Source organism: Streptomyces sp. NPDC001515, assembly GCF_053597115.1.
The window spans coordinates 109874-167544 of sequence record NZ_JBSFHN010000020.1; the positions used below are offsets into that span (position 1 = coordinate 109874).

Here is a 57671-nt window from a genome sequence, read left to right on the forward strand (position 1 = left end):
GCGCGTCCCCCGTCTCGTGGGGAAGCTCGGCTCCATGACGACCGGTAGAGGACCACTCATAGTCCTGCACCTTTTCCTGGTCTGGGCGGTGATGACGGCCGGCATGACGACGCTCGGCTTCGCGTCGGTGTACGCGGCCATGGCGGGCGGGACGGCCGCCACGGTGCCCGTTCTCGCTGTGGGTCTGCCCGTGGCCTCGGGCCTGCTGGCCCTGACCGGGCTGCCAGCGGCAGAGGTGGTCCCGCTGTGCGGCTCCGCCTCGCGGAGGCTGAGCTGGACGGTGCTGGTCTTCCTCCTCGGCACGCTCGGGGTCTTCGCCGGCCTGGTCGCGTACACCCAGCACGTCGACCTGGGCAGCGCCGGCACGCGCGTCACCCTGACCGGGATGCCGTACGCGGTCGCCGCCGCCTTCTTCGTGCCGAGCCGGTGGGTGCGTCTCGGGGCGCCGGCCCCGCTGATCGGGGCGGTGGCCTACGTGGTCCTCGCCGGCCCGGCGGCCGGGTCGTAGCCCCGGTCGTCATACGTGGGGGAGAGGCGGGCGAGGCGATCGAACCGGCTGCCACGGAGGAGGCGGGGCAGAGCATTCGATGACAGAGCACTGCGGGAGGATGACGGCATGACGCAGATCGACATCCCGCTTCCCCGTCAGGTGGCCGACGCATATGTCGACGCCCTCATCGAACTCGACCCGATCACCGGCACCTTCCTCGGTGTCCCGGAGAGCTCCAGCCGCCTCCCCGACACCTCACCGGCCGGAGCGGACGCCCTCGCGGCCCTCGCGCGCGACACCCTCGCGCGCCTCGGCGAGGCCGAGCGTCTGCCCGGCGCCGACACCGGGGCCGAACGGCGCTGCGCCCGCCTGTTGCGGGAGCGCCTCACTGCCGAACTCGCGGTCCATGAGGCCGACGAACACCTGCGCGCCGTCGGCAACATAGCCACGCCGCCCCACTTCGTCCGCGATGTGTTCACGGCGACGCCGACCCGGACCGAGGAGGACTGGGTGGCCGTCGCCGAGCGCCTGCGATCCGTACCCCGGGCGCTGGCCGGCTACCGCGAGTCCCTCGCCCTCGGTCTGGAGCGCAAGCTGTACGCGGCCCCCCGCCCCACGGCCACCTTCGCCGGCCAGCTCGACGAGTGGATCGACACCGACGGCCAAGGGCGAGGCTGGTTCGAGGAGTTCGCGGACCCAGGCCCGGACACGCTGCGCGGCGAGCTGGACGAGGCGGCCCGTGCCGCCACGGCGGCCGTCGCCCGACTGCGCGACTGGATACGCGAGGTGTACGAACCAGCCGTCCGGCACGCCCCGGACACCGTCGGTCGCGAACGCTACGCCCTCTGGGCCCGCTACTACAACGGCACCGACCTCGACCTCGACGAGGCGTACGCCTACGGCTGGTCGGAGTTCCACCGTCTGCTGGCCGAGATGCGCGCCGAGGCCGAACGCGTCCTGCCGGGCGCGGACACCCCCTGGACCGCCCTGGCCCGGCTGGGCGAGCACGGCCGGTACATCGAGGGTGAGGCGGAGGTCCGCGACTGGCTGCAGGGCCTGATGGACCGGGCGATCACCGCACTCGACGGCACCCACTTCGAACTCGCCGACCGCATACGGCACGTGGAGTCCCGCATCGCGCCTTCCGGAGGCGGCGGAGGCCCGTACTACACCCCTCCCTCCGAGGACTTCTCCCGACCCGGCCGCACCTGGCTGCCGACGATGGGGCAGACGCGCTTCCCGGTGTACGACCTCGTGTCGACCTGGTATCACGAGGGCGTCCCCGGTCACCATCTCCAGCTCGCCCAGTGGATTCACGTCGCGGGGGACCTCTCCCGCTACCAGGCGACCGTCGGCATGGTCAGCTCCAACATCGAGGGCTGGGCCCTCTACGCCGAGCGCCTGATGGACGAACTCGGCTTCCTCGCCGACGCCGAGGAACGGCTGGGCTATCTGGACGCGCAGATGATGCGGGCCATGCGGGTGATCGTCGACATCGGCATGCACCTGGAGCTGAGGATTCCGGGTGATTCCCCGTTTTGCCCGGGCCGGCGGTGGACGCCCGACCTCGCCCGGGAGTTCATCGGCGCGCACAGCAGCCGCCCGGCGGACTACGTGGAGAGCCAGCTCATCCGCTACCTGACGATGCCGGGGCAGGCGATCGGCTACAAGCTGGGGGAACGTGCCTGGCTGCTCGGCCGCGAGAACGCCCGGAAGCGCCGGGGCGAGAGCTTCGACCTGAAAGCCTGGCACATGGCCGCGCTCTCCCAGGGCTCCCTGGGGCTGGACGACCTGGTGGACGAACTCTCCCGCCTCTGACAGCCGGCCCCGCCCACCCGGACGAAGGCCCCCGGCGAAGGCCCCGACGAAGGCCCCGCTCCTGCGCCGCGGGGCTCGCGGTCCGAGCCGAGGGGACCGTCCTGGGCGCCAGTGAGAGGCACGGTCCTGCGCTCCGGCCGGACGCCCCTCTGGCTCGTAGCACCCCCCGAGGCACGCGGAGAGGCACGGGTTCCCGCCCCACGGCCGTCGTAACCGGTTATACTGGTTACATGGATTCCCCGCCCACCCCGGGCCTGACGCTGCACTCCCGCACCGGTGTCGCCTACCGGTTCGACCCCGGTGCGCTCTGCCTGGAACTTCTCACCACCGGCGGTCCCGGCCCCTACAGCCGGTACGAAGTCCTGCACGGCCCCGCCGACCTGGCCGCCTGGGCCGACCGGTGCCGGCTGACCCCGACCCCCACACTGGCGATCTCCGACGCCGAAGTGGCCGACATGAGGGTGCTGCGCAACGCGCTGTTCCGCGTGGTCACCGCCCACGTGGGCGGCGAGCGCCCTCAATCCGGTGACCTGGACGTCATCAACGAGGCGGCGGCCCGCCCCGCCCTGGCGCCGGCCCTCGCCCCGGACGGCACACGGCAGTGGGCCGGAACCGCCACCGGCACCCAACTGGCGGCCACCGTCGCACGAGACGCCGTCGACCTGCTGACCGGACCCTTCGCGCACCGAATCCGTACCTGCGCCGCGGACGACTGCCACCTCATCTACGCCGACACCTCACGCCCCGGACGCCGCCGCTGGTGCTCCATGGAGCACTGCGGCAACCGCCACAAGGTCAGGGCCCTGCGCGCCCGCCACACCGAGGAAGGATGACCTCATGCCCACAGGACTCACCCAGGGAAGCGGCTGGCAGATCGGCGTGTCCCGCACGCTGCCCCACCCCGCGGCGCTCGTCTGGGACTTCATCAGCAGCGCCGACGGCATCGCCCTGTGGCTCGGCCCCGGCGCGACCCTCTCCCGGGAACGCGGAGCGTCCTACCGCACCGACGACGGAGTGACGGGCGAGGTGCGCAGCTACCGCCCGGCGGACCGCATCCGCATCACCCACGGCACCACCACCGTGCAGGTCGCCCTCGCCCCCACCGCCGACGGCACCCGCACGATGCTCCGCTTCCACCAGGAACACCTGGCCGACGCCGAAGAGCGCGAACGGCAACGCGCGCACTGGCAGCACATCTTGGACCAGGTCGCCCTCACTCTCGACGAGGGGTGACCACAACCGACCGAACCGGTCGGACGCCGGCGCCCCGGACGAGACGATCTGACCCCCGTCCGCATCGGTGCCCCGCCTCGGGGCCCTTCGGCCCTTCGGACTTCCCGAAGGCCCGAAGGGCCCCGAGGCATGAGTCAGCCGATCTCGTATCCGGCCGACCGCAGCGCAGTCAGCGCCTGGTCCTGGTGGTGCTCGGGTACAAGTACCAGGTCGGCATGGTAGGTCGAGGCGGTGAACACCGGGATCGCGGCGCGGGCCAACGGTGTGAGGACGGCGGCCAGCAGGCCCGGTTCGTCGAGGCCGTGGTGCGGATCGGCGTCGTACAACGCGATCCAGCGATCGGCCGCGGGCACCGAGGGGCCCGCGGAACGGATCACCGTCACGCCTTCCGGCGCTCGGACCAGGGCCAGCCAGTCGTCGCCGGACGGCACGCGCCGACCGGGGTGGTGTTCGAGGGCCAGGACCGTATCCAGCACCCGGAGTCGGCGCGCCGTGCGGGCCGTCTTGCCGGCCAGGTCGGCGGTGAAGGCGACCCGGTCGAGTCCGGGGCCGTCGTAGTCCGGCCGAACGGGCGCGGCCACGAACCCGAGCCGGGCGTGGAACGCCTGGGAGGCGGTGTTCTCCGGGCTGGTGACGCAGTGTACGTACCGGCGGCCCCGGGCCCGCGCAGAGGCGAAGAACGACCGGTAGAGGGCGCGCCCGACTCCCTTCCCGTGCAGAGCCGGGTCGACGCCGACGAAGTGCACATAGGCGACGTCCGGCCGGCTCTGCGACAAGAAGCCGACGAGGAAAGCCGCGAGTTCCCCGTCGGGATGCTCGACAAGGAAGCTGGTGGTGGTGAAATGCTGGAAGTACAGGCGCGGAAGCAACAGCGCGCGCTCCACCGCCCCTGCCTCGCCCTTGAGTCCGCCCCACCACCTGTCCAACACGGCCAGCACCCGCGGGTGATCCTCGGCAGTGGGGTGTCGGGCTGCCAGTCCGGCAGGGAGATCGTTGATCACCCGGGCAGTGTAGAGGCGCCCGACGGGGCCGTGCCTGGATCCGAGCAAGCGGACGCTCGCCCCGCTCGCCCCCCGCTTGGTCACGCGGGCCGTTCGTACACGGAGACGTGGTGACCGCTGGAGTCGGTCAGTGGCCGTCCCGACCACCCGCCGGTACGCCGTACGAGCCGCAGGCCGGCCAGTTCGGCGAGCAGATCGAGTTCGCCGGGGGTGAAGTAGCGGAAGGAGACCCGGACATGACGCATCCGCCCGTCGTCGAGGACCGCGTAGTCCGAGGTGTACTGCTGGCGGGCGGGGTGCAGCGTGCGGGTGCGGAGCACGAAGCCGTCGCCGGGCGTGTCCACCGGCTGGGTGCCGGTGCCCCGCGTGGCGAGCGCCTCGGGCAGATGGGCGTCGAGAGCGAGCCGTCCACCCGGCTTCAGGCGCTGGGCGGCGGAGGCGAGACAGCGGCGCTGGGCGTCCTGGGTGTCGAGTTCGGCGAAGGTGCCGCCGGCCGCGTAGACGAGGGCGTACCGTCCGGTGTCCGCCGGCTCCGGGGGTGCGCAGAAGTCGCCGAGGGTGACCCGGACCGTGTCGCCGCCGGGCTTGGCGCGCAGTTGGGCGGTCATGTCGGGGGAGGCGTCGAGCCCTTCGACGGTGAGGCCGAGTGAGGCCAGTGGCAGGGCCACCCGGCCGGTGCCACTGCCCAGTTCGAGCAGGGGGCCGGGCGGGCCCTCCTTCGCGAGGGCCGCCAGGAAGCCCACGGTGGACTCTGTGTTCGACGCGGCGAACCAGTCGTCGTACCGGTCGGCGAACAGCGTGCTGTAGGTGGGGCGTACCGAAGGGTCGTGCGGGGACGTGGGAATGGGGTCCTCCCGGTGCGGGTGTGGAGGGCGCGGAGTCAGGGACGTGGCCGGGCCCGGGTTACGGAGCGCGCGGGGCGTGCCGGGGTCAGCCGAAGGGGTGGGGAGGCACGCCCGGCACCGGCCGGGCGGGCAGGGGTGACGCTCCTGGAGCGATCAACCGGACGACGAACAGGTCCGCGTCCGCCGGCGGGCCCGTGCCGCAGTCGACGGCGATCACGTCGCGTCCGGTGTGCGCGGCGAGCAGCGCGACGGGATCCGGTTCCCCGGTGGTCCGGCGGGCCGGGGGAGGGGCAGGGGGATCGCGGAGGGCGGTGGCGGGCCCTGCCCAGCGCGTCAGCGCGTCCTGGGCGTGGAACGCCCACAGCGCGTGGTCCAGCTCGGTGCGTGGGGCGCCGGTGCGCGACAGACGCTCCCAGGCACGTACGGCCACCGGCGCGGACATGCTCCAGCGGACCATCAGCGCTTCCCAGCAGGCCCGTGCCACGGCCTCGGGCAGCTCGTGGGCGGGACCGCAGCGCGCCCCGTACGTCTGATGGGTGCGGTCGGGCTCATGGACGCAGACCGCGACGGCCGTGGCGCCGGCCGGGGCCGGAAGCGCGAGCGCGGTGGCCCGCAGGTCCTCGTGGTCGAGCAACTGCCGCAGGTCCTCCGCACCGGCCGGGAGGGCGTCGAGGGCATCGAACGCGACGGGCGGGTGACGGAGGGGGTCGCACCAACTGCGTCGCACCAGATCGCGTTCGAGGATCTCCCAGGCGGCATGTGCCGAGGCGGCGTCCGGACCCAGGTGGGCGGCGACGCCGGTCGACCCGGCCCGGTGGGTGGCCGCGCAACCGGGCGGCGGGCGGTGATGGAGGAACGCCGCGCCCGCCGGTATCCAGACGTCCTCACCGGACCCCGTAGCCCGGCCCCGGTACCAGAGCTGCCGCACCTCACGCGCCGAGGTTCGGTCGGGTGGTGCCACGGTGGCGGGGCCGGTGGCGGGATCGGCGGGATCGGAGGCGGGGACGCCGGCGCGGCGCAGTTCGGACCAGGTGCCGATGCGGGCCCGGCCGCCGGCCGGCAGGCGTTGCGGGCCCGCGTCGGCCTCCGCCTCCGCGGCCCGTCCGGCGAGTACGTTGCCCATGCGTTCCATCAGTTCACCGCGGGCGCGCGGTCCGACGTCGGATGCCGCGTCCCCCGCGGCGCTACCGATCAGCACGGGAGCGCCTCCGGCCGCGCCGGTCGGGTTGAACGACTTCGACCGGGCGGCGACGCGGGCCAGCAGCGCGCCGGGCGTGTGCGGCCACGGAGCGAAGACCTCCGGAGTCCAGGCCGTCGGTGTCGAGACGTTCACGCACGGCCTCCCCGCGGCTGCCCCGCACGCGCCGTACTCCGCTCGGCTTCCTCCGCCAGCAGTCCGGCCGCCTGGGCGTGCACGGCCTCACCGGCGGCGGTGAGGGCGGCACGATGGCGGCCGAGCGTGTCGACGGCCCGGAACGCCTTCTCCTGCAGCCGGGTCCGGCGGTCGGCCACCGCCTCGCGAGGGGAACCCGTCAGTGGCGCGCGCCGCAGGACCAGCCGGTACAGGAGCGTCTGGCGGACCAGGACGACCATTTGCTGGAAGAGCCCGGTCAATGGCCGGGGATCCGGCCGCAGCGGGGTCATGACGGAGTGCCCGGGGCCGGCGGCGGATACGAGGAACGGGGTGCGGAACGCGGCGGCGTTGCAGCGGGTGTGGGTGCCCTCGTGGACCAGGGCGTCGGCCAGGCGGAGCCAGCCGGGCAGACCGTTGCGCCCCGTGGTCAGCCGGGCCGTGCTGACGAACACGGCGCCGTGCGCGGTGAAGTCGGTGAATCCGCTGATGGCCCGCCCGTCGAGCAGAGCGATCTGGCTCACGCCCTCCCGTAGTTCGGCCAGCATCTGAGGCCACACCTGCTTCAGCCGCTCGACGGCCTCGGCCAGTACGGCGGCCTGGCCGGGCTCCCAGTCCCGGACGACGGCGCCCGGCCCCTTAGCGCCCGCCGTTCCCAGCCCCTGCGGGAGCGAGGCGAGTGCACGCCCGACCGCTGCGGTGAGATGGGGTGCCGGGACGGCGAGATCGACCGCCCAGTCCCCTTCGGACCTCCGGGGCGCGGGAACGGCCGCCGGATCCTCGCCGGCCCGGGCCGTCCGGTCCCGTGGGGCGGCCATGGGCAGCGGTTCCGCGCCGGCCCGGTGGGCGGCGGCCATTCGGGCCGGATGACGCGGCGGCGGGAGGGGCCGGGCGCTTCCCGCTCTCCGCAACACCGCGTCGGTGGCGTACCAGAGGGCGTCCTCGGCCCGGCGGGCGGCCACGGCGTCAGGGGTCACAAGCACGTTCCGGCCTCCGGCGGATTCGATGGAGGAGGGTGCGTGGCGGACGGACCGCCACGCACCCGGGGTGCCACTACGCGGACGGACCGAGCCTCAGTCGTCGTCGCCGATGTCGACCATCAGGCCGAACTCGGGCAGTTCGTCCGTGACCTGCTCGATCTCCGGCTGCTCCATGGGGATCCACTCCTTCGATGGGTTCATCTGTGAGGGACGGCTCTCGCCGCCGGTCGGCCAAGGGGCTACCCAGCGGCCACCACCTTGAAGAACAGCGGGGGCGGGAAGGAGCCGCGAATCCGCCACCGCGGAAAGTTCCTGCTTCTCGCACCGGCATCCGGAAAGTGCCGAAGTCCGTCCGGATGTCATGACGGCAAGGGGCGGATGTGACACGGGGGCACGGATGGGAAACGCGCTGAGTGCCGTGACCGCCCGCAGCTCCCCCTTCCGCCGGGCGAAAGTGTCCTGATAGTCACCGTATGGGCATATGCCCCGGTCTCTTCAGCCCCCGTGCCGGGCGGGGTGTGCAGAGGCGGACGAAGTCCCCCGGCTCGACTGGCGGTCGAGGAACCCCTGCCGGGCGCTTCCCGAGTCCGGACGGCGCTTGTCCGCCGCCGGGGGACACGGTTGGATCGGGCAGGGCCGACGTTCCGAGAACGGGAGCCGCCCGGTCCGGAGCCTGTTCCGGGCGCGTGTCGAAGAGCGCCGAAAGGGACGTCGTGGACTGGTCGCCGGGGCTGCTCGGATTCGCCTCCGGGTTCCTGATATCCGTTGTCACCGCACCCGTGGGCGTCTCCGGAGCGGTTTTCCTGCTGCCCGTCCAGGTCAGCGTGCTCGGCGTGCCCAGCCCGGCCGTGACACCGACGAACCTGCTCTACAACGTCGTGGCCGGCCCCGGCGCCCTCTTGCGCTACGGGCGGGCCGGGCAGCTCGGCGGACCGCTGACCCGGCTCCTGATCGCGGGCACCGTCCCCGGCGTCGTCATCGGAGCGGTGCTCCGCGTCCACGCCGTGCCCGGCCCACGGGCCTTCCGCCTCCTCGTCGCGGTGCTGCTCCTGCCGCTCGGCCTGTGGCTGTGGGTGCGGAGCGCGCGTCCGGCCGAGCCCCGCACCCACCGTCCCCTTTCACCGCGCGCGACGACGTCGCTGGCGCTGGTCGTCGGCGTGGCCGGCGGTATCTACGGAATCGGGGGCGGCTCCCTGCTCGGCCCCGTCCTCGTCGGCCGCGGCGTCCCGGTCGCCACCGTCGCACCCGCCGCCCTGGCCTCCACCTTCGTCACCTCGGTCGTCGGCGCGGCGACCTACGCGCTGCTTTCCCTCACCGCCACCGGCGACGTCGCCCCGGACTGGCCGCTGGGCCTTGCCTGCGGCGCGGGCGGCCTTCTCGGCGGATACCTCGGCGCCCGCCTCCAACCACACCTGCCGGAGACGGCCCTCACCCACCTCCTCGCCGCCCTCGCCACCGCCGTCGGCGCGCTCTACGCAGTCCAGGTCCTTCTTCCCGCGGCGTGACGGGCGTGATGACGTGGTCTGCCGTATCGGTTCCGCCCTACGGGACCGGCCTGTTCCGTCAACCATGACTTATGGTCAAGCTGCATTGCGAGAATATCGCCCTGAACGCGACGGAACGGGCCGGCAAGGGATCTAGGATGTGACTACCAGAATAGTTCGGAGGTCCTTTCCGTGATCTACACCATGGAATGCGGATGTGCCGATCTGAACCGCGAGAAGGAATGGAACGACTTCTCTACCGATCGCAAGCTGCCCGCACTCATTTCCGGGGCCGAGGCCATCCCGTCTTCGTGGAGATCCTGTTGCGCGAAGAGCCGTTCCTGCCACCGGCGGTCGTGAACCGTTTTATGCGGCCAGATCAGCAGTGCGATCACGGAAACCACCGGACTCACCACTCGAATGCCCTGCTTCAGCTTCGCCGAGCAAAGCATTCACGCCCTCAAATAGCGAGAAAAGCGCAAGAATGGAATGCTATTCCTTTCCGGCCAGAAACGTCGGAGACCATACGATCACCGCCATCAGTGACGGGTACCTCACGGCGGGCCTCGACCTGCTCCTGAATATCGACCGTCACGAGGCGTCCGCGTTGCAGCGGCGCGGCGGGCTGAATGACCGGTCGCCCATGCACATCAACAGCTATCTGGTCCGGAGCGCCGGCCGCACCGTTCTGGTGGACGCCGGGGCCGGCGGCGTCAAGCAGTGGGGCGGTCGTATGGCGTCCCGCCTTCCCCTGGCAGGGGTGCGAGCACCGGAGATCGACACGATTCTCCTCACGCACGCGCACCCCGACCACGTCGGAGGCCTGCTCGACGACTCCGGACGGGCCGCCTTCCCGAACGCCGAACTCGTGGTGCACGAGCGTGAGCTCGCCTTCTGGGAGGACGACAGCAACCTCGCGCGGGCGAGCGACCGTGCTCGGGGCAACTTCCAGATCGCCCGCAGAGCCCTCGACGCCTATGGCGACAGACTCCGCACAGTGCGCGAGGGCGAGGTCCTGCCCGGCGTCACGGCGATTCCGCTTCCCGGCCACACGGACGGGCACACCGGCTATCTCATCGGCTCCGAGAACGAGAGCGTGTTCTTCTGGGGAGACACCGTGCACTTCCCGACCGTCCAGATGACGCGGCCGGACGCCTCGGTCGCTCTGGACAACAACCCGGTCCGCGCCGCCGAGACGCGCTCGCAGGTGCTCGACATGGTCAGTGGAGAGGAGATGACCGTCGCGGGCCCTCACCTCGACGACCGCGGATTCGCCCGCGTCGAGCGGCTGAACGGTGACTATTGGATCACGTACGAGGGGTGAGCGGCAGCGGGCTCCTGCGCGGCCGACCGATAGTCCGGTCCGGCCTCCTCCACCAGCCAGCCGGAGAAGTCGTCGAGAAGTTGTGTGCGGGAGGTCCGGGAGTTGGTGACGAGGATGAAGTCCTTGCCCGCCAGCTCTCCGGGCGGCCCGACCGGGACGAGTCGTCCGGTTCGCAGCTCCTCGGAGACGTAGAGCCGGGGAACGAGCGCGATGCCCAGACCGGCCAGAGCCGCTTCGATCAGCATGGAGAACTGTTCGAAACGGCTGCCCGTCGTCGCGTCCTGAAGATCGACCCCGAACTCCCGCGCGTAGTCCCGCCAACTCTCCGGCGTCGTCGTCTTGTGCAGCAACGGCAGACCGCGGAGCTTGCCGGCACTCACTTCGTCACCCTGGGGGGCGAGGTCGGCACGGCACACCGGGATCAAAGGGCTGCGGAGCAGGCGACGCGAATCCGCCCCCGCCCACGCGGGATGGGCGAAGGTGATCGCGGCGTCGAAGGAGCTGCCGTTCAGGACGAACGGATCGTTACGGGTGCTCAGATTCACCAGCACGTCCGGACGCCTCCGCGAGAACAGCGGAAGCCTCGGGACCAGCCACCGGGTCGCGAACGTCCCGATCACCGCCAGCTCCAGCACGCCCTGCTGGGGCGGGGACGTCATCACCTGCAGCGTCGACCGCTCCAACGACATGAGCAGCCGTCCCACCTCCTCGGCGTAGCGCGCCCCGTGCGCCGTCAGCTCGACCCGGTTGCCGCCCCGAAGGAACAGCGGCACCCCGAGGAACGCCTCCAACCGCGCGACCTGGCGGCTGATGGCCCCCTCCGTGACGACCAGCTCCTGGGCGGCACCCGCGAACTTGCCATGACGCGCCGCGGCCTCGAAGGCGAGCAGCGTCGAGGTGCTGGGAATGTGCCTGGCCGCCATGAGTGTCACCCTCCGTGAAGCTTGAACGATGGTAAACCTCTGCTCTCCGCAGCACCGGGGGAGGGGACGACAGAGCCTCCGCAGGTACCGGGCCGATCGAGCAGGAGGGGCCGAGGGAACCCGGTCCGCTCGGGCTTGCGATCCACGGGGCCGGCCAACGGTCACCGGACAGCGAAGGGCGGCTCGCGGAGACGTACCGGATGGCGACCGCGGACCGTGCGCAGCGCGAACGCGTGGAGACCGTCGAGGGCGGCGAGGCCATCGGCAAGATCGCCGCCGGTCCCTCGACGAGCGGGGTCGCCATCGACGTATCGCTCATCCTCCGGTACGGGCCGCCCGCCCAGCCGGAGAGCTCGTCCACGGCCTGCGACAGTCTTACCGGCCCGGTCCACCGGCCCCGGCCCCGGCGGCCGGATCGGCGTCCGTCACCGGGGCGGTGACCGAACCCCACCCGATGAGCGCCATGGTGAGCGCGGTCGCGGAGGGGAGGTGTCGGCGTCTGGATATGGGTCGCAGGGGAACGGTCTATCCGATGCGGACAATCCCGCGCACCGGCGGACACTGTCGAGGTCCCGCCATGGCGAAGACCGGACGTCACGCCATGGCTGCCCGGGTCGCGGCATTCTTCGCAGGGACGGGGTGCGCCGACGGTCGCGAGGGCGTCGCCGAGGGGCGTCCGGCGGTACAGGACGAGGCGGCCGTGGCGCGCGCGGGAGGTGAGTCCCGCGGAGGTCAGGACGGACAGGTGCTGGCTGACGGCGCCGGGGGAGACGCCGAGGCGCCGGGCGAGTTCGGTGGTGGAGGCGGGTGCGGCCAGAAGCCCGAGGAGGGTGGAGCGAGGGCCGCCGAGAAGCCTGGCCAGTGAGGGGGACGGGGGCGGAGGGTTCTGCGTGAGCGTCGCGGTGCCGCGTGCCGGATACACGATGTGCGGGGGCAGATCGGTGGCGATCATGGTGGCGATGCCGTCGACGAAACAGGTGGGGGTGAGGAGCAGCCCCCGTCCGGCAACGGGGATTTCGCCCGGGTGGCGCCGCGGCCCCTTCGAGATGAGGGACAGCAGGCCGTTGTCCCAGGACAGATTCGGGCTCACCTCTGTGAGCAGGGCGTTGGCGCCGCGTTCGGCCAGCACGCGGGCCCGGTGGACGACGTCGGCCTGCAGCACGGACCGCGCGAGCGGCCAGAATCCGGGTTCCAGACAGGTGGTCCAGTACGCCTCCAGCGCGTCGGCGATCTCGCCCAGCAGCCTGGCCGGGCGGGCCAGCCCGCGGGTGAGCCGCTCGGGCACGGGTTCGCCCAGCGGCGCGAAGGTCGCTTCCACATCCCGGCACAGCTGGTCGGGATCGGCTGCCCGGACCAGGGCGAGTTCGGAGCGGAAGCCGGGGGCGGACGTGGTGGGCCGGGGGGTGAGCAGGTCCGGGACCCAGTAGCGGCGGCGGGCGACCAGGGAGGTCAGCAACTCCGTGTCCAGGCGCTCGAAGGAGGGGCGCAGAGTGGAGAACAGGGGCACCAGGAGGGGGAAGCGCGTGGCGTGGCCGGTCCACATCCGCAGGCTCAGCACCGTCTCCTGGAGCGGGGAGCAGGCGAAGGTGGTGTCGGCCAGATCGGCGAGAGTCAGACGAAACCGGATCATTTAGCGCCAGTCTAAATCCATTCCCCGGTGTGTGCCGCGACGGTGCAGTGAGAGGCATGAACCGCGCTCTTCCGCCCTCTCTGATCCGGCTCGGCCTCGGTGAACCGGTCGTGTGTCGCCTGGCGGTCACCACCCTCTCCGCCTCTTTCGGCAAGGGCCTGTACCTGACCACCGCCCTGCTGTGGCTCACCCGGCAGCTGGGTTTCTCGGCGGCATCGGCCGGACTCGCGCTGACGATCGCCGGCGCGTGCGGCCTGGCCGCGACACTCCCCGCCGGACGGCTCGCCGACCACCTGGGCAGCCGTACCGTACTCATCGCGCTGTTGACGGCCCAGGCCGCCTGCACCGCGCTCTACACGCAGGTCTCCTCATACCCCTCCTTCCTCCTTCTCGCCTGCGTAGCCGCCGCCTCCGAACGCGGAGCATCCGCCGCCCGCGCAGCCCTCTACGCACACGTCCTGCCCACCGAAATCCGAGGGACGGTTCTGGGACTGCTGCGCGCCCTGCTCAACTGCGGCATCGGCGCGGGCGCCGGAGCGGGCGCCCTCGTCCTGGTCCGGAACACTCCCGCCGCCTACACGACCGCCCTTCTCACCACGGCCGGGTGCCTCGCCGCAGCGGCGTGGTCGCTGCGCCGCGTCCCCTCGCCCGACGGTGCCCGCGGCCGCCCGGTCGCCGTGCTTTCTAAGCCGCCGCTGCGGGACCTGCCCTATCTGGCGGTCACCGGCCTGAACGCGATCGTCAACTGGGTGTACGTGATCCTGGAGGTCCTCTTCCCGCTCTGGGTCGTCGACCACACCGACGCGCCGCACGCGCTCGTCGGGCCGCTCCTGATGACCAACACCGTGCTCGTGGTGATCCTCCAGGTCCGTGCCACCCGGTCCGCCGGCACCCTCGCCTCGGCCCGGCGCTCCTTCCGTGCCGGAGGGCTGATGGTCGCGGCATGCGCACCCGTCGCGGCGCTCGCCTCGTACGGTGGCCCGGCCGTCGCCTCCCTCGCGATGGTCGCGGCCGTGGTGCTGCTGACGCTGGGCGAGGTCAGGTCCCAGGCCGGCAGCTGGACCCTCGGGTACGACCTGGCACCCCCGACCGCACTCGGGACCTACCAGGGCATCTACCAGTTCGGGATATCCGGCTCCGCGGCCATCGGCCCCGCCCTCCTGACGGCCCTCGTGCTGGAGCAGGGCCTCATCGGCTGGGCCGCCCTCGCCGCCGTACTCGCGGCCGCCGCTTGCGCGATGCCGCCCGCCGCGCGCTGGGCCGAGCGGAACCGCCCCCCTGTCCCCGGACCGAGAGGCGCCGCGACGGACGCACCGGCCTGAACGACGAGAGGCCCCGGCCGGGCCGGGGCCTCTCGTTCCACGGGGCGGGGTCAATGGCTGCCGGTGAGTTCGCCCGTGAGCCTGCCGTGCAGGTCGGCACTCACGTCGTTCAGTCCCGTGATCTCCACGGTCTTGCCGCGCTGGGCGTACTTGGTCTCGATCGCGTCGAGGGCGGCGACGGAGGAGGCGTCCCAGACGTGGGCCTCGGACAGGTCGATGACGATCCTGTCGGGGTCGCCGGCGTAGTCGAACTGTCCGACGAGGTCGTTGGAGGATGCGAAGAACAGCTCGCCGGTGACCCGGTAGACGACCGTGGTGCCGTCAGGGTCCAGGACGCTGTGGAGGCGAGCGAGGTGGGCGACGCGCTTGGCGAAGATGACCATGGCGGTGACGGAGCCGACGACGACGCCGATGGCGAGGTTGTGGGTGGCGACCACCACGCCCACGGTGATGGCCATGACCGCGATCTCACCGGCCGGCATCCGCTTCAGCGTCTGGGGGGCGATGGAGTGCCAGTCGAAGGTCGCGAAGGACACCATGACCATGACGGCGACGAGGGCAGCCATGGGGATGTCGGAGACGACCGGCCCGAAGGCGATGCACAGCACCATCAGGAACGAGCCCGCCAGGAAGGTGGACAGGCGGGTGCGGGCGCCGGACACCTTCACGTTGATCATCGTCTGGCCGATCATGGCGCAGCCGCCCATGCCGCCGAAGAAGCCGGTGACGATGTTGGCGATGCCCTGGCCGATGGACTCACGCGTCTTGGAGGAACGCGTGTCGGTGATGTCGTCGACGAGCTTCGCCGTCATCAGCGACTCCATCAATCCCACCAGGGCCATCGCGAACGCGTACGGGGCGATTGTCGTCAGGGTGTCCAGGCTGAAGGGAACGTCCGGCAGGCCCGGCACCGGCAGGGAGGAGGGCAGTTCGCCCTTGTCGCCGACGGTCGGCACCGCGATGCCGGCCGCGACCGTGATGACGGTCAGGATGACGATCGAGACGAGCGGGGCCGGGACCACCCTGGTGACCTTCGGGAAGAGCACCATCAGCGCGAGCCCGCCGACGATCAGCGGGTACACCGCCCACGGCACGTCATGCATCTCGGGGACCTGAGCCATGAAGATCAGGACGGCGAGGGCGTTGACGAAACCGGTCATCACCGAGCGGGGTACGAACCGCATGAGCTTGGCCACGCCGAGAGCGCCGAGGACGATCTGGAAGGCGCCGGCCAGGATGACGGTCGCGATGAGGTAGCCCAGTCCGTGTTCCCGGTTCATGGGGGCGATGACGAGGGCGACGGCGCCGGTGGCCGCGGAGATCATCGCGCGCCGGCCGCCGACGACGGAGATCGTCACGGCCATGGTGAAGGAGGCGAAGAGGCCGATGACGGGGTCGACGCCGGCGATGATCGAGAAGGAGATCGCCTCGGGGATCAGGGCCAGGGCGACGACGAGGCCGGCCAGGATCTCGGTGCGCCAGACCTTGGGGTCGTTCAGCCAGACAGGCTTGAGATCGCGCAGTCGCGCGGCGGGAGTCACAGCGGCAGAAGACAACGAAGTGCGTACCTGTCGTGTTCGGGCATCCCCACCGAAAGGGCTGGGGCGTGCGGGAAGAGGCGCGGGAGACCGGCCGGCATCCCGCGGGCGGCCCGAGGCGGGCCGGGAAGTCGTGGAGGACGCGGGCCGGAGGCGTGGGCGGTGCCCGGCCGGGCAGGTCACGTCCGAGGGCGAAGTGTCACGGCGGGCAGGGGGCGGCGCTCGGCGTCATGGGCTCGCGCACGCTCTCTCCTGCGACAATCAGACCTTCACCGGGGGCGGCGTCGGCCCCGGAACGACAGCGGCGGGGCAGCCGGGCCGCCCTCACCTCTCAGAAACTCTACCCTAACGTTAGAGTAGAGAGCGGCGGGGTCGCACGGGCCTCTGCCCGCCAACGACGAAAGGGCCGGGTACGCGGGCGTGGACGACAGGCACATGCAGATCGGCGAGGTCGCCGCGCGGACGGAGCTGTCCCTGCGCACCATCCGGCACTACGAGGAGACCGGCCTCGTCATCCCCTCGGCCCGCTCCCAGGGCGGCTTCCGCCTCTACACCGAGACCGACGTCTCCCGGCTCATGGTCATCCGCCGGATGAAGCCGCTCGGCTTCACCCTGGAGCAGATGCGCGACCTGCTGGACGCCACCGACCGCCTGGACGGCGGCGGTGCTCTCGATGACAGCGAGCGCGAGGCGCTGCTGGAGCGGGTGCGGACCTACCAACAGGCCGCCGCCGAGCAGGTGGAGAAGCTGCGCACCCAGCTGGCCAGGGCCGAGGAATTCGCCGACGCGCTGGGCACCCGCCTGGAGCGGAACACCCCGGCGGCCCACGTCCGGAGCTGAGACGGACACGGCCTTCCTGGGGGGCGCGGCGCGCCACGGCCGTACGACTTCGTGCGCCACCTGCGGCGGCGAGCCGTACGACACGGCCGTCGCGCTTGCCCGCCTCCGCGCCGCCACCGCCCTCCGCTCCGTATCTCGACGGACGTCTTGTGAGCGACGGCGGGCGCGGTCCTTTCACGCGGTGGTGACGCTCCGGACTTCCGTGGTGCGGCCGTCGACGAGCGGCTCGCCACGATGGGGAGGCGGGTGACGCGGCTCGGCTCCGGGGCCGTCAGTGCTGACGCCCGGGGGCCGGCTTCGGGCGGGCGGCGGGGGACGCGGAGACCTTCCAGGTCAGTCTCTCGGTGGCCTCGGCGCGGACCTCGGGGTCGCGGATCGATGCGGTGGTGTCCACCGACTCGACGGTGACGGTGTGATGCCTGCCGTCGGCGGGCACGCCGAACGCGGCGGGCACGGCGGACGTGAGGCCCTGGGCACGCTTCACCGGGATCCCGTCGACGTACCAGCGAAGCTGCGGGGCGGCGAGGCCCGTGAGCTGGGCCTGCGTGACCGTGATCCGGTCCTTCCTGCCGATGGTGCTCCCCGGGGCGATGTCGCTGCTCAGCGCGTTGGCCTCGCGATAGAACCCGGCGATCATGGCCTCGCGTCCGGGCAGGTTGAACTCGGTGGTGTTCAGGGCCCGCATGATCGAGTTCTGCGTCGGGCGATAGGTCCCGAACGGGTAGTAGCTGCTGCCCTCGTACGTGCCGACGGTGCTGCCCGTGGGGTCGTTCTCGCCGAGCCAGCGGTACCACTTGCTCCGGGAGTTCGCCATCTGTGCGTGGGTGAGGATGCTGGAGTTGGGCTCGGTGAACTCACCGCCGGTCCAGGTGCCGTAGCCGTCGTACGTGTACTCGTCCGCGAGGAGGCCGACCGAGTGGGCGATCTCGTGCGCGGCGATCATGCTGGACTGCGCGTTGTCCGAGGAGAGGGTCGAGACGCCGTCGAAGGGGTATCCGTACTCCTCCAGGCCCGAGTATCCCGCGCCGCCGTACTTGGTGGAGTGGGAGACGACGACGACCAGGTCGGCGTCGGGCGCCTTCTCGGCGTACGCGGCGACCTTGTCGATGTCGGCGCAGATCAGCCGCTCGGTGTCGGAGCACCAGAAGTAGCTGCCGAGCGCGGTGTTCCTGGTGGTGTCGGCGGTGGGGTCACCCGTGATTCCGGACTCGGCGGAGACCGCGTCGACGGTCCAGACGTTCATCAGGCCCTGGTAGCTCGCGTAGGGCTCGATGGCGGTGATGTCCGCCCACTTGGCGGCGGCGGCCGCGTGGAAGGCGTCCTGCTCGTCGGCGGTGTAGCCGTCGCCGATGATCACGACGTCCAGCCGGTCGTCGGACGAACCGGTCACCGCCAGCTTGCCGACCGTGCCGTCCGTCGTCGCGGCCCGTGCCGCTCTCCCGAGCGGGGCGCTCGCGCTCGCCGTTCCGGTGGAGAGCGGCACTTCGGTCCGCTGGCCCTCGCCGCCCGGTTCGGGGAAGTACTCCACGCTGATGCCCGGCGTCCGCGCGGGCTCCTCCGGGTCCACGGCCGAGGCGGGCGCGGCGAGCGCCGCCCCGAGTACGGCCGCGAGCGCGACGCCGGTGGATATGGCAGCGGTTCTCTTTGCGTGCATGTCAATCCTTGCTCTGGTGTTCGGGACGGAGATGAAGTGCGTCGGCAGTGGGACGGGGGGGGGGGGGGTGACGGTCAGCGCGACGCACGGAAAATTAAGTAGTCTGTTCAATCTATTTGAGTTGGCGTTTAACTTAGGGGGCGGCCGGAACTCCGCGCAACGGGCGAGCGGGCGGTCAGCAGGTTGCTTTTCGGTAACTGGCGGCCGTGCAAGCGTCAACAGGGCCCGTCGTGTTGTGGCTGCGGCCGGAGCCCGGGGGTGTGGGACCATGCGACGTGCCGCGGGCGCGAGCCGCGTCGCCGGTCCGGACGAGGACAGCGGCCGGGTTCACATCGGACGGGAGCGGTTTGCCCTGCCCGTCCGGCGTGTGGTTGTCCTGCGGGGGACACCGCCGGACAGCGGGCGGTACCGCACACGAGGGCCGGGGACTCCGGTGGACGAGAGGGGACGCCATGGCCCAGGCCGACGGGACGGGGACGGGCGACGACGGGACGACCCGCCCCGGGTGTACGGGAGACCCCGCGGCGGTCGGCCGACGGGTGAAGAGCCTGCGCAAGGCGCGCGGCCTGACGCAGCGGCAGCTTGCCGAACCCGAGTACACCGCCGCGCACATCTCGACCCTGGAGGCGGGCAAGGTGCGGCCGTCCGACGCCGCGCTGCGGCATGTCGCCGAACGGCTCGGGGTCGCCGAGGAGGAACTGGCCACGGGCCGCCCCACCCACCTTGCCGCGGAGTTGCGCATGCGGCTGACCGAAGCGCAGCGGGTGCTGGCGGTCGCGGACGCCGCGGAAGCGCGGGCCGTCTATGAGCAGGTTCTCGGACGGGCCGATGAATACCAGCTCACCGAGGAACGAGGAGTCGCGCTCACCGGTCTGGGGGAATGCGCCCTGGAGACGGGCGACCTGGCCGAGGCCCTCGTCCGGTTCGAGGCGGCCGAACAGGCACTGGCCGGCGAACCACTGCCCGTACGCGCGCGTGCGGTCCGGGGCCGGTCCGTCGCCCACTACCTGGCCGGTGAACTCCGCTACTCCTGCTACCTGCTGGAGAACGCGATCGACGAGCTGAACACCTCAGGGCTGCACGATCCAGGGGCGCTCCTCCAGCTGTACACGGCGTCGATCGCCCCCTACATGGACATGGGCGCCCACGCCCGCGCCGCGCAGTCCGCCGAACTCGCGCTCGCTCTGGTGCCCCAGGTCTCCGACCCCGCTCTCGTCGCGGGCATGCACCGCACCGTGGCCCGCACCCTGATCGCCGAAGGCAGGGCCGATGCGGCCCAGGTCTCACTGGCACGCGCCGCCGAGCTGTACGAACAGCTCCAGATGCGTACCGAACTTGCCCACTGCCACTGGATGCGGGGCTATGTCTGCGCGCAGGACGGCGACCTCCCCCAGGCGGAGGCGGCGCTGCGGACCGCCCGCTCCATGCTGGTCTCCAAGCGTGCGGCGCTGTACGTCTCGCAGGTAGAGGTCGAACTCGCCGATGTGCTGCGCAGAAGCGGGAAGACTGCGGAGGCCGCAGAACTGCTCGGGAACCTTCTGGCAGGTCTCCAGCACGGCCGTGGCGCGTTGCACGCCGGCGGCGCCCACCGGCTGCTCGGGCTGATCGCGGAGGAGGCGGGCGACGTCGAGTCCGCCGAGCGGCACTACGCCGCCGCGCTCTCCCTGCTCGAACAGACCGGGGCCGCCGGAGACCTCGCCGACATCTGCCGGCTCCTCGGCGACCTGATGCGTCGTGAGGGCCGCACCGAGGAGGCACTGAACGCGTACCGGACCGGCCTCGGACACCGCTCCGAGCCCGGGACCACCACCCTCGGCCCCGCCCCCGCCCGCCCGCCCTCTATCCCTTGGACCTGACCCGCCGACCTCGGCTGCCCCAGTCCTGTGGCGTTCCGCGCGAGGAGCCGCTCGCTCCTTCGTGGTCCCGGGTGCGCCCGGAACCACGGCTGGGGGGGATGCCGCGCGAACGGGTTCCCGTCGGTGTGGGCTGTGAGCCGGCCGTGGCCGGATCCTGTGCAAAGCTGTTCCTGTCGACACTCAAGGTTCAACGTCCCTGTTCTGACGCTGGGTTCGCGACGTCCTCCAGGTGTCGACACTCGATCAACGGCACGCGAACTGCTCAGGAGAGTCATGGCACTGGAGATGCGCGAACGCTGCGAACGCTGCGAAGCAGCGCTGCTACCGGACTCGTCGGCCCGGATATGTTCGTACGAGTGCACGTTCTGTGTGCCCTGCAGTGACGTGCTGCGCCACACGTGTCCCAACTGCGCCGGCGAACTCGTCGTCCGGCCCCGTAGGGCGTAGGGGCTCCGCCGCCGAGCAGACGATCAGCTGCGAAGTCCGACTCACCAGGACATGTGCTTCGTGACCGCCGGCCACCCTTCCCGTCCCTCGGCCGCCCTCCCCGTTCGTGCGAGCCGTACTTCCGCGCCGCGGCGACGGCCACGGTCTCCATTACGGCGACGTGCGCTGTCGTGGATCCCTCCGTACTCAGCCCGCGCCGTCCCGGCGTGGTGAGAAGCGACCTGGAAGGATGCCGCACTGCCCACAGCGAAGGCTGAGCATGGTCATCGGAAGGTGAGCGATCGTGTGGGGCTGTTTGCGGTAGTCGACGGGATCGTGAAGAACGCCAGTGCCGCCAGGGCCGCCACTGGAAGGGACCGGACCGCGAGCGGTCCGGCAACCGCCGCCCCCAAAGCGAATCCGGTGATCTTCAGACTGGCGCCGGTGGTGAAGATCTGGCCGCGCATGCGTTGGGGGGCCTCCCGGTGACGGATGGCGAGGTCGCTGATCAACGAGGCTGTCCGAGGGGGGCGCCGAGCCCGACCGGGACGGGTGGGCAGCATCCACGCGGTGGGCAGCGCCAGCGTGATGAGCGTCGCGGAGACCACCCCCTGGCATCCTCACCTCGACCACGACGACAACGCGCCCTGGGACGAGTGGCTTCTCGCTTCGTCGTGCATGTCTCTGACCGTCCTCCTCTGGGACCGTCAGCGCCCGCCCGGCGGAACGTGCGCGTCACCCAGCTGCCAGAACGTTTTCATCACCCGGGGCAGCGGCCCGGAACGCCGCAACTGCTCCCGTCGTTGCGCGACCCGAGAACGAGTCGCGGCCCATCGGCCCTCCCACTCCGCCGACCAGCAGCCGCGTGGAGGCTGACGGAGACAGACTGCCGCGAAATGGCTCAGGGCTCACGGAGGACGAGTTCCGCCGGATCGAGGCAACCTGCGCCATCGGCTGGAGTGGCCGACACGAGAAGTCCTGGGCAAGGGCGCTCATGAGCTGCTGCTTTCCCACTGGTCCGCGCGCGACAGCGGCGCGAACACCTCTCTGCCGAGCCCCTTCAACCAGTCCCGACGCCGCTGCGAGACCGTTCACTCCCTAGCCGGCGGGAACCACCGGAAGGGCCCCGTTGAGCAAAGAGGTGGCAGAGCCCTGATGATCGTTCCGTGTGAGGCGCGGCCTCATCCGGTCGCGAGGAAGGAGCCCTTGACGAGCGGGGGTGGCGTCTCGGCGACTTGTGGTCCCTGCAGGACGGAGGGGGGAACGCACGCCCTCGCTCACGAGGGATGTCTCGTAGCGGGTGGCTGTCGGCACAGCCACCCGCAGACCTTGCCCGTCCTCAGATCGGCCCGGTTCGGCACAGGGTCGACTCCGCGCTTCCCACTGGCCTCGGCGCCCGTGCCGTGACGGCAACACCCGCAGGCTGTTCACTCTTCCGGAGGACGGACCAATCCCCCGGGTGGGTGCTGCCGAATGGCGGGTGTGAGCAGCTTCCGCAGCACCCTGGCCCGCGCCGCACGCGGCGCACTGACCGGCGTTCTGGCCGCGTTCACGGCGCTGGCCGTGGCCGAGCTGGTCGCCGGCCTGGTGCGGCCTGCGACCGGCCCGGTGACGGTCGTCGGAGGCGCGGTGATCGACCGGACGCCCGCCGCGGTGAAGGACTTCGCGATCCGTACCTTCGGGGAGGACGACAAGACCGTCCTGCAGCTCGGCATTCTCGCGATCCTCGCCGTGACCGCCGTCGTCCTGGGCATCCTCGCCCTGTCCCACCGGCGGGTCGGCGCCGTGGGCGTGCTGCTGTTCGGAATCGTCGGCTCCGCCGCGGCCCTCGGCCGCCCTGACTCCACGGGTGTCCTCGACGCACTGCCCTCGATCGCCGGAGCCCTCGCAGGGGCCTCCGTCCTCTGCGTCCTCGCGTCGAAAGCCGTGCCCGCCGCAGACCCTGCCGCTGCGGACGGGCAGGCCGGGGCAGAAGGCCGGAGCAGGCGCGGCTTTCTCGCCGCCGCTGGTGTTACGGCCGCGGCGGCGGCCTCCGCCGGGATCCTGGGCCGGGTCTTGACCGGCCGTCAGGGCCGGGGTGCGGTCGCGTCCCGCAACAGCCTGGTCCTGCCCGCTCCCGCCTCCCCGGCGCCCGCGGTCCCGGCCGGTGTCCAGCTGAAGGTTGCCGGAATCAGCCCGTTCACGACACCCAACGCCGACTTCTACCGCGTCGACACCGCGCTGACCGTGCCCAAGGTCGACGCCGACACCTGGCGGCTGCGAATCCACGGCAAAGGCGTCACCCGGCCCCGTAGCCACACCCTCGACCAACTCCTGGCCCGACCCCTCGTCGAACGCGACATCACCCTCACCTGCGTCTCCAACGAGGTCGGCGGCCCCTACGTCGGCACCGCCCGCTGGCTGGGCGTGCCGCTGGCCGACCTCCTCCAGGAAGCCGGCGTGCGGCCCCCGTCCCGGGGAGGGAAGGCCGACCAGTTGGTGGCGCGCTCTGTCGACGGGATGACGCTCGGCTCTCCGGTCCAGGACGTGATGGACGGCCGGGACGCGATGCTGGCCGTCGGCATGAACGGCGAACCCCTGCCCTTCGAGCACGGCTTCCCCGTCCGCATGCTCGTCCCCGGGTTGTACGGGTACGTGTCGGCCTGCAAGTGGATCACCGACATCGAGCTCACCACCTTCGACGCCTACGACCCCTACTGGGTCAAGCGGAAGTGGGCGCGGAAGGCACCGGTCAAGACCCAGGCCCGCATCGACACCCCCAAGCCCTTCGCCCGCCCCGCCGCCGGCACCCTCACCATCGCCGGTGTCGCCTGGGCCCAGCACCGCGGCATCACCCGCGTCGAAGTCCGCATCGACGACGGCCCGTGGCGGGACGCCGATCTCGCCCCGCAGCCAGGCATCGACACCTGGCGCCAGTGGTCTTGCCCCTGGAAAGCCGCCACCGGCGGCCACACCATCACCGTCCGTGCCACCGATGGCACTGGAGCCGTGCAGACCGAACGGCGCACGCGGACCATCCCGGACGGAGCGAGCGGCTGGCACAGCGTCTTCGTCACCGTCCCCTAGACCACCCGGACGGCCCCCACGGCCCGTACCGGGCAGCACAACCAACTCCCTGAAATCCCTAGAGAAAAGCCCCAAGGAGCAACCGATCATGAACAACAGCATGAAGATCCGCCGCACCGCCGTCGCCGTTGCCGCAGCCGCCCTGCTGCCCTTCTCCCTGGCCGCCTGCTCCGATTCCGGCAGCGAAACCGAGGCCGCCCCCACCGCGGCAGCCGGCGACCAGGCCAAGACCGACGCGAGCGCCCCCGCGAGCGACTCGATGGCCGGTGACCAGCCCTTCGGCCCGGCGTGCGCGGGCGTGCCCAAGGAGGGCGCGGGCTCGTTCGACGGCATGGCCAAGGACCCGGTCGCCACCGCAGCCTCGAACAACCCGGCCCTGTCCACCCTGGTCGCCGCGGTCAAGCAGGCGGGCCTGGTCGACACCCTGAACAATGCCAAGGACATCACCGTTTTCGCACCGACCAACGACGCCTTCGCCAAGATCCCGAAGGCCGACCTCGACAAGGTCCTCGCCGACAAGGCCACCCTGACGAAGATCCTCACCTACCACGTCGTGGGCCAGAAGCTCACCCCGAAGCAGTTGGAGAACGGCTCCTTCCAGACCCTGGAGAAGGGCACGGTCACCACGAAGGGTTCCGGCGAGACCTACAAGGTCAACGACACCTCCAACGTGGTCTGCGGCAACGTCAAGACCGCCAACGCCCACGTGTACATCGTCGACACCGTTCTGATGCCCAAGTAGCCGCGACGAGGAACCGCCATCGATCGGTGCCACCACGGGCACCGATGAACTGGTCCTGCTCCCGCTTGAGTGAGCAGGCCAGGGCCTCGTCGGCGGTCACCGCGGTCGGTTCCCCCTGGTGGCGCCACTTCTTGGAGGTCCACGGGCCGGCCGCGCTCCTCGTCGCCCCCGCGCTCGTCACCTCGTCGGAATGGCACCCGCCACGATGTCGAGAAGGTGGTCGGCGCGTGGGGTGAACGAGGGCTGGTCCCCGAGCCAGGCGAGCGCCGCCACCAGCGCGAACCAATCGGTGCCGTCGACGTCGGTCCGCGCCCCGCCGCCGGCTTGGGCGCGGGCGAGGAGATCGGCGCCGGCCGCGCGCATGGTGACGCACGAGGTGTGGAGCGCGGACTCGGGGTCCTCGATCCCGGCCGCCATCAGTTCCGTCATCCCCCCGGTACTCGTAGGCCACCGCGACGCAGTCGCGCAGCCATGTCACCAGGGCGTCCTCCGGTGCGGTCGAGGCCCCCAGTTCGCCCGCCCTCGCCGTCAGCCCGTCGAAGCTCGTGCGGAGCAAGGCGTCGAGCAGTGCCTCGCGTGTCGGGAAGTGACGCAACAGCGTCCGGAGGAACTCGTCACCGGAATCGACCTCGTGCTCGACGCCGTCGGCGGCCGGGACAGCAGCCGCTTCCTGCGCACGCTCAAGGGCGGCGGTGCCCTCTTCCCCGTGTTCTTCGGCGAGTACGACGAGGCGGAGACTGCGAGACTGGGCGTCAGCGTCTCAGGCCCCCAGGTCCGCTCCGACGGAGCGCAGCTCGCAACCGCCGGACGTCTGCTGGACACGGGCACGATCCGTCTCGCGGTCGACAGCGTGTTCCCGCTCGCGGACGCCCGGGCAGCGCACGAACGTGCCGCCTGCGGCCACATCCAGGGCAAGATCGTCCTCACGGTCGCTTAGGGCTGGGGCCGCACGGGTTCACCGGGTTGGTGGTGGCGGTTGACTGCGGGTTACCGGCCGACGCTTCCCGACAGAGGCTGCACGTCGCCGGTGACGGAACGACGTGGTGTAGTACGAGCTTTCCCCTTCTGTTCACATGCTTTGCGCACTGATCCAGCCGAGTTGGCGTGGCAAACCGGGCGAGTGGACCGGTGTTCCGCCCGGTGCCTGTGAGTACCGGATGCGCGCCCCCGAAGCGGGCGTGATCGATGTCGGTTCCGGCGAACCCGGCAGGGGAGACGGTCGGTCCGGATTTGTCGCGCCGTACCGGTCCCGGGCTCTGCCCGTGTGGCCCGGACCCCACCCCGGTCTGGTCTCGCCGGTACGTGCCCGGCGAGAGCCCCCCCCGGAGTCGGTTACTGAAAGTGCCGTTCCGGCGGGTATGAACCGGGTTCTCGTGGGGGTGTGCGGGGTGCTTGACGGTGCGTGTGGCGGCGAGGGTTCGACGCGGCTGGAATGCGGTCATTCCTTCGTGTGACCTGCACCTACATGCCTCTGAGGGGGAGCAGAGTGGGCGCAGACGGGCCGCTGCCACAGCCGGGGCGCCCCGCTTGGGGTACCTGGCAGCGGCCCCGCCCAATCATCACCCACCACTCCAGGAGGTTACGCATGGCTACCGAGTTGCAGGAGAGTTTCTACCGCCGGATCGACGCGGTTCTGCGGTCGAGGGACGAGGGGAACATCGCCTGGTTCCTCAAGGACACCCAGTACGTGCGCTACGACCTGAAGGCCGACAAGGGCGTGGGCGTGGCGAAGCCGATCGCGGGTCACTGGGACGGGCTCCCCGACTCCTTCACCCGGGGCATCGACGCCGCGCTCAACCGCCACGACCAGCCGACCGTGGGCTACCTGTTCAAGGACGACCAGTACGTTCGCTACGACCTGGAGGCCGACGCGGCCGCACCCGGGTACCCGAAGAGCATCGCGGAGGGATGGGCGAGCCTGCCGGTCGCGTTCCAGCAGGGCATCGACGCGGCGGTCAACCACCCCACCGACGACGAAATCGTCTGGTTCTTCAAGGACGGCGAGTACGTCCGCTACAACGTCCCCGAGGACAAGCTCGTCCTCGGCCCCAAGAGCATCGAGGGCAACTGGTCCGGCCTGCCGGACTCCTTCAACCGCGGCATCGACGCCGCCGCCCCTCACGCCACCAACCGCAACAAGGTCTACCTCTTCAAGGACGACCAGTACGTCCGCTACGACCTCGACGCCGACCGCGCAGACAGCGGCTACCCGCTGTCCATCAAGGGCAACTGGCACTTCTTCAGCTGACCTGCGGCCCGGTCTGGGCACCTCCGCCGCGCCGGGCCGAGCCAGCCCGGGGAGCTGACCGTTCCGATCGCCGGATCCTGTCCGAAGCCGGCCCGAGCGTCGATCCGGGCCAGGTGCGTTGGGAGGCCGAGCGATTCAGGCCCGCAGAGCGCAACGTACCCCCGTACGGCGTTGCTCTGCGGGCCTGCCGTCAGACGGATCCGCCCACCTCAGTACCCGGTTCCGCAGTGACCGAGACCGGTGAGGTCCTGCCCGCCTGCACCCCCGCCCCCGGCCCACGTCAGCGTGGTGCCCCGGTTCACCACGGCTGTGCTGAACGCGTTCTCGTGTCGGATCACCGAGTGATCGCTGACCGCGCGCCCCGCTCCACCAGGGCGGAACACTCCGGACAGTCGGAAATGACCGGGTGTACGCAGTGCACGAGGTGGGCCAGGAACCGGTCAGCCAGTTCGAGGTTCGAGATGTGTTCGGCGATCCGAGCGCGCTTCGTGTTGACCAGGACGATGCGGTCTGCCCTTTCCCCCGTGGCAAGTTCACGGATTTCAGCGAGCGACAGCCCGGCCCGCTGGCTCATTTGGATGAGGCGGGCCCGGCCGACGGTCTGGTCGTCGTAGACACGATGTCCGGAGGGCAGCCGACGCGGGTTGAGTAGTCCGATGTCCTCCCAGTGTCGCAGGACATGGGTCGCCACCCCGAGCACGGCAGCCGCACCGCCGATTTTCAACTCCACTGCGGCCATGACACCCCTTTACTTCAGGTCGGCCTGAAGTTATACCGTCCCGTCATCGAACCCACCACCCGATCGCGAGAGGGACAGGGCTGTCATGTCCGACGCTGTGAGATCACCGACGCTGGCCGCATGCTGTGGCGCGGTCGCAAGCCTAGCCACGGGTTTTGTCCGTCCCCGCCGCCCCGATCAGCGGTTTCTGCGCAGCTTGACCGACGCGGGGCTACCGAAAACAACCGTGTCGGTCACCGTGTCCGCACTGAGACAGGTGCCACGATCCGTGCCCACCGCACTCATCGTGGAGGGGCTGCGGCAACCCCGGCGCATCGCGAACTCGCTGCAGTCGTTCGTGATCACTCACCCGGAGTCGACGTTCATCGTGGATCCGAGTGTCTGCCTGGATGTCGACCGTCGCGCCGTCGCGGAGCTACCACGGTTCCTGCGGGTCGCGGTGCGTCCCCCGGCGGACACCGTCGCCACCGTTACCGCGCTCCACGAGCGGCCGGCTTCCGGCGTGGATTTCGCGCTGCCGACGCACGCGCATTGGGACCACGTATGCGGACTCCTCGATCTCCCCGAACTGCCGGTCCATCTGCACCGTCGCGAACACGACTGGGTCATGCAAGGCTCGATCGCGCCCGTGGGTGGTGTCCGCGAGGCCCTGCGCGGCCGGGGCATCGTCCCGTACGAACTGGACGGCCCGCCGATCCTCACTTTTTCCGCCAGCCACGACCTCTTCGGCGACGGTTCCGTCGTACTCGTCGACCTCGCGGGTCACACCCCTGGCAGCGTGGGAGTTCTGGCGCACACAGCAGGGGGCTGGGTGCTGCTCGCCGGCGACGCCGCCTGGCACACCGACCAGATCGACCTCATTCGGCAAAAGGCCGGCTACCCCGGCAAGCTCGCCGACGAAGACCGCCACGAGACCTTCCGCACGCTGCACCGCTTGCACGCCGTCAAGGACCGGGTCGCGATCATCCCGACGCACGACCACCGCGCGGCCCAACAACTACCGACCTGATCACTCAGAGGGACTCCTGCGGCCACACAGGCCCCCGTCCGGCACATAGACCGACCCGACTCCGCTACAACGACCCTCGTCGAGGCCGAACGCCGCTCCGGACGCCCGACACACCCCGACATTGGGGCCGACGGGTACCGCGCGCAGGGCCAAACCGTCATGCGCGACTCCGCCAGCCGCTCGTTACGGCGTCGGCATACCTCACGGTCTTCAGCGGTTCTCACTTCGCGAGGTGGCGGTCCGGGGGCGTGGGACCGGTGGTCGCCATAGTGCTGGCGGCCGTGGACACCATCGCCGTCGTCCACGTGATGCGCAACGCGCTTTCGTACACCACCACCGCCTTGTCGAAGCGCCGTCACCCCTGAGCCCTGCGCGACGACCACACCAGCCCGGCCTGGACGACCAGTTCGTGCAGACGGTCGTCGACGACTACACCCGCCCTCGTCGGGCGCGGCCGGGTGATGCCCGCCGACCGGCACGCTCTCTACCCGCGGCACCGAAGGCCGGCCCGTGCCGCGCCCACGAACCGCCACCGCACGGCGATACCTACGAGCGGGCCCGTCTCGCCGCCGGCGCTCTTGCCGCCCAGCACCGACAGCAGGCGCCGGAACGGAGTTCAAAAGGCGTTACATGAGTACCTCGGACGAACAGCCCAGCCTCGACAACGCTCTCGCCATCACCCGCGAGGCCCCGGGTGATGGCTGCCGCCCTCGACGAGGCCCAGAAGCCGGAGGCCGAAGCGGGGTGGCAGCCGGTCTGGAAACGGCTTTGGACACCGAAAAGACAGCTGCACAGGCAGCGCCTGCGCAGCGGGGAGGCTACGAAGCGCCGCCTCGTCGCAGAACAGTCGCGCTGGCCCCTTTCCCGGCAGAGTCGGCTCGGCAATGAGGCCGCACGGCGTGACGGCCGCGCTCTGTCCCGGTGCGGCACTCCAACGTCTGGCTGTGGTGACGATGCCCCGCTCGGCTCCGGCGACGGGCTGACCGCGAGAGCTCGCCATCGTTTGACGACAGGTACGCCTGGCTGGCCAAGGTAGTCCCGAAGCCATCAGCTGGCCGTGTACCCCAGCCTCCCCCGTACGCCTGCGGCGCGCGCATGGTCGTTTGCCGTGAGACGAATGCATTGCCTATGGTTTCTGTCATGCGCCAGTAGGCTTGAAGTTCCCATGCCCCGGCAGGCCGGCGCGTGTCCGATGCGGCACGCTCCAGTTCCCGGCCCGCTGCTTCCTTCGGCATGCCGTAACCAGCAGGCGCCCCTGCGCCCTCCTCGGCACAGGCCCCTCCGCGAACATCCTGTACTCCCGCGGCAGTGGCGCGGGAGTCGACTCCTGCTGTGTGGCACGCCGGCATTCTGCAACATCACAGAACACGGAAGTGCCTCATGTTCGAAGAGCTGTCAGCCATCAACGCCCGCCCCGCCCTCTACGCGAAGGTGACTACCCCTGACCTGTGGACCGATCCGCATATTTCCGCGCAGATGCTTGCCGCTCACCTCAACCCGCACGTCGACCTGTCCTCCTACCGGGTGGAGTATCTGGAACAGGTTGTGGACTGGATCATCGACCGCTTCAGTGTCCGCGCGGGCCTGCGGGTCGCGGATTTCGGTTGTGGCCCCGGTCTCTACACCACGCGCCTCGCCCGTGCTGGCGCGTCCGTCACCGGACTGGACCTCTCCTCCCGCTCGATCGACCACGCCACTGCATTGGCCCGCGCTGAAGGGCTTGCCGTCCGCTACCTGCTCCAGGACTACCTCACCTACCGTGACGACACTCGATACGACCTGATCATCCTGGTTATGCGTGACTACTGCGCGCTGCCGCCGAACGGTCGGCAGGCGCTACTGCGTACAGTCCGCGAGCATCTCGCCGCCGGTGGTTCCTTCGTTTTCGACGTCGACTCCGCATCCGCGTTCGCTCACGTGCGGGAGCAGGCGACCTACGCACCGTCCCTCATGAACGGATTCTGGTCCGGCCGTCCCTACTTCGGGTTCCACAACACCTACCAGTACGAGCGCGAGTACGTATCGCTGGACAAGTACGAAATCTTCGAGGCCGAGAGGAAGAGAACTTTCTTCAACTGGGTTCGATACTTCACCCCGGAGGGGCTGATCAGCGAGTTGAAGGATGCCGGTTTCACCGATGTCGATGTCCTCGGCGATCTGACCGGATCGACCTACACCAGTGAGACCGCGCAGTTCGCCGCCATTGCGACGATGGCGAACAACGCCTGCTGACCTGCGGCGGCGGGGAGCCGGCGCACTCGTCGTCCCTCCTCGCGATGCATGGGCCCCGTCGACAGCCCGGAGACCGCTGAGATGGCCAAGCTGTGGGAGAACACCTTCCGTGCGGTCAGCGTCGCTCTGGCGAACGAGCTTGCCGACAGCTGCCTGTCTCTGGGGGTGGAACCGCTTGCGGTGATCGGGGCGGCGGCCACCAAGCCGTTCGGTTTCATGCCGTTCTACCCTGGACCGGGCGTGGGCGGGCACTGCATCCTCTGCGACCCGCACTACCTGCGCTGGCAACTGGCCGGACGGCATTCGCCCACGCCCGTGATCGATGCCGCGATGGCCGCCGTCGCCGCCCGGCCAGGCACCGTCGCCGCCCGCGCGTTGGCGCTGCTCGCAGCCCGCGAAGCCGGTTCCCCGGCGCGGGTGCTGCTGCTCGGCGTCAGCTACAAGCCCGGCATCGCCGATGTGCGGGACAGCCCCGCGTTGCCGATCATTGAACTCCTCACCACTCAGGGTGCCTCGGTCGAGTACGCGGACCCCTTCGTGCCAACTCTGGCGTGCGCCGCCCCCACCCTGACCGCCATCACCGATCCGGCAGCCCACGACTGGGACTTGGTGATCGTCCACACCCGGCACCTCGACCGGGACCTCGGCTGGGTGCCGGCCACAACCGAGGTCCTCGCCCCGACCCACCAGCGACCAACCGCACCGGCGTCGCCGGGCTGAGCGTACGGGCCGAGGAAGGTACCGATGCCTCTTGAAGAGCCGGCGGTATCGCGGTGGTAGCGGTCAACCGAATCCCTTCCGAAGCCGTGCTCGATGGATTGTGAAACCCAGGAGCGGAGCGCATGGCGACCCGAGCCGCTGCACCAGGTGAACGAAAAGAGTGCTGAAGGCGGTCAGTACTGCCGGCCAGTGAGGGAAGGGCCCGGCACGTCGGCATCGCGGACGCCGGGGCGGACCGACGCAACCAGTACACAAGCAAATGAAGGAGCACGCGTGTCCGAGGGACATCTGGCGAACACGGGAACAGGTGCCGCAGTCACCGTCTTCGGGATGGTGATTGCTGAGATGTGGTTGCTCGCGGCGGCTGCCGCGATCGTTTTGACCGGGGTGATACTGCTCCGGCTCACCTGGCGCCGTCACCGTCCTGTCGGTTCATGACGGGTGTCCGAGCGGCCCGAGCCGCCGATTCCTCCAGCCGTGTCCCTCTCCGGAGAGGCATGCCGTGACCGGTGTGAGCGCAACGTCGGCCCGCCACTGCCGCGTCCTGGCCGCCCTCACGGTCACGGTCGCCTTGCTCGGCTACTTCGCCCTCCGTCGTGTGGAGGCGTTCGCCGCCCTCAGCGCAGGAGGGCGGCTTCTCTTCGTGCTCCTGTACACCCACACCTGCACATGGCTTCTGTGGCAGACACTGCTCGCCTACGCCGAGCCCCCTTATCGGGCATCTCCCGATACGCGGTCACCTGGCAGCTCACCTAACGCTCCGCGCAATCCCTTCTGGGAGCCGTTGTCGGCAACACCGGCTCATGTGCCTCCTACCGTGCCTCCTACCGAGCGGATGTCCTGCGCGACCACGCGCACGCCTACCGCGACGAAACCTTCATGGGCCGCCCCGTCACCTTCTCCGACGACTCCTTGCTGACGCTCCTGGCCAAACTCCGCGGCAGAACTGTCCAGCAGCCCACCGCGTATGCCCACGCCACCATGCCGCAGAACCTCAGCCACCACATCCGCCAGCAAGTCCGCTGGATGAGAGGCTCCGCCATCCGCTCCTTCTGGCGCATCCGGTACCTGCCGATCAGCGGCTACGCCTTCTGGCACCAGGTGTGCAATTGGTACATCACCCTCACCACCGCCGCCGCTCTCGTCTGGTTCCTGTTCCTGCAACCGGCCGACAGGACGGACTCCCTGACCATCGTGCTCCTCATCGCGATCGTCCTCGGCTATCTCCGCTGCCTGCGCTACCTCACGGTCCGGCCCGGCAACGAACGTCTGCGCACTCGCCTGCTCGTCGTCGCCTTCGCTCCCCTGATGGCCCTGTGGACCCTCACCGTGCTGAGAGCCTGCGCTGGTACGACCTCATGACGTGCGCCCGCACGGACTGGCTCACCCGAGGCAAGGCCGAGGTGTACGCGAGCGAAGTCTTGTCCGTCACTCCACCGGCATCGGCGCAGCGGACCTCCGCTTGAGCGTGGAGGCCCTCCGAACACCCGCGCCGGACAGGAAGCAGGCTGCTCACGCGATGGGCTGCCGTATACCCGGGCAGGACGATGGCGTGGCCGCCCCCGCCACTGCGACCGAAAGCCGCCGGCCACCGCCTGCTGTTCAGGTGCGGGTGTAGCCGCCGTCGGCGAAGAGTTCGGCGCCGTTGACGAACGACGAGGCGTCGGATGCCAGGAAGAGGGTGGCCTCGGCGATCTGGTCGGCGGCGGCCCCTGCGGCGTTGAGCAGGCTGGGGATCCGCGTGGCGCTCGGGCTGAGCACGTTGACCGGGATCGGCGCTAGGGCGTGTGTCGGAAGTGCTTCAGGTTGGCTGCTGTGAGTGCGAGGGGGCGGAGTTGCCGATACGTCGGGCCGGTGGAGCTGAAGGCTGCGGTCCGACCTGGCAGCGGCGGGTGCCCGATCCGCTCGGCGGCTGACTTCGACGGTTGGATCACTGAGCGATCGGCAGCAGAGCTGACCGAACCGTTCACCTTCGTGGTCGGCACGGACGGTGTGCTTCGGCCGGCGCCGCGGCGAAGCGAGCGCGTGGCCTGCGCTGGTGGGGACAGTACCCCCGAACCTCACCAGCACACGGAGCCGCGCCCCACTCCGGTCAGGCCAGCAACCCCGGCGGGCCCGCCCTCAGGGGTGTGCGGGCGGCACCGCGGCGGCGGAGGCCGTGCCGAGCGGCCACGCCGCGATGTCGCGGTGGTGGAGCTGTCCCGGGCGGCTCTCCGCGTGGCTGCCCACCAGGTGCAGGCGCTCGGCGGGCCACGTGCGGCCCCGGAACTCCGGGAGCAGCGCGGCGATCTCCCCGGCCGGCGTGTGGTCGCCCCGGCGCACCCGGGCGAGGGTCAGATGGGGGCGCAGCGGCCGGTCCTTCAGGGCGATCCCGTGGTTCCGGACCACAGCCCGTACGCCGCCGGCGAGCCGGTGCAGTGCGTCGAGGTCGCCGTCGACCCCGCTCCACGCCAGCCCGTCGAACGTGCCGCTGCCGTGCAGAGCCAGGCGCGGAGGGGGCTGGGACGCGGCGAGAGCGGCGCGCGGCGGACACGGCAGCGGAACGCTGTCCACCTGGAGTGCGCCCAGGAACGCCAGGGTGATGCGTCAGTCCTCCATCCGGTTCCACCGCACCGGGGGATGCGTCGCGTAGGCGGGCCGCAGTTCCTGGGCCAGTTCGTCCTTCGCCGGGTCGGGCGGAGCGAGGGCGATGAACGCGCGCACGGTCGCGGGCGGGGTCACTTCGGTCACCCGGCATGCGTATCGCATGCGGGGCCGACCGCCCCCGGCGGTGGCCGTCGGCGCCGAACCCGGAAAACTACACGGAGTGAGGGAAATGGCCATTGATTTCGAATGGGGCGCGCACCCGGCGCACGGGAGCGCGGTGTGTTCGGTGCGTGCCCGTGCAGGGGGGAGTGTACGCCGGCGGTTATCCGAATGTGCGCGGGTCGTATTTAGTGAAATGAGCACAATCGGGACATCGGGTGGCTGAAAGTTTCCGGAGGAGTGGGCTTGGCATATGTCTCCGGCCGGCCTTTCCGCGCGCCGCCGTCGTACGGGCTGATAAGTAATGGACCGAATTCGCCTCTGGTGCTGTCGGTGGTCCTCTATGGTGATTGGCGTGAACGGGCGAAGCCGGACGACCGGCCGGCCATCGGCGTCACACCGGTATCCCGAGGCGTAACGTATCTCCGCCCATGCGGCCGTACTTGCGCGACAGGGGGCGGGCGGTCCGGTGGCGGGGGAGCGGGGAATCCGCGCGGCGGGCCCGGGTGTATCTGAAGAACATGCGGTGGCATGTAGGAAAACAAGTGGGGGGACGGTCGTGACCAATCCTTTCGATGACGAGTCGGGTCGGTTCGTGACGCTGGTGAACGGCGAGGGCCAGTATTCGCTCTGGCCGGCGCACATCGAGGTTCCGGGGGGCTGGAGCGTCGGCGGTCCCGAGGGTTCGCGACAGGAGTGTCTCGCCGCGATCGAGGCCGCGTGGACGGACATGCGGCCCGCGGGCCTGGTGCGGGCGATGGAGGCCGACGCCGGGTAGGGCGGCGCGCGGGCCTGTGGGCCGCCCTGGTTCGCAGGCCCGCGCGTCTCATTCGATCGATGTCGTTCCCGTGCGGGCACATTCGATCAGCCCGGGATGACGATCGATCGCGTTCCGGCGAGAAATGTTCATTCCGCTGTCACGCGGCTTTATTTCCTCATCGATGTACTGCGTTGATGGGCTGTGTGCCGCATTGAAGGACCGCGCGTCGACCTGTCCTCGATAAGCGAGCTCACGCCCGGTTTCCGCAACGGGAAGCCGGTCCCGTGGTGCCCGATGCCGGGGCCGGTGACGTACTCCTCGTATTTACCCGCCCGTTGTCGGTCATGAGTGCCGCACCGGCACGGCCGGCTTCGTCCTGCCCTCTTCGTCCCCCGCAAGCTCTCCCCGAAGGTGTGTCCCGGCATGCGCGAAAACGGCTCTGTATCCCCGGAATCCGCTCCCGAAGAGTTCTTCGGGACGACCGCAGCCCAGCAGGGCGTCTGGTATGGGCAACTCGTCGACCCCGACAGCCCGAAATACAACATCGGTGAATGCTTCGAGATCCGGGGCGACTTGGACGAGGCGCTATTCGCCGCCGCCGTCGACCGGGCCTGCGAGCTGTGCGACAGCATGAACCTGGAGTTCGTCACGGAGGGCGACACCCTCCTGCAGCGCGTCGTCCGCGAGCCGGGCGCCCGTCGGCTCCGGATCGTGGACGTGTCCGGGGCCGCCGACCCCGCCGCCGAGGTCGAGCGCTACCTGGCGACGGACATGGCCACGCCGGACACCCCGCACCGCCCCCGCCACCACCTGGCCCTGCTCCGCGCCGGTGCCGGGCTGTCCTACTGGTACGTCCGCTTCCACCACATAGCCGTCGACGGCCTCGGTGGCGCCGTCTTCACCCGCGTCGTGGCCGACCTCTACGGACGCGCGGTGCGGGGCGAGGACCTCGCCGGGATCACGCTGCCCGCAGCGCCCCTGCGCGAACTCGTCGCCGACGAGACGGCCTACCGCGAATCCGGCCGCCACGAGGCCGACCGCGCCTACTGGACCGCCAGGTTCGCGGAGCAGGCCCCCGACACCACCGGGGACGACGGCACGCACAGCGGCCGGACCCTCATCCGCCGCCGCACCGACCTCCCCGCACCGGCGGACCAGGCACCGGCCACCTCCGGCATACGGCTCCACACCGGCGAGTCCCTGTCCGCCGAGGTCTTCGAGGACCTGCGCCGGCTCGCCGCCGCCCACCGCACCACGTGGAGCGCCGTCCTGGTCGCCGCGGTCGCCGCGTACACCGCCCGGGTCACCGGCACCCGCGAGGTCACCGTGGGCCTCGCCTCCAACGGCCGGCACGGCGGGCTGCGGCACATCGTCGGCATGACCGCCAACATCCTGCCGCTGCGCCTGACGCCCACCGACGCCATGTCCGTCGGCGACCTCGTCCGCGAGGCCGCGGCCGAGATGCGCGGGGCCCTGCGCCGTCGGCGCTTCTCCCGCGAACAACTCGCCCGCGAACTGAACCCGGGCGACGACGCGGCCCGCCTCACCGGCATCGTCGTCAACATCATGGGCTACGACTACGACCGGGACTTCGCCGGAATCCCCGCGCCCTCCCGGGTGCTGTCGGTCGGCCCGGTGGACGACGTGTCGCTCTTCGTCTCCGAACGGGCCGAAGGCAAGGGGCCGTTGATCGGGTTCGACGCCCGCCCCGACCTCTACCACCCCGAGGACGTGCGGCTGCACGAGCAGGCCGTCGTGTCCTTCGTCTCCGCCCTGGCGGCCGCCGACCCCGGCTCGCCCCTGGGCGACCTGCCGCTCGTGGACAAGGCCACCGGCACCGCCCTGCGCGCCCAGGGACTCGGCACCGCCCTGCCCGAGCCGGCCGTCGCGCGAACCCTGCCGGAGGCGTTCCGGGACCAGGTACGCCGGACCCCGGACGCCCCCGCCGTCGAGGACGGGGCGCACACCCTCTCCTACCGGCAACTCGACCGGGTGGCCGATGACCTGGCGGGCGCGCTGACCGGCTGGGGCATCGGCGCCGAGGACGGCGTCGGGGTGCTCCTGGGGCGCTCGGCCGCGGTCCCGGCCGCCACCCTCGCGACCGTCGCCGCAGGCGCCGCCTACGTCCCGATGGACGCGGCCTGGCCCGCCGAACGGCTCGGCCGGGTCGCCGGGTCGGCCCGCGTGCGCGCCCTGATCGCCGACGAGCGGACCGCCCGCGAACCCTGGCTCCGGGAGGCCGCTGCCCGTCTGCCGCTCCTCGTCGTGGACCGCTGCGGCCGGGTGCTCGACGGAGCGCCGGAACGGCCCGGAGCGCTGCCCCGGATCAGCAGACCCGACCGGCTCGCGTACGTCATGTTCACCTCCGGCTCCACCGGACTGCCCAAAGGTGTCGGCGTCACCCACGCCGACGTGCTGGCCCTCGCCGCCGACAGCGCCTGGACCGACGGGGTGTCCGGCGCGGTCCTCATGCACTCCGCGTACGTCTTCGACGCCTCCACCTTCGAGCTCTGGGTGCCGCTCCTGAACGGCGGCCGGGTGGTCGTCGCCCCCGGCGGCGTCCTGGAGGGGCGCACCGTCCGGGAGGCGGTCGAACGGCACGGCGTCACCGCGCTGTTCCTCACGACCGCCCTGTTCAACGTGATGGCCGAGGCGGACCCCGCGGTCTTCGCGGGACTGCGCCTGGTCGCCGCCGGGGGCGAGGCCGCGACCCCCGGCCTCATGCAGCGCGTGGCCGCCGCCTCACCGCGCACGAGCGTCCTGCACGTGTACGGCCCCACCGAGACCACCACCTTCGCCACCCGGCACCCCATCACCGCCGGAACGCCCGGTGCGCCGCCCATCGGCCGCCCGCTGGACGGGATGGGCCTGTACGTCCTCGACGGCGCCCTGAACCTGGTGCCGCCCGGCGTGGTGGGGGAGCTCTACGTGAGCGGGCACGGCGTCGCCCGCGGCTACCAGGGCCGCACCGCGCTCACCGCCACCCGCTTCGTCGCCGACCCGTACGGCCCGCCCGGCAGCCGGATGTACCGCACCGGCGACCTCGCGCGCTGGACCGGCGCCGGCGACATCGAGTACGTCGGGCGCGCCGACGGCCAGGTCAAGCTGCGCGGCTTCCGCATCGAACCGGCCGAGACCGAGCACGCCCTGCTCACCGACCCGGACGTGCGCGGCGCCTGCGTCGTCGTCCGCGAGGACACCCCCGGCGACCCCAGGCTCGTCGCCTACGTGGTGCCCGCGCCCGGAGCCCGCGCGGACACCGTCGCGCTGGCCCGCCGGGTCGGGCGCACGCTGCCCGCGTACATGGTGCCGTCCGCCTTCGTCGTCCTCGACGCCCTGCCCCTCAACCCCAACGGCAAGGTCGACCGCCGCGCCCTGCCCGCGCCCCGGACCGCCACCGGCACCGGACGGGCGCCGCGCACCGCGTACGAGGAGGTACTCGCCGGGCTGTTCGCGGACGTGCTGGGCGTCCGCGCGGTCGGGGTGGACGACAGCTTCTTCGCCCTGGGCGGCCACTCGCTGCTCGCCACCCGCCTCGCCGGCCGGGTCAGGGCCGCCCTCGGCGTCGAACTCGCCCTCGCCACCCTCTTCGACCACCCCACGGTCGCCTCCCTGACCGCCGCCCTGGACACCGCGGGCGCCGCCCGGCCCGTCCTCGTACCGCAGCCCCGGCCCGAGGTGCTGCCGCTGTCCTTCGCGCAGCAGCGCCTCTGGTTCCTCAACCGGTCCGAGGCGCCCGGCGACACCTACAACGTCCCGCTCGTCCTGGAGCTCGACGGCCCCCTGGACGCCGAGGCGCTGCGCCGCGCCCTGGCCGATGTCGCCGTCCGGCACGAGAGCCTGCGCACCGTGTTCGCCGAGCACGACGGCGTCGCCCGCCAGCGGATCACCGACGCGGACGCCGCCGCTTCGCTCGTCCCCCTCCACGTCGCACACCCCCCGGCGGACGGGGACGCCGACGCCTGGGAGGCGGAAACGATACGCCGCCTGAGCACCGCCCCGTTCGACCTGAGCCGGGACCCCGCCGTCCGTGCCCACCTGCTCCGGCGCGGGCCCGCCCGGCACGTCCTGGTCCTCGTGCTGCACCACATCGTCGCCGACGGCTGGTCCCTCGCCCCGCTCTGCCGCGACCTCTCCGCCGCCTACCTGTCCAGGTCCCGGGGCGCGGGTGCCCCCGACTGGGCGCCGCTGCGCGTGCAGTACGCCGACTACACCCTCTGGCAGCGCCGACTGCTCGGCGACGACGGCGATCCGGACAGCCTCGCCGCCCGGCAGACCGCCTTCTGGCAGGAGGCGCTGCGCGGCGCCCCCGGCCTGCTCGACCTGCCCCTCGACCGGCCCCGCCCCGCCGTGCCCAGCCACCGGGGCGCGTCCGTCCCCTTCGACCTGCCCGCCCCGGCGCACACCGCGCTCGTCCGGCTCGCCCGTACCGCCGGGTGCACGCCGTTCATGGTGCTCCAGGCGGCCCTCGCCGTGACGCTCGGCGCCCACGGTGCGGGCAGCGATATCCCGCTGGGCACCGCGGTGGCCGGGCGCACCGACGAGGTGCTGGACGAACTGGTCGGCTTCTTCGTCAACACCGTCGTCCTGCGCACCGACCTCTCCGGCGAGCCGACGTTCCGTGAACTCCTCGACCGGGTCAAGCAGTCCGACATAGCCGCCTTCGGCCACAGCGACCTGCCCTTCGAACGGGTCGTGGAGGCCGTCAACCCGGAGCGGTCCGGCGACCACCACCCCCTCTTCCAGACGATGCTGGTCCTCCAGAACCAGGACCGGGCCGAGCCGGAGCTGCCCGGCATCACCGTCCGCGACCGGTCCCGGCACCACGGCGGCAGCAAGTTCGACCTCACCTTCTCGCTGACCGAGACCACCGGCGAGCCGGAGGCCGGGGAGGCCGCCGGGGGCATCGGCGGCTACCTGGAGTACGCCACCGACCTCTTCGACGCCGCCACCGCCCGCGCCCTCTGCGCCCGCTTCGCCCACGTCCTCACCCAGGCCGTCACCGAACCGGGCCGCCCCATCGGCGAACTGGACCCCCTGACGCCGGCCGAGCGGAACGACCTCCTCGCGCGGGGTCTCGGCGCACCCCGGCCCCTGCCGGTGCTCACCGCCCCCGCAGCGGTCCGGGAACAGGCCCTGCGTACGCCGGAGGCCGTCGCCGTGCGCGACGAGCGCACCCACCTCACCTACGCCGAACTCGACGCCCGGGCCGACGCCCTCGCCCACGTGCTGCACGAGCGCGGTGCCGGCCGGGAGACCACGGTCGCCATCGCCGCGCCGCCCTCCGCGCACACCGTCGTGGCGATGCTGGCCGTGCTGCGGTCGGGCGCCGCGTACCTGCCGGTCGACCCCGCCTACCCGCACGCCCGCATCCGCCACATGCTGGACGACGCGCGCCCCGCCCTGGTCCTCACCGCCGGCGACGACGTGCCCACCGGCGACATCCCGCGACTCGCCCTCGACGCACCGCTCCAGCCGCCCGCGCACCCCGCCACGCAGCTCCCGTACACACCCCGCCCGGCGGATCCCGCGTACGTCATCTACACCTCCGGGTCCACCGGCCGCCCCAAGGGAGTGGTCGTCACCCACGGTGCCCTGGCGAACCACATGGCCTGGCTTGCGGGACACCTGACGGTCACGCCGCGGGACCGGGTGCTCGCGAGGACGTCCCCCAGTTTCGACGCCTCCGTGTGGGAGGTCTGGCTGCCCCTCATGCACGGCGCCGAGGTGTGCGTGCTGCCGTCCGGAGCCAACACGGAGCCGGACACGCTGGTCTCCTGGATGAGCCGGTTCGGTGTCACCGTCGCCCAGTTCGTGCCCTCGCATCTCGCCCTCGTCCTCTCCGAGGCGGCCGACGCCGCGCCCCTGCCGGGCCTGCGCGCCGTCCTGTGCGGCGGAGAGCCCCTGCCGCGCGCCCTCGCCGAGGAGACGGCCGCGCTGTGGCGTACGGAGGTGCACAACCTCTACGGGCCCACCGAGGCCACCATCGACGCGACCGTCCACCGCGTCCCCGACACCCCGGACACGCCGTACGAGACGGTGCCGATCGGCAGGCCCGTCGACACCATGCGCGCCTACGTCCTGGACCAACGGCTGCGGCCCGTGCCGCCCGGCGTCACCGGTGAGCTCTACCTGTCGGGCCCCAACCTCGCCCGCGGCTACCTGAACCGGCCCGGGCCGACCGCCACCCGCTTCGTCGCCGACCCCTTCGACCCGGACGGCGCCCGCATGTACCGCACCGGCGACCTGGTCCGGTGGAACGCGGCCGGGCTCCTCGACTACGTCTCCCGCGCCGACGACCAGGTCAAGCTGCGCGGCTTCCGCATCGAACCCGGCGAGATCGAGGCCGCTCTGCTCACCCACCCCGGCGTCACCGCCGCCTGCGCGGTGATCCGGGAGGACGTGCCGGGGGAGCGCAGGCTCGTCGCCTACGCCGTCACCACGGACCGGGGGACGCGCCCGGCCGTCCTGCGCGACGCCCTCGCCCAGGCGCTGCCGCACTACATGGTGCCCGCCGCGGTCGTCGTCCTGGACGACCTGCCGCTCCTGCCCAACGGCAAGACGGACCGGCGCGCCCTGCCCCGGCCCGAGGAGGAGGCCGCGCCCACCGCCGAGGGCTCCGGCGCGCTGAACCCCCGCGAGGACCTGCTCGCCGGGATCTTCGCCGATGTGCTGGGCCGCCCCGGTGTCGGCCCGCACGACAGCTTCTTCGACCTCGGCGGGCACTCGCTCCTCGCGATGCGCGTCGTCAGCCGGGTCCGCACGGTCCTCGGCGCCGACCTCGCCGTGCGCACCCTGTTCGAGCACCCGACCGCCGCCGGACTCGCACGGGCCCTGGACACCCGGGGGCGGTCCCGCCCGCCGGTCCGCCCCGTGGCAGAGCGGCCGGACCCGCTGCCCCTGTCGTACGCGCAGCAGCGGCTCTGGTTCCTGAACCGGCTCGACGGGCTCAACTCCTCGTACCACATCCCCCTGGTGCTCGACATCGACGGACCGCTGGAGACCGACGCCCTGCGCGGCGCCCTGCTGGACCTCGTGGAGCGGCACGAGGCGCTGCGCACCGTCTTCCCCGAACGCGACGGCGTGCCGCACCAGTTGGTGCTGCCCGCCGAGGTCGCCGCGCCCCGGCTGCCCGTCGAGAGCACGGCACCGGCCTGGCTGAAGGCGGCCGTCACGGACGCCGTGGGCGCGCCGTTCGACGTGGCCGCCGAGCCGCCGCTGCGGGCCAGACTGCTGCGCACCGCGCCCGGCCACCACGTCCTCGTGCTGGTCCTGCACCACATCGCGGGCGACGGCTGGTCGCTCGCCCCGCTCGCCCGCCACCTGGGCGACGCCTACCGGGCCCGCCTCGCCGGGCGGCAACCCGAGGCCGGCGACGGGATCCAGTACGCCGACTACACCCTGTGGCAGCAGGCCGTCCTGGGCGACCCGGACGCCCCGGGAAGCCTGCTGCGCGAGCAGCTGGACCACTGGCACACCGCGCTCGCCGGACTGCCCGGGCTCATCGACCTGCCGCTCGACCGCCCGCGCCCGGTCACCACCGACCCCTCGGGCGACGTCCACACCTTCGACGTACCACCCGGGCTGCACGCCGGACTCCTGCGCGTGGCCAGGGAGTCCGGCACCACGCTGTTCATGGTGCTCCAGGCGGCCGTCGCCACGCTGCTGCACCGGCACGGCGCGGGCGACGACATCCCGCTCGGCACGCCCGTCGCGGGCCGCACGGACGAGGCCCTGGAGGATCTGGTCGGGTTCTTCGTCAATACCCTCGTCCTGCGTACCGATCTGTCCGGCGCCCCCACCTTCGGTGAACTCCTGCGGCGAGTGCGAGAGTTCGACCTGGCCGCATACGCCCACCAGGACGTGCCGTTCGAGCGGCTCGTCGAGAGCCTCAACCCGGTCCGGGCCCGCAACCACCACCCCCTGTTCCAGACCATGCTGGTCCTGCAGAACCAGGACGCCGTACGTCCCGAGCTGCCGGGGCTCGACGTCGAGGACCGGCTCGTCCACAACGGCCTGAGCAAATTCGACCTCACCTTCGCCTTCGGTGAGGAGCGGGGCGGGGGCGGACTCACCGCCGGGATCGAGTACGCGACCGCCCTCTTCGACCACGTCACCGTCGAGGCCCTGGCGGCGCGCCTGCTCCGGCTGCTGGAACAGGTGGTGGCCGACCCCGCCCGGCCCCTCGCGGACTACGACCTGCTGACACCCGACGAGCGCACCCGCACCACCGGATGGGGCACCGGCCGCGAACTGCCCGCCCCCGCACCGGACACCACTCTGCCCGCGCTCTTCGCCGCACAGGCGGGCCGCACCCCGGACGCCGTGGCCGTGACCGGCGGCGGCACCACGCTCACGTACACCGCACTCGACACCGTCTCCGCCGAACTGGCCCGTGCCCTCGCCGCTCTCGGAGCGGGACCCGAGACCGGCGTCGGCGTGCTGCTGTCCCGGTCACCGGCCGTCGTCTCCGCGTCCCTCGGCGCGGTGCGGGCCGCCGCCGCGTACGTGCCGATGGACGCGCGCTGGCCCAGGGAACGGCTCGACCAAGTCGCCGAGGTGGCGGGCGTGCGGGTCCTCGTCGTGGACGAGCCCGCCGCCGCGTCCGCCTGGGTGACCGAGACCGCCCGCCGCATCCCGGTCCTCGTCGTGGACCGGACCGGCCGCGTCCTGCGCGGCGCGCCCCCGGCACCCGGCAGGACCGTCCCCGTACCGGGCCCGGACTCGCTCGCGTACGTCATGTTCACCTCCGGCTCGACCGGGCTGCCCAAGGGCGTCGCGGTCAGCCACGCCGACGTGGCGGCGCTCGCGGAGGACTCCGCCTGGCACGACGGCGCGACCGACGCGGTCCTCATGCACTCGGCGTACGTCTTCGACGCGTCCACCTTCGAGATGTGGGCGCCACTCCTGCGCGGCGGCACGGTCGTCGTCGCACCGGAAGGCGTCCTGGAGGCCGGGACACTGCGCCGAGCCGTCCGCGAACAGGGCGTGACCGCCGTCTTCCTGACGACCGCCCTGCTCAACGTCCTCGCGGACACCGACCCCGGTGCCTTCGCCGGACTCCGCCTCGTCTGCGCGGGCGGCGAACTCGCCTCGCCCGACGCCATGCAGCGCGTCGCGGGCGCCGCGCCCGATGTCCGCGTCCTGCACGTGTACGGCCCCACCGAGACCACCACCTTCGCCACCCGCTACGACGTGGCCGCCGACCTGCCGACGGGCCCGCCGCCCATCGGCCGGCCCCTGGACGGCATGCGGCTGTACGTGCTCGACGGCTCATTGGGCCCGGTCCCGGCGGGAGTCACGGGCGAGCTGTACCTCGCCGGGCGCGGCGTCGCCCGGGGCTACACCGGCCTGCCCGCCCTGACCGCCACCCGGTTCGTCGCCGACCCCTTCGACCCGGACGGCGGGCGCATGTACCGCACGGGCGACCTCGTGAAGTGGACCCCGGACGGGCAGATCGCCTACGTCTCCCGCGCCGACAGCCAGGTCAAGCTGCGCGGCTACCGCATCGAACCCGGCGAGATCGAGTCCGTGCTCGCCTGCTGCGACGGGGTCGCCGACGCCTTCACCTTCGTACGCGAGGACGTCCCGGGCGACCGGAGGCTCGTCGCGTACGTGGTGCCCGCCGGGGCTCTCCGGCCCGATCCGGCCGACCTCACCGAAGCCGTCGGCCGGTCCCTGCCCGCCTACATGGTGCCCTCCGCGTTCGTCCTGGTGGATGCGCTGCCGCTCACCGTCAACGGCAAGGTGGACCGGCGCGCCCTGCCCGCGCCCGAACAGCACGCCGCGGCCCGCGGGCGCGCCGCCCGCACCGCGCGCGAGGAGATCGTCTGCGGTCTCGTCGCCGATGTCCTCGGCCTCCCGGCCGTGGGCGCCGACGACGACTTCTTCGCGCTGGGCGGCCACTCCCTGCTCGCCACCCGGCTCGTCGCCCGCATCCGGGCCGCGCTCGCCGTCGAGGTCCAGGTCAAGGCGGTCTTCGAGCACCCCACACCCGCCGCGCTCGCCGCCGCCCTCGACGAAGCCGGAGCCGCCGCCCCGCCGCTGGTGCGCACGCCGCACCGGCCGGAGCCGCAGCCGCTGTCCTTCGCGCAGCGGCGCCTGTGGTTCCTCAATCGGTTCGAGGGCCCCAGCCCCACCTACAACGTGCCGCTGGTGCTGCGCCTGGAAGGACCGCTCGACGCCCCGGCCCTGGAACGCGCCCTCATGGACGTCGTGGAGCGGCACGAGAGCCTGCGCACCGTCTTCCCCGAGACCGGCGGGGTCCCGCGCCAGCTCGTCCTCGCCGCCGACCACGCCGACCTGGACCTGGCCCCCCGGGAGATCCGTCCGGACGGCCTGGACGAGGCGCTTGCCGCCGAGGTGGCGCACGCCTTCGACGTCACCGCCGACCTCCCTGTCCGGGCCCGGCTGCTCAACCTCGGCGCCGAGACCCATGTGCTCGTCCTCCTCGTCCACCACATCGCGGGCGACGGCTGGTCGCTGGCCCCCCTCGCCCGTGACCTCGGCGACGCCTACCGCCGCCGCAGCCGGGGCGAGGAGCCCGGCCGCCGGGAACTCCCCGTCCAGTACGCCGACTACACCCTCTGGCAGCGCTCCCTCCTCGGCGACGAGAACGACGCGGACAGCAGGGCCGCCCGCCAGCTGGACTTCTGGCGCACCGCGCTGGACGGCAGCCCCGGACTGCTCGCCCTGCCCCTGGACCGGCCGCGCCCCGCCGTCCTCACCTACCGGGGCGACGCCTTCACGTTCCCCGTGGACGCGGACACGCACCGGGCGCTCGCCGAGCTGGCCCGCGCCCAGGGATGCAGCCTGTTCATGGTGCTGCAGGCGGCCCTGTCCGTCCTGCTCTCGCGGCACGGCGCCGGGGAGGACATCCCCCTCGGCACCGCCGTCGCCGGACGCACCGACGAAGCCCTGGACGATCTGGTGGGCTTCTTCGTCAACACCCTCGTCCTGCGCACCGACCTGACCGGCGACCCCACCTTCACCGAAGTCCTGGACCGGGTCCGGGCGTTCGACCTGGCCGCCTACGCCCACCAGGACCTGCCGTTCGAACGGCTGGTGGACGTCCTCGCCCCGGCCCGGGCGCAGGACCATCACCCGCTCTTCCAGACCATGATCGTCCTCCAGAACCAGGCGGACACCGCGCTCGTCCTGGACGGCCTCGCCGTGACCGAGCAGCCCGTGCGGACCGGGATCAGCAAGTTCGACCTCACCTTCACCTTCACGGAGACCCGCGACCCCGCGGGCCGGCCCACCGGGCTCGACGGCCACCTGGAGTTCTCCACCGACCTCTTCGACCCCGTCACCGCGCGCGCCCTTGCCGCGCGACTGACCCGGCTGCTCGCCTCGCTCGCCGCCGACCCCGGCGGGCGTGTCCGCACCGCCGCGTTCCTGGACGCGGCCGAACGCGCCGAGCTGGACCGGGCCGCCCCGGGCCCGGTCCGCCCGGTCCGCGCCCGTACCGCCCCCGAGGCGTTCCGTGCCCAGGCCGCCCGGACCCCCGGGCGGATCGCGGTCCGGGCCGGTGCCCAGCAGCTCACCTTCGCCGAGCTGGACGCCCGCTCCGACGACCTGGCATACCACCTCCACGACCGGGGCGTCGGCCGCGGTGACCTCGTCGCCCTCGCCGCCGATGGCACCGCCGACCGGGTCGTCGCGATGCTCGCCGTCGCCAAGGCCGGAGCCGCCTGCCTGCCCGTCGACCTGGACTACCCCGAGGCCCGCGTCACACACATGCTCGACGACGCCCGCCCGGCCCTGTTCCTGGTGCACGACCCGGCGCGGGCCGCCCGGTACGCCTCCGTGCCCCGCCTCGCGCTCGGCGACCGGTCCGCCCGGCCGGGCGGACGCGGGGCGCCGCCCGCTGTCGCCGCGCCGGGCGCCGACGACGCCGCGTACGTCATCTACACCTCCGGCTCCACCGGCCGGCCCAAGGGCGTCGTCGTCACCCATGGCGCGCTCACCAACCACATGGCCTGGATGGCAGGCCACTTCGGCCTCACCGACGACGACCGCGTCCTCGCCCGCACCTCGTCCAGCTTCGACGCCTCGGTGTGGGAGACCTGGCTGCCCCTGCTGCACGGCGGCGCCACCTGCCCCGTACCGGCCGCGCTCAACCACGATCCGGCCGGGCTGCTGGCCCGGATGCGTGACGAGGGCGTCACCCTCGCCCAGTTCGTCCCCTCCCACCTCGCACTCCTGCTCACCGAGACCGGGACCGAGGCGGCGCCCCCGGCGCTGCGGGCCGTCGCCTGCGGCGGCGAGCCCCTGCCCCGCGCCCTGGCGGCCCGGGCAGCCAGGGCCTGGGGCACCGAGGTGCACAACCTCTACGGCCCGACCGAGACCACCATCGACGCCACTGCCCACCACGTCACCGCCCACGGAGAAGAAGGGGGCGTTCCGCTCGGCCGCCCGATCGACAACACCCGCGCCCACGTCCTGGACACCGCGCTCCAGCCCGTACCGGCGGGTGTGACCGGCGAGCTGTACCTCGCCGGTGACGGCCTCGCCCGCGGCTACCTCGGCCGCCCCGGGCTCACCGCCGGCCGCTTCGTCGCCGACCCCTCCGGCCCGGCCGGCAGCCGCATGTACCGCACGGGCGACCTGGTCCGGCGCGACGCCGACGGACTCCTCCACTACGTCTCCCGCGCCGACGACCAGGTCAAGCTCAACGGCTTCCGCGTCGAACTCGGCGAGATCGAGGCCGCCCTCACCGCCGTTGACGGGATCACCGCCGCCTGCGCCCTCGTCCGCGAGGACCGGCCCGGCGAACGGCGCCTGGTCGCGTACACCGTGGGCGCCCGCCTCACCGACGGAGCACTGCGCACCCGGCTCACCGAGGCGCTGCCGCCGTACATGGTGCCCGCCGCCTTCGTGGCCCTGGACGCGCTGCCGCTCCTGCCGAACGGCAAGACGGACCGGGCCGCGCTTCCGGCGCCGGAGCGCCCGGAGGGCTCCCGGGCGGGCCGGGAGCCGCGCACCTCGTCCGAACGCGTCCTGTGCGAGGCGTTCGCCTCCGTCCTGCGCGCACCCGAAGTCCGCACCGACGACGACTTCTTCGCGCTCGGCGGCGACAGCATCCTGTCCATCCAGCTCGTCAGCCGCGTCCGGGAAGCCGGGCTCGCCGTCACCCCCCGCGACGTCTTCGTCCACCGCACCCCCGAGGCCATGGCGGCCGTCGCCGCACCGCTGGACGGCGCCACGGGCGAACCGGACAGCCACGGCACCGGCACCATAGAACCGACCCCCATCGCCGCCTGGTTCCTGGAACGCCCCGGCACCACCGACGGCTACAACCAGTCCGGCGTGCTGAGCACCCCCGCCGGTGCCCGCGAGGACACCCTCGTCGCCGCGCTCCAGCTCCTCACCGACCACCACGACATGCTCCGCCTGCGCGTCACCCGCACCGCCGGGGGCGACCCCGTACTCGAAGCGCTGCCGCCCGGCGCCGTCACCGCCCGGCGCCGCTTCACCCGTATCGACATCGCCGGGCTCGACGCCGAGGCGGCCCGGGCCGCGCTCACCGAAGCGGGCGAACGGGCCCGCGGACGCCTGCGGCCCTCCGCCGGTGCCGTCTTCGAAGCCGTCTGGGGCGACGCCGGACCCGGGGCGCGCGGCCGGCTGCTCCTCGTCGTGCACCACCTGTCCGTCGACGCCGTCTCCTGGCGCATCCTGGCCGACGACCTCGCCCACGCCTGGCAGGTGGCCACCGGCACCGCATCCGCGCTGCCCGCCCCCACCACCTCGTACCGGCGCTGGTCCCAGCTCCTCGCCGAACAGGCCCGCACACCCGACCGCACCGGCGAACTGCCCCTGTGGGAGGAGGCGCTGAGGACCCCGGACCCCCAGCTCGGCTACCGGCCGCTCGACCCCTTCCTGGACACCGCCGACGGCACCCGCACCCTCACCACCCACCTGCCCGCCACCTGGGCGAAGCCCCTCCTCACCAGCGTCCCCGGCGCCTTCCACGCCGGAGTCGACGACATCCTGCTCACCGCGCTCGCCCTCGCCGTCAACACCTGGCGGCCCCGCCAGGACACCGCGGTCCTGCTCGACCTGGAGAGCCACGGCCGGGAACAGATCGCCGACCACATCGACCTGTCCCGCACGGTCGGCTGGTTCACCAGCCTCTACCCCGTCCGGGTCGACCCCGGCCCCCTGGACGCCCGCGACCTGGCACGCTTCGGCGCCTCGCTCGTTGAGCGTGCAGTGAAGCGCGTCAAGGAACAGCTGCGCGCCGTCCCCGACCACGGCGTCGGCCACGGCATGCTGCGCCACCTCAACCCGGCCACCGGCCCCCGCCTGGCGGCGCCCGCACCCCAGATCGGCTTCAACTATCTCGGACGGTACGCGGCCCCGGGCCAGGCGGCGGACGGCGACTGGGAGGTCCTGCTCGACGCTGGAGGACCCCGCAGCCAGGACCCCGGCATGCCCGTGCACCACGTCCTCGACATCAACGCGCACACCGAGGACCTCCCCGAAGGACCCCGTCTGGTGGCCCGCTGGACCTGGCCCGGTGACCTGCTGAAGGAGGAGGACGTGGGCGCACTCGCCGAGGCGTTCAACCGCGCCCTGCGCGCCGTCGCGGAACACGCCGAACAGCCCGGAGCAGGCGGCTGGACGCCGTCCGACCTTCCCCTGGTCTCGCTCAACCAGGCCCAGATCGACCGACTGCAGAACAAGTGGGGTGGACGCAGATGAACGGGTTCCAACTGGAGGACGTACTCCCCCTGACGCCGCTGCAGGCCGGGATGTACTTCCACGCCCTGTACGACTCGCACGCCGTGGACGTCTACACCGCGCAGTTCGTCTTCGACCTCGAAGGGCCCGTCGACGTCCCCACCCTGCGCGCCGCCGTCGCCGGCCTGCTCCGCCGCCACGCCAACCTGCGCGTCGGCTTCCTCCACGAGGACCTGGACGAACCCGTGCAGGCGGTCGCGGCCGAGGTCCCCGTACCCCTGGAGGAACTGGACCTGACCGGCGCCGACGAGGTGCCGGACCGGCTCACCGCCTTCCTCGCCGCCGACCGCACCCGCCGCTTCGACCTGGCCACCCCGCCGCTGCTGCGGTTCACCCTGGTGCGGACCGCGCCGGAGCGCCACCGGCTCGTCATGACCAGCCATCACATCCTGTTCGACGGCTGGTCGCTGCCCCTGCTCGTACGGGAGCTCTTCGAGCTGTACGCGGCCGGCGGCGACGACAGCGCCCTGCCGCGCGTCACCCCGTACCGCGCCTACCTCGTCTGGCTCTCCCAGCAGGATCGTGCCGCCGCCCTCGACACCTGGTCCGCCGCGCTCGCCGGCATCGAGGCGCCGACCCTTCTCGCGGAGCGGGACGGGCCCGACGGCGCGGCCGAACTGCCCGAGACGCTCGTCCTCGACCTGGACGCCGCCGTGACGACCCGGCTGCGCGAGACGGCCCGCGCCCACCGCCTCACCCTCAACACCCTGGTCCAGGGCGCCTGGGGCCTGCTGCTCGGCCACCTCACCGGGCGGTCCGACGTGGTGTTCGGTACCACCGTGTCCGGGCGCCCGCCGGAGCTGCCCGGCGTCGAGTCCATGGTCGGCCTGTTCATCAACACCGTGCCCGTGCGCACCGAGCCCGCGCCCGGGGAGATCCTGGCGGATTACCTGACCCGGCTCCAAGCCGAGCAGGGCCGGCTCCTCGGCAGCCAGCACGTGGGCCTCAGCGACATCCGGGGCGTCACCGGCCTGGACGAACTCTTCGACACCCTCGTCGTGTTCGAGAACTACCCGATGGACGCCGAGGCCCTGCGCACCGCCCAGCGCGGACTGCCCGGCCTCGCCGTCACCGGTTTCAGCGGCACCGACGCCGCCCACTACCCGCTCACCCTCACCGTCGCTCCCGGCGACACCCTGAGGATCACCTTCGGCTACCGGGCCGCCGTGCTCGACCGCCAGGAGGTGGCCGAGACCGTCTCGCGCATGCGGCAGCTGCTGACCGCCATGGCTCAGGACCTCGGCCGCCGCGCCGACACCGCGCCCTTCCTCCTCGACGGCGAACGCGAGGAGCTGATCACCCGGGGGACCGGAGCCGCCCTGCCCGACGGCACCACGGCCCTGAGCATCCCGGAGGCCGTCGCCGAGCGGGCGGCCCGCCACCCGGACGCGGTGGCCGTCTCCGGCGCGGGCGAGCAGCTGACGTACGCACAGCTCACCGGGGTCGCGGACCGGCTCGCCGCCGCCCTGACCGGGCTCGGGACCGGAGCCGAGGACGGCGTCGGCATCCTCCTCGCCCGCTCGGCCGCCACCGTCACCGCCTCCCTGGCCACCCTGCGCGCGGGCGGGGCCTATGTGCCGCTCGACCCCCGCTGGCCGACCGAACGGCTCAACCGGGTCACCGGCGTCGTCCCCCTGCGCGTCCTCGTCGTGGACGAGACGACCGCCACGCTGCCCTGGGTCCACCAGCTCGGCCCGGACACCGCCCTGCTGACCGTCGACGGCGCCGGCCGCGTCCTCACCGGCGGCCCCGCCACGCCAGGCCCCCTCCCCGCCGCACCGGGCGGCGACCGGCTCGCGTACGTCATGTTCACCTCCGGGTCCACCGGACTGCCCAAGGGCGTCGGCGTCAGCCATGGCGACATCGCCGCGCTGGCCGCCCACCACGGCTGGGACGACGCCGCCGACGCCGTCCTGCTGCACTCCGCGTACGTCTTCGACGCCTCGACCTTCGAGCTCTGGGTCCCGCTCCTGCGCGGCGGACGCGTCGTCGTCGCCCCGGACGGCCCGCTCCAGCCCGACATCCTGCGGGACCTGGTGACCCGGCACGGCGTCACGGCCGCCTTCCTGACGACGGCCCTCTTCAACGTGCTGGCCGAGACCGACCCCGGCTCCCTCGGACGACTGCGCCTGGTCGCCGCCGGCGGCGAGGCCGCCGCGCCCGGGGTCATGCAGCGCGTCGCCGCCGCCCACCCCGGCACGACCGTCCTGCACGTGTACGGACCCACCGAGACCACCACCTTCGCCACCGCCCACCACGTAGGCCCCGACCACACCCCCGGCGGCGCCCCGCCCATCGGCCATCCGCTCGACGGCATGCGCGCCTACGTCCTGGACGCCGCCCTGAGCCCCGTGCCGCCCGGCGCCGAGGGCGAGCTGTACGTCGCGGGACCCGGCGTCGCGCGCGGCTACCTCGGCCGGGCCGCCCTCACCGCGACCCGCTTCGTCGCCGACCCCTTCGCGGGAGACGGGGCCCGCATGTACCGCACCGGCGACCTGGTGCGCCAGGACGCCGACGGCACCGTGCGCTATGTGGCCCGGGCCGACCAGCAGATCAAGCTGCGCGGCCACCGCATCGAACCCGCCGAGATCGAAACGGTCCTGCGCGACCACCCCGCGGTACGTGCCGCCTGCGTCCTCGTACGGGAGGACCTGCCCGGCGACCGCACCCTCACCGGTTACGTCGTCCTCGCCCCCGGCGAGACACCCGACCCCGGACTGCTCGCCGCCCACGTCGGCCGGCTGCTGCCCGCGTACATGGTCCCGGCCGTCATCCAGCCGCTGGACGCCCTGCCCCTGACCCCCAACGGCAAGATCGACCGGGCCGCCCTGCCCGCGCCCACCGTGCCGCGCACGGCGGCGGGGCGGGCGCCGCGCAACGCCATGGAGGAGATCCTGGCCGGGCTGTTCGCCGATGTGCTCGGCGTGGACCGGGTCGGCACCGACGACAGCTTCTTCGCGCTGGGCGGCCACTCCCTGCTCGCCACCCGTCTCGTCGGCCGCATCCGCACCGCCCTGCACACCGAGACCGACATCCGCACGCTGTTCGAGCACCCCACCGTCGCCGCGCTCGCCACCGCTATGGAAGGCGCGGAGGGCGGCACCCGCCCCGCCCTGGTCCCGCAGCCGCGCCCGGCCGAACTCCCGCTCTCGTACGCCCAGCAGCGGCTGTGGTTCCTGCACCGGCTCGACGGACCCTCCGCCACGTACAACATCCCGCTCGCCGTACGCATCGACGGTCCGCTCGACCTCGACGCGCTGTGCACCGCCGTCGCCGACGTCATCGCACGGCACGCCGCCCTGCGCACCGTCTTCCCCGAGGGCGAGGACGGGCCCTGCCAGCACATCACCCCACCCGGCGACGTCGTCATTCCGTTCGCCGTGGAGAGCGTCGACGAGGCGAAGCTGCGCCATCGCGTCGCGGCCGCCACCGCGGAGGCCATCGACATCGAACGCAGCCTGCCCCTGCGCGCGACCCTCCTCCGCCTGGCGCCCGACGCCCACGTCCTGGTGCTCGTCGTCCACCACATCGCCGCCGACGGCACCTCCCTGCCGCCCCTCACCCACGACCTGGGCCTCGCCTACCGCGCCCGCGCACGGGGCGAGGCGCCCGACTGGGCCCCGCTGCCCGTCGACTACGCGGACCACACCCTCTGGCAGCGCGACCTGCTCGGCGACGAGAAGGACCCCGACAGCCTCGTCCGCCGCCAGCTCTCCCACTGGCGGCACGCGCTGGAGGGGCTGCCCGAGGCGATCGAGCTGCCCTGGGACCGGCCGCGCCCCGCCACGTCCCGGCACACCGGCGCCACGCTCGGCTTCTCGGTGGACCGGGCCACCACCCGCCGCATCACGGAGCTCGCCCGCAGCTGCGGTTCCAGCGCCTTCATGGTGCTCCAGGCCGCCCTGGCGACCGTCCTGTCCCGGCACGGCGGCGGCGAGGACATACCCCTGGGCACGGCCGTCGCGGGTCGCACCGACGAGGCGGCGAACGGCCTCGTCGGCCTCTTCGTCAACACGCTCGTCCTGCGCACCGACCTCTCGGGCGACCCCACGTTCCGCGAACTCCTCGGCCGCGTACGCGCATTCGACCTCGCCGCCTACGCCCACCAGGACGTGCCCTTCGAGCGGCTGGTCGAACTCCTCAACCCCGCACGCGCCCAGAGCCACCACCCGCTCTTCCAGACCATGCTGGTCCTCCAGAACCAGGCGGCCGCCGCCATCGACCTGCCCGGCCTCACCGTCACCGGAGTGCCCGCCGAGGCGGAAGTGAGCAAGTTCGATCTGTCGTTCGCGCTCACCGAGACCTACGACGACACCGGCGCCCTGGACGGGATGCGGGGCACCGTCGACTACGCCACCGAACTCTTCGACGCGCCCACCGTCCAGGGCCTCACCGACCGGCTCGTCCGGCTCCTCGGCGCCGTCACCGCGGACCCGGACCGCCCCCTGCACGCGTACGACCTGCTCACCCCCGCCGAGCACAGCCGCCTCACCGCCCTCGGCACCGGGCCGGCCGACGACCTGCCCGCCACGACGGTCCCCGCGCTCTTCGACGAGTGGGTCCGGCGCGATCCCGCCGCCCCGGCCGTCCGCGACGCGCACACCACCCTCACCTACGGCGAACTCGACTCCCGGGCAAACGCGTTGGCCCGACACCTCACCGAGCGCGGCGTGGGCCCCGAGGACCGGGTGGCTGTCGCGCTTCCCCGGACGTCCGAGCTCGTCGTGGCTCTGCTCGCCGTCCTCAAGGCAGGCGCCACCTACGTGCCGCTGGACCCGGACTACCCGGCCCAGCGACTGGCGTACATGCTCGACGACGCACGCCCCCGCCTGCTCCTCACCACCCCGGAACTCCACCGCCGCCTTCCCGAGCACCCGGTGCCGCACCTCTTTACCGACGACCTCGGTGAGAGCGGCGCGACCCCCGGGCCCGTCCGCATCGACCCGGCCAACCCGGCGTACGTCATCTACACCTCCGGTTCCACCGGCCGCCCCAAGGGCGTCGTCGTCACGCACCGGGGGGTGCGCGCCATGGCCAGGACCCAGAGCGAGCGGCTGCGCGTCGGCCCCGGCAGCCGGGTGCTGCACATGGCGTCCGTCAGCTTCGACGCCGCGTTCTGGGAACTGTGCATGGGGCTGCTCACCGGCGCCTGCCTGGAGATCGACACCCGCGATGCCCTGCTGCCGGGCCCGGCCCTCGCCGGCCTGGTCCGCGACCGGGGCGTCACCCACCTCACCATCCCGCCCGCCGCCCTCGCCGTGATGCCCCCGGACTCCCTGCCCACCGGCCTCACCATGGTCCTCGCCGGAGAGGCGTGCCCGCCCGCTCTCGTCCACGCCTGGGCCCGCGACCGCTTCCTCGTCAACGCCTACGGTCCGACGGAGACCACCGTCTGCGCCACCATGAGCGCCTTCCAGCACGCGGAGGGGCCCCTCGCCCCCGACCGCACCGTCCCCATCGGCGCCCCCGTCGACGGCACCCGCGTCCATGTCCTGGACGACCGGCTGGCCCCCGTGCCGCCCGGAGTCACCGGCGAACTGTACGTCGCGGGCGAGGGTGTCGCACGCGGCTACCACGGCCGCGCCGCCCTCACCGCCACCCGCTTCGTCGCCGACCCCTTCGACCGCGCCGGCGGCCGGATGTACCGCACCGGGGACCTGGTCCGATGGACGCCCGACGGCCGCCTCCTCTACGTCTCCCGCGTGGACGACCAGGTCAAGCTGCGCGGCTTCCGCATCGAACCCGGCGAGATCGAGGCGGCCCTCGCCTCGCACCCCGGGATCGCCGCGGCCTGTGTCACCGTCCGCGAGGACCGCCCCGGCGACCGGCGCCTCGTCGCCTACACCGTGCCCGCCGCCACCGGCGAGCCCGGCCCCGGCTGGGCCGAACTGCGCGCCCACCTCGCCGCCACCCTGCCCGAACACATGGTGCCCGCCGCCCACGTCCGGCTCGACGCCTTCCCCGTGACGCCCAACGGCAAGACCGACCGGCGCGCGCTGCCCGCCCCGGAGAGCGCGGCCCCGGCCGGCGGGCGGGCTCCGCGCACCGCCCGTGAACGCGCCCTGTGCGAGGTGTTCGCACAGACCCTCGGCGTGCCCGAGGTCGGGGTCACCGACGACTTCTTCGCGCTGGGCGGGCACTCCCTGCTCGCCGTCACCCTCGCCCGCCGGATCGGGGAGCGCTGCGGGGTGCGGCCCTCCCTGCGGGCCCTGTTCGCGACGCCCACCGTCGAGGGCGTCGACCGGCTGCTCGGCGGGGCTCCGGGGGAGGGGGAGCGTGTGGAGGCGGCGGCCCCGGACCTCGCCGCCGAGGTGCGGCTCGCGCCGGACATCACCGGTGAGCGCCGGGCCCTGCGGCCCGTCCACCCCTCCGCGCGCCCCCTGCTCACCGGGGCCTCCGGCTTCCTCGGCGCGTTCCTGCTGCGCGACCTCATCGAGGCCACGGACGGCCCGGTCGACTGCCTCGTCCGGGCCGCGAGCCCCGACAGCGCGGCCCAGCGGCTCCGCGCCAACCTGGAGCACTACGGCCTGTGGCAGTCCCGGTACGCCGACGTGATCCACCCCGTCCCCGGTGATCTCGCGGCCCCCGGCCTCGGCCTCGACCCCGGGGAACGGGACGCCCTCGCCCGGCGGCTGGGCCCCGTCCTGCACAACGGGGCACGCGTCAACTTCGCCGCCCCGTACGGTGATCTGCGCGCGCCCAACGTGGGCGGCACGGAGGAACTGCTGCGCCTCCTCGCGGACTCCGGCTCGCCCGGCCTGCACTACGTCTCCACCACCGGTGTGTACGCCCCGTCGCGCGGGACGGACCCCGCACCGCTCACCGAGTCGTCCCCGACCGGCCCGGCGGCCGGTCTGCCCGACGGGTACGCGCAGAGCAAATGGGTTGCCGAGCAGTTGGTCGGGCTCGCCCGCGAGCGCGGCCTCCCGGTGACCGTCCACCGCCCGGGCCGCATCAGCGGCGACACCGCCACCGGCGCCTGCCAGGACCGCGATCTGCTCTGGCAGCTCATCAAGGGCTGCCTCCAGGCCGGAGCGGTGCCCGACCTCGCGCACGGCACGACCGACTGGGTGCCGGTGGACTACGTCAGCGCCGCCGTGGTGGCCCTCAGCACCGCCGAAGGGCCCGGGGCACCGGCGTATCACTACACCAACCCGGACGCACCGGGCCTGGACCGCGTCTTCGAGGTGGCGGCCCGCCTCGGGTACGAGCTGCGCCCGGTGACGCCCGAGGAGTGGCGGGCCTGTGTGGCGGAACACCCGGACAACGCGGCGCAGTTGTTCCTCGGCGACGACGGGGCCGGTGAGGACGCGGCGGACCACCGTCGCTTCGACTCCGGCCGCACCGCCCGGGCGGCCGAGGAGGCGGGCGTGCGTCAACAGCCCCTCACCGAGGAGGTCCTGACGCGTTATCTGACGTACTTCCAGGCCACGGGCTTCCTGCCGGCCCCCGGAGCGCGCCCGGGAGCGTAAAGGATCACCAATCATCAGGTCCCCGGCCATTCGCGTACAACCATCCGTGCACCCCTGATGTCCCAACAAGTAGGAGCAGACGAACGGCAAGAACTGTGTCGTGACGATCCGGTCCACCCCCGGCGTCGCGAAGGACAGGTCGGCGTACGTCTACGTCCCCGAAACCGACGCGTCGGCGAGCGACTACGGGAGCTACACGTCGTACGCCGGTCCGGCCTACGTCTACGGCAAGGGCCACTGCGTCAGCTGGGGCGGCCGGATGCCCGGCGGTCACCACGAACGCCATAGGCTTCTGGCCCTGCTCGACGGCCAGGTGGAGCTTGGTGGTGAACCCGCCGCGCGAGCGGCCCAGTCCGTGATCACCGGGCTCGGTGAAGACACCGCCCGGCGGTTCCTTCTGCAGGTCGCCCTGCTTGTGGGCCCCGGCCGCATGCTGATGGGCGCGGCAGACCGTGGAGTCGACGCTCAGGTCCCATGC

The 57671-nt window shown here is 72.3% G+C and carries 31 protein-coding genes and 9 pseudogenes; 26 read left to right on the top strand and 14 right to left on the bottom strand.

Going from position 1 to position 57671, the window contains the following annotated elements; genetic code table 11:
* Window positions 1–34 precede the first annotated feature (34 nt).
* From ACWCXC_RS22050 to ACWCXC_RS22065, 4 genes are all read left to right on the top strand, one after another.
* On the top strand, window positions 35–508 hold the full coding sequence (locus ACWCXC_RS22050; RefSeq protein ID WP_450890311.1) for a hypothetical protein: 474 nt from the start codon (window positions 35–37) through the stop codon (window positions 506–508).
* A gap of 108 nt (window positions 509–616) precedes the next feature.
* On the top strand, window positions 617–2308 hold the full coding sequence (locus ACWCXC_RS22055) for a DUF885 domain-containing protein (protein WP_450890312.1): 1692 nt from the start codon (window positions 617–619) through the stop codon (window positions 2306–2308).
* Window positions 2309–2538: 230 nt separating this feature from the next.
* On the top strand, window positions 2539–3141 hold the full coding sequence (locus tag ACWCXC_RS22060) for a CGNR zinc finger domain-containing protein (RefSeq protein WP_450890313.1): 603 nt from the start codon (window positions 2539–2541) through the stop codon (window positions 3139–3141).
* A gap of 4 nt (window positions 3142–3145) precedes the next feature.
* Window positions 3146–3541: an SRPBCC family protein gene (locus ACWCXC_RS22065; RefSeq protein ID WP_450890314.1), complete on the top strand. Its 396-nt coding sequence runs from the start codon at window positions 3146–3148 to the stop codon at window positions 3539–3541.
* 134 nt (window positions 3542–3675) lie between these two features.
* Here the strand turns inward: ACWCXC_RS22065 and ACWCXC_RS22070 are convergent, their stop codons facing one another.
* The 4 genes from ACWCXC_RS22070 to ACWCXC_RS22085 all read right to left on the bottom strand — a co-directional run bounded on the left by ACWCXC_RS22070 (window position 3676) and on the right by ACWCXC_RS22085 (window position 7721).
* On the bottom strand, window positions 3676–4479 hold the full coding sequence (locus ACWCXC_RS22070) for a GNAT family N-acetyltransferase (RefSeq protein ID WP_450890315.1): 804 nt from the start codon (window positions 4477–4479) through the stop codon (window positions 3676–3678).
* Window positions 4480–4622: 143 nt separating this feature from the next.
* Complete coding sequence (locus ACWCXC_RS22075; RefSeq protein ID WP_450686025.1) at window positions 4623–5285, bottom strand: class I SAM-dependent DNA methyltransferase; 663 nt, start codon at window positions 5283–5285, stop codon at window positions 4623–4625.
* A 187-nt stretch (window positions 5286–5472) separates the two neighbouring features.
* Entirely contained in the window at window positions 5473–6720 is a 1248-nt protein-coding gene (locus tag ACWCXC_RS22080) for a YcaO-like family protein (protein ID WP_450890316.1), read from the bottom strand.
* A complete protein-coding gene (locus ACWCXC_RS22085) occupies window positions 6717–7721 on the bottom strand; it encodes an aKG-HExxH-type peptide beta-hydroxylase (RefSeq protein WP_450890317.1) in 1005 nt (334 codons plus the stop codon). Before ACWCXC_RS22085 ends, ACWCXC_RS22080 begins: the two co-directional genes overlap by 4 nt.
* A gap of 710 nt (window positions 7722–8431) precedes the next feature.
* Here ACWCXC_RS22085 and ACWCXC_RS22090 point away from each other — a divergent pair.
* Window positions 8432–9223 (top strand): sulfite exporter TauE/SafE family protein, encoded by a 792-nt coding sequence (locus ACWCXC_RS22090; RefSeq protein ID WP_450890339.1) that lies wholly within the window; start codon window positions 8432–8434, stop codon window positions 9221–9223.
* A gap of 176 nt (window positions 9224–9399) precedes the next feature.
* Here ACWCXC_RS22090 and ACWCXC_RS22095 read toward each other — a convergent pair whose 3' ends face one another.
* Window positions 9400–9597: a hypothetical protein gene (locus ACWCXC_RS22095; protein WP_450890318.1), complete on the bottom strand. Its 198-nt coding sequence runs from the start codon at window positions 9595–9597 to the stop codon at window positions 9400–9402.
* 248 nt (window positions 9598–9845) lie between these two features.
* On the opposite strand from ACWCXC_RS22095, the gene ACWCXC_RS22100 reads away from it, so the two are divergent.
* The gene (locus ACWCXC_RS22100) at window positions 9846–10526 is read left to right on the top strand and encodes an MBL fold metallo-hydrolase (protein WP_450890319.1); all 681 of its coding nucleotides are present in this window, start codon (window positions 9846–9848) and stop codon (window positions 10524–10526) included.
* Here ACWCXC_RS22100 and ACWCXC_RS22105 read toward each other — a convergent pair.
* A complete protein-coding gene (locus ACWCXC_RS22105) occupies window positions 10502–11449 on the bottom strand; it encodes a LysR substrate-binding domain-containing protein (protein ID WP_450890320.1) in 948 nt (315 codons plus the stop codon). The genes ACWCXC_RS22100 and ACWCXC_RS22105 overlap by 25 nt on opposite strands.
* A 200-nt stretch (window positions 11450–11649) precedes the next feature.
* On the opposite strand from ACWCXC_RS22105, the gene ACWCXC_RS22110 reads away from it, so the two are divergent.
* Window positions 11650–11889, top strand: a complete 240-nt coding sequence (locus tag ACWCXC_RS22110) for a hypothetical protein (protein WP_450890321.1) — start codon at window positions 11650–11652, stop codon at window positions 11887–11889.
* A 290-nt stretch (window positions 11890–12179) separates the two neighbouring features.
* Here the strand turns inward: ACWCXC_RS22110 and ACWCXC_RS22115 are convergent.
* A pseudogene (locus ACWCXC_RS22115) lies at window positions 12180–13079 on the bottom strand (ArsR/SmtB family transcription factor); the annotation flags it as partial.
* A 56-nt stretch (window positions 13080–13135) separates the two neighbouring features.
* Here ACWCXC_RS22115 and ACWCXC_RS22120 point away from each other — a divergent pair.
* Entirely contained in the window at window positions 13136–14401 is a 1266-nt protein-coding gene (locus ACWCXC_RS22120) for an MFS transporter (protein WP_450890322.1), read from the top strand.
* 50 nt (window positions 14402–14451) lie between these two features.
* On the opposite strand, the gene ACWCXC_RS22125 is transcribed toward ACWCXC_RS22120, so the two are convergent.
* On the bottom strand, window positions 14452–15942 hold the full coding sequence (locus ACWCXC_RS22125; protein ID WP_450890323.1) for a SulP family inorganic anion transporter: 1491 nt from the start codon (window positions 15940–15942) through the stop codon (window positions 14452–14454).
* Window positions 15943–16359: 417 nt separating this feature from the next.
* Here ACWCXC_RS22125 and ACWCXC_RS22130 point away from each other — a divergent pair, with 417 nt between their 5' ends.
* Complete coding sequence (locus tag ACWCXC_RS22130; protein WP_450686396.1) at window positions 16360–16779, top strand: MerR family transcriptional regulator; 420 nt, start codon at window positions 16360–16362, stop codon at window positions 16777–16779.
* A 271-nt stretch (window positions 16780–17050) separates the two neighbouring features.
* Here ACWCXC_RS22130 and ACWCXC_RS22135 read toward each other — a convergent pair whose 3' ends face one another.
* Window positions 17051–18433 (bottom strand): M64 family metallopeptidase, encoded by a 1383-nt coding sequence (locus tag ACWCXC_RS22135; RefSeq protein ID WP_450890324.1) that lies wholly within the window; start codon window positions 18431–18433, stop codon window positions 17051–17053.
* Window positions 18434–18885: 452 nt separating this feature from the next.
* Between ACWCXC_RS22135 and ACWCXC_RS22140 the strand changes: the two genes are divergently transcribed.
* Window positions 18886–20289, top strand: a complete 1404-nt coding sequence (locus ACWCXC_RS22140) for a tetratricopeptide repeat protein (protein WP_450890325.1) — start codon at window positions 18886–18888, stop codon at window positions 20287–20289.
* A gap of 273 nt (window positions 20290–20562) precedes the next feature.
* The gene (locus tag ACWCXC_RS22145; RefSeq protein ID WP_450686238.1) at window positions 20563–20736 is read left to right on the top strand and encodes a DUF1272 domain-containing protein; all 174 of its coding nucleotides are present in this window, start codon (window positions 20563–20565) and stop codon (window positions 20734–20736) included.
* Between the two features lie 263 nt (window positions 20737–20999).
* On the opposite strand, the pseudogene ACWCXC_RS22150 reads toward ACWCXC_RS22145, so the two are convergent.
* Window positions 21000–21212 (bottom strand): annotated as a pseudogene (locus ACWCXC_RS22150) (MFS transporter); the annotation flags it as partial.
* A 103-nt stretch (window positions 21213–21315) separates the two neighbouring features.
* Here ACWCXC_RS22150 and ACWCXC_RS22155 point away from each other — a divergent pair.
* The 3 genes and pseudogenes from ACWCXC_RS22155 to ACWCXC_RS22165 all read left to right on the top strand — a co-directional run.
* A pseudogene (locus ACWCXC_RS22155) lies at window positions 21316–21591 on the top strand (CGNR zinc finger domain-containing protein); the annotation flags it as partial.
* Between the two features lie 597 nt (window positions 21592–22188).
* The gene (locus ACWCXC_RS22160; RefSeq protein WP_450890326.1) at window positions 22189–23781 is read left to right on the top strand and encodes a molybdopterin-dependent oxidoreductase; all 1593 of its coding nucleotides are present in this window, start codon (window positions 22189–22191) and stop codon (window positions 23779–23781) included.
* 88 nt (window positions 23782–23869) lie between these two features.
* Complete coding sequence (locus ACWCXC_RS22165) at window positions 23870–24523, top strand: fasciclin domain-containing protein (protein WP_450686078.1); 654 nt, start codon at window positions 23870–23872, stop codon at window positions 24521–24523.
* Between the two features lie 177 nt (window positions 24524–24700).
* Here the strand turns inward: ACWCXC_RS22165 and ACWCXC_RS22170 are convergent.
* A pseudogene (locus ACWCXC_RS22170) lies at window positions 24701–25133 on the bottom strand (TetR/AcrR family transcriptional regulator); the annotation flags it as partial.
* Between ACWCXC_RS22170 and ACWCXC_RS22175 the strand changes: the two are divergent.
* Both ACWCXC_RS22175 and ACWCXC_RS22180 read left to right on the top strand, forming a co-directional pair.
* Window positions 25107–25460: pseudogene (locus ACWCXC_RS22175) on the top strand (zinc-binding dehydrogenase); the annotation flags it as partial. The pseudogenes ACWCXC_RS22170 and ACWCXC_RS22175 overlap by 27 nt on opposite strands.
* A gap of 648 nt (window positions 25461–26108) precedes the next feature.
* On the top strand, window positions 26109–26771 hold the full coding sequence (locus ACWCXC_RS22180; RefSeq protein WP_450686077.1) for a hemopexin repeat-containing protein: 663 nt from the start codon (window positions 26109–26111) through the stop codon (window positions 26769–26771).
* A gap of 334 nt (window positions 26772–27105) precedes the next feature.
* Here ACWCXC_RS22180 and ACWCXC_RS22185 read toward each other — a convergent pair whose 3' ends face one another.
* On the bottom strand, window positions 27106–27510 hold the full coding sequence (locus tag ACWCXC_RS22185) for a MerR family transcriptional regulator (RefSeq protein WP_450890327.1): 405 nt from the start codon (window positions 27508–27510) through the stop codon (window positions 27106–27108).
* 268 nt (window positions 27511–27778) lie between these two features.
* On the opposite strand from ACWCXC_RS22185, the gene ACWCXC_RS22190 reads away from it, so the two are divergent.
* The 5 genes from ACWCXC_RS22190 (at window position 27779) to ACWCXC_RS22210 (ending at window position 32833) form a co-directional block, all read left to right on the top strand.
* The gene (locus ACWCXC_RS22190; RefSeq protein WP_450890328.1) at window positions 27779–28519 is read left to right on the top strand and encodes an MBL fold metallo-hydrolase; all 741 of its coding nucleotides are present in this window, start codon (window positions 27779–27781) and stop codon (window positions 28517–28519) included.
* Window positions 28520–29899: 1380 nt separating this feature from the next.
* On the top strand, window positions 29900–30751 hold the full coding sequence (locus ACWCXC_RS22195) for an SAM-dependent methyltransferase (protein WP_450686248.1): 852 nt from the start codon (window positions 29900–29902) through the stop codon (window positions 30749–30751).
* 81 nt (window positions 30752–30832) lie between these two features.
* The gene (locus ACWCXC_RS22200; RefSeq protein WP_450890329.1) at window positions 30833–31471 is read left to right on the top strand and encodes a UDP binding domain-containing protein; all 639 of its coding nucleotides are present in this window, start codon (window positions 30833–30835) and stop codon (window positions 31469–31471) included.
* A gap of 273 nt (window positions 31472–31744) precedes the next feature.
* A complete protein-coding gene (locus ACWCXC_RS22205; protein ID WP_450890330.1) occupies window positions 31745–31909 on the top strand; it encodes a hypothetical protein in 165 nt (54 codons plus the stop codon).
* A gap of 441 nt (window positions 31910–32350) precedes the next feature.
* The gene (locus ACWCXC_RS22210) at window positions 32351–32833 is read left to right on the top strand and encodes a hypothetical protein (protein ID WP_450685969.1); all 483 of its coding nucleotides are present in this window, start codon (window positions 32351–32353) and stop codon (window positions 32831–32833) included.
* Between the two features lie 240 nt (window positions 32834–33073).
* Here ACWCXC_RS22210 and ACWCXC_RS22215 read toward each other — a convergent pair.
* A pseudogene (locus ACWCXC_RS22215) lies at window positions 33074–33238 on the bottom strand (SDR family oxidoreductase); the annotation flags it as partial.
* A 48-nt stretch (window positions 33239–33286) separates the two neighbouring features.
* Between ACWCXC_RS22215 and ACWCXC_RS22220 the strand changes: the two are divergent.
* A pseudogene (locus tag ACWCXC_RS22220) lies at window positions 33287–33517 on the top strand (hypothetical protein); the annotation flags it as partial.
* Between the two features lie 75 nt (window positions 33518–33592).
* Here ACWCXC_RS22220 and thpR read toward each other — a convergent pair.
* Window positions 33593–34219: pseudogene (gene thpR / locus ACWCXC_RS22225) on the bottom strand (RNA 2',3'-cyclic phosphodiesterase).
* Between the two features lie 556 nt (window positions 34220–34775).
* On the opposite strand from thpR, the gene ACWCXC_RS22230 reads away from it, so the two are divergent.
* From ACWCXC_RS22230 to ACWCXC_RS22245, 4 genes and pseudogenes are all read left to right on the top strand, one after another.
* Window positions 34776–34994 carry an MbtH family protein gene (locus ACWCXC_RS22230; protein WP_450685967.1) on the top strand — a complete coding sequence of 73 codons (219 nt, stop codon included), beginning with the start codon at window positions 34776–34778 and terminating at the stop codon, window positions 34992–34994.
* Window positions 34995–35399: 405 nt separating this feature from the next.
* Entirely contained in the window at window positions 35400–49682 is a 14283-nt protein-coding gene (locus tag ACWCXC_RS22235) for an amino acid adenylation domain-containing protein (RefSeq protein WP_450890331.1), read from the top strand.
* Window positions 49679–57193 carry an amino acid adenylation domain-containing protein gene (locus ACWCXC_RS22240; protein WP_450890332.1) on the top strand — a complete coding sequence of 2505 codons (7515 nt, stop codon included), beginning with the start codon at window positions 49679–49681 and terminating at the stop codon, window positions 57191–57193. The genes ACWCXC_RS22235 and ACWCXC_RS22240 overlap by 4 nt, the downstream gene beginning before the upstream one ends.
* 79 nt (window positions 57194–57272) lie before the next feature.
* A pseudogene (locus ACWCXC_RS22245) lies at window positions 57273–57455 on the top strand (spore-associated protein); the annotation flags it as partial.
* Window positions 57456–57671: the final 216 nt, after the last annotated feature.

Excerpts from the sequence above, each read along its gene's own strand:
- ACWCXC_RS22050 (WP_450890311.1), top strand. The coding sequence starts at position 35 with ATGACGACCGGTAGAGGACCACTCATAGTCCTGCACCTTTTCCTGGTC.
- ACWCXC_RS22055 (WP_450890312.1), top strand. The coding sequence starts at position 617 with ATGACGCAGATCGACATCCCGCTTCCCCGTCAGGTGGCCGACGCATAT.
- ACWCXC_RS22060 (WP_450890313.1), top strand. The coding sequence starts at position 2,539 with ATGGATTCCCCGCCCACCCCGGGCCTGACGCTGCACTCCCGCACCGGT.
- ACWCXC_RS22065 (WP_450890314.1), top strand. The coding sequence starts at position 3,146 with ATGCCCACAGGACTCACCCAGGGAAGCGGCTGGCAGATCGGCGTGTCC.
- ACWCXC_RS22100 (WP_450890319.1), top strand. The coding sequence starts at position 9,846 with ATGCACATCAACAGCTATCTGGTCCGGAGCGCCGGCCGCACCGTTCTG.
- ACWCXC_RS22105 (WP_450890320.1), bottom strand. The coding sequence starts at position 11,449 with ATGGCGGCCAGGCACATTCCCAGCACCTCGACGCTGCTCGCCTTCGAG.
- ACWCXC_RS22110 (WP_450890321.1), top strand. The coding sequence starts at position 11,650 with ATGGCGACCGCGGACCGTGCGCAGCGCGAACGCGTGGAGACCGTCGAG.
- ACWCXC_RS22120 (WP_450890322.1), top strand. The coding sequence starts at position 13,136 with ATGAACCGCGCTCTTCCGCCCTCTCTGATCCGGCTCGGCCTCGGTGAA.
- ACWCXC_RS22135 (WP_450890324.1), bottom strand. The coding sequence starts at position 18,433 with ATGCACGCAAAGAGAACCGCTGCCATATCCACCGGCGTCGCGCTCGCG.
- ACWCXC_RS22140 (WP_450890325.1), top strand. The coding sequence starts at position 18,886 with ATGGCCCAGGCCGACGGGACGGGGACGGGCGACGACGGGACGACCCGC.
- ACWCXC_RS22145 (WP_450686238.1), top strand. The coding sequence starts at position 20,563 with ATGGCACTGGAGATGCGCGAACGCTGCGAACGCTGCGAAGCAGCGCTG.
- ACWCXC_RS22160 (WP_450890326.1), top strand. The coding sequence starts at position 22,189 with ATGGCGGGTGTGAGCAGCTTCCGCAGCACCCTGGCCCGCGCCGCACGC.
- ACWCXC_RS22165 (WP_450686078.1), top strand. The coding sequence starts at position 23,870 with ATGAACAACAGCATGAAGATCCGCCGCACCGCCGTCGCCGTTGCCGCA.
- ACWCXC_RS22180 (WP_450686077.1), top strand. The coding sequence starts at position 26,109 with ATGGCTACCGAGTTGCAGGAGAGTTTCTACCGCCGGATCGACGCGGTT.
- ACWCXC_RS22185 (WP_450890327.1), bottom strand. The coding sequence starts at position 27,510 with ATGGCCGCAGTGGAGTTGAAAATCGGCGGTGCGGCTGCCGTGCTCGGG.
- ACWCXC_RS22195 (WP_450686248.1), top strand. The coding sequence starts at position 29,900 with ATGTTCGAAGAGCTGTCAGCCATCAACGCCCGCCCCGCCCTCTACGCG.
- ACWCXC_RS22200 (WP_450890329.1), top strand. The coding sequence starts at position 30,833 with ATGGCCAAGCTGTGGGAGAACACCTTCCGTGCGGTCAGCGTCGCTCTG.
- ACWCXC_RS22210 (WP_450685969.1), top strand. The coding sequence starts at position 32,351 with ATGGGCCGCCCCGTCACCTTCTCCGACGACTCCTTGCTGACGCTCCTG.
- ACWCXC_RS22235 (WP_450890331.1), top strand. The coding sequence starts at position 35,400 with ATGCGCGAAAACGGCTCTGTATCCCCGGAATCCGCTCCCGAAGAGTTC.
- ACWCXC_RS22240 (WP_450890332.1), top strand. The coding sequence starts at position 49,679 with ATGAACGGGTTCCAACTGGAGGACGTACTCCCCCTGACGCCGCTGCAG.